Here is a 56,804-nt window from a genome sequence, read left to right on the forward strand (position 1 = left end):
ACTCCCGACAGGTCTCCCACACATCCGCCCCGACCAGCTCACCAGTCCACTCACCCTGCATAACAGCAGTCTGACCCCACCGGAGAACCGACGAGGTCAGAACGCATGATTTTCATGAGTCTTCTAGGCGGGAGCGACTACGGCACCGCGGATACTGACGCCGCCCACGTGGCTTTGACAGCAGGTCAGGAGCCGTTGCGTGACCTGCTGTCAAACCGCGGGCAGTGGCGCGGTCCCGATGCGGTTCACCTGCTGAAAGCTGAAGCTGCCATCTCGCCGTTCACCGGTTCGCCGCCTCAGCCGCGAGTTCCCAGTCCAGCGCCCACACCTTCACCTCGGGCCCGATGATGTCGGCGGTGACGGCGAACGCGGCGTAGCCGCTGATCGCCACCGCGCCGGTGCGCCACACCCGCCCGAGCCGCATTCGGTCCCGCAGGCGCCGCGCCATTGCAAACTACGGCTGCGCAGATGGCTGCGATGGACGACGCCGCCGCATACTTACCCAGGGCGGAGAAGTGGCGGCGATACTTCAGCGCCTGCGTTCAGAAGCCGGCCTTCAGCGGTTCCTGCGAGCTGCACCGGCCCCGACCACCACTACACCTTCGGGTAGGCGCGCGCCGGTGCCTACGCCGCCGCGAATACCCCCGCCGGGAAACCCGACGCCATCAGCCGTACCACGGGCCTGACCATCGCCGTGCTGACCAATCCCCGTGCTGAACAATCGCCGTGCTGACCTGAGAGAAGAACACTGTGAAGAACAGGTTGTCGAGTCGGTTCGGCCTGCCCAAAAACGGCGGGCTTCCCGAAAGCGCCGACTCATCCGAGAGCACCGGTCTGACGCGGCGTGCGCTGGTCGGTGGTGCGGCAGCCGCCACGCTGGGCCTGCCCGCAGCCGCCACCTTCGCGCTGCCCGCCTCCGACGCCGCCGCGGCGGCGCCGCGGACCGACTCCCCCGGCGGTGGCGACGAGGCGACGTCCCGGGAACTGGCCCGCGAAGTCCTGCTGGTCAGCGACGACGAGCAGAGCGATCTCAAGCTCGAGTACCTCAAGATCCTGATCGACGGCCGGCTGCCCGCGCCGACAGCGCGCAAGCGGGTGCTCATCGTCGGAGCCGGCGCGGCCGGGCTGACCGCGGCGCGCCTGCTCACCGCGGCCGGGCACGATGTGGTGATCTTGGAGGCCAACGGCAGTCGGGTCGGCGGGCGGATCAAGACTTTCCGCGGCATCTTCTCCGACCCGCACCTGCACGCCGAGGCCGGCGCCATGCGGCTGCCGGACGCCCACCCGCTCGTCCTCGCGCTCGGCGACAAGCTCGGCCTGACCCGCCGTCTGTTCTACAACGCCGACGTCGCCCCCGGCGCGGTGTCCACCGGCAAGATCCCGCCGGTGACGTACACCTCGTTCACCGGCGAGACCTGGACCAACGGCCAGGGCGGCACGGCGTTCAGCGCGCCGCCCGCCACCGGACTGTCCCTAATCACCTCGAACGGCCTGACCCGGACCCGGAACGCGTACGCGCAGAATCCGAGCGCGTTCAACAGCCTGTTCGGCACGGATCTGGCCACCACGACCACGGCCGCGGCGAACACGGCCTTCGCCCCCGTTCTCGTGTCCAGCACCGCCCCGATCGCCACGCAACTGGCCGGCTGGACGCAGCTCTTCCGTGATTTCGACGGTTACTCCACCCAGCGGTACCTCGTCGAGAACCAGGGCTGGGACACGGCCCGGCTGCAGGCCGTCGGCACCGTGGAGAACCTCACCTCACGCCTGCACTACTCGCTGATCCCGACCCTGTTCGACCACGCGCTGATCAGCCCGACGAACCGGTACTGGGAGTTCGAGAACGGGACCGCCTCCCTGACCGACGCCCTCGCGGCCCCGCTGAAGGGCCTGATCCGCACCAACCGCAGGATGACCAAGCTCATCCAAGACGGGCAGGGAGTGACGATCGAGACCACCGCCGAGTCGGGAAGTGAAGACTCCTGCGACGGCGCACCGATCGGCCCGGTCGAGACCTTCCACGGCGACTACGCCATCATCGCCGTCCCCTTCAGCGCCCTGCGCTTCTGCCAGTTCGCGCCGCTGATGTCCTACCCCAAGCGGCGCGCGGTGGAGGAACTCCACTACGACAGCGCGACCAAGGTGCTCCTCGAGTTCAAGACGCGCTTCTGGGAGCGCGGCCCCGGCGGCTTCACCGGCGGCGGCAACATCTCGGACTACCCGAGCCGTTTCACCTACTTCCCCTCGCACGCACCCCAGGGATCCCGCGGCGGCGTGGTGCTCGCGGCCTACTGCTGGTCGGACGACGCGATGCGCTGGGACTCCCTGACCCCGGGCGAACGCTACGCACTCGCCCTGGACGACATGGCCCGCATCTACGGAAACCAGGTCTACACCGAGTTCACCGGCGTCGGTGCCACTCAGTCCTGGGCCAGGGCCCGCTACGCCCTGGGCGAGGCCGTCGTCGTGACCCCCGGCCAACTGCACGAACTGCACCCGGCCACGCGCACGGTCGAGGGCCGGGTGCACTTCGCGGGCGAGCACACCAGCCTCAAGCCGGCCTGGATCGAAGGCGCGCTGGAGTCCGCGGTACGCACCTTCCTCGAGGTGCACGCACGCTGATCGGGTGCAGCGCCCGCGGCTCCCGCCACAGCGATGGCTTTGACAGCAGGTCAGGACCCGATGCTTGACCTGCTGTCAAACCGAGGACAGCTGGCCCCTCCAGAACCCGCAGCTCAGATGAGTCCGGCGGTGTATTCAGCTCTGGTCCGGTGCCCTCTCGATGATCAGGTCCCCGGACCCCGGTTCCAGCTCGACCGAGTCCGTCAGGTGCAGGTGGCTGCCGGGAGGCACGTCCGCCTGGGCCAAGGTGAGGCAGTGCTGGGCGAGTGACACCAGGCCCGCGGTGTTGGCCCGGACGACGACCTCGCCGGCCGCGGCATCGATCTCGATGCGGAACCCCTCCGCCCAGGCGAACCGCAGCGATCCGCCTGGTTGGTAGTCCGCTACTGTCACTCGCCGTTCCGTCATTGGATGCATCCGTTTGTGAAGTAGACGTGGTCGTTCCGGGTCACGGCCATGCGCCGGCCGTAGGGTCGGGCTGTATGTACTCGAAGTTGTAGTACGGCCCACCGCCGGCAACAAGAGGAGATCAACAATGTCCGCGACGTTGGCGCTGACGCACAAAGCAATCGGAGCGGAGGTCCGCCGCGCCACGTACGACGTCGTACTCGACGGGGAGCGCGTCGGGTCAGTCGAAGTGAACGGCACGTTCGAGACGCCGATCGAACCCGGACGTCACACCCTGCAAGTCCGCAGTGGCCGAAACTCAAGCCGAACCAAGACCTTCGACGCCGCCGACGGTGAGACCGTCGCCTTCCGATGCACCGGAAAAGCCATTTTGCCGATCTTCCTCTTGTCGTTCATCGTCCCCAGCCTGGCGCTCAGGCTCAAGCGCCAGTAGGTGCGGCTTTTCCTCCACTGAGCTGCTCCCTCGCTCCGCACTCGCGGCGCCTTCGACGGCCGCGACACACATCAGTCGAGCGGTATCACCGCGACGGGGCAGTCGGCGTGGTGCAGCGCGGTGTGCGCGACCGGTCCGATGCGCATGCCGTGCAGGTTGCCGCCGTGGCGCTGGGCTCCGACCACGAGCAGGTCGAACCCCTTGGAGGCCTCGACCAGTTCGGCGCCGGCCGGACCGGCGCCGATGAGCTCGGTGACTGCCACCTCGGAGTACTTGAACCGCCACGGCTGGACCACGGCCTCCAGGCGGATGGCCCACTCGTCCTTGACCTTGGCGGTGTTCTCGAAGGCGCTGTCGCCTTCGTTGTAGGGCAGGAACCACGGTTCGTCCCACACATGCACCACGGTCAGCGCCGCCCCGCGCTGCGAGGCCAGGGCGAAGGCGAAGTCGAAGACGCGGTCGCAGGGCCCGGCGAGGTCGACGGCGGCCAGCACCCTGTCACACGCGGGGCGCTCATCGCCGCGGACCACGATGACCGGACAGACGACCCCGGCCAGCGCCCGCAGCGACACCGAGCCGACCATCAGTCCGTCGAACCCGCCGGCCCCGCGTTTGCCGACCACCAGCAGTTCGGCGTCGCGGCAGGCCTCGACGAGCGCCGCTGCCGCGTACCCGGCCACGGCGCGGGTCTGGACGACGATCTCGGGATGGCCGGCGTGGACGACGTCCGCGGCTGCTTCCAGCAGTGTTTCGGCGGCCTCGTGGCACGCCTCTTGCGACATCTCGGGCTGCGCGGACAGCTGGCCTGCGGCCGGCCACTGGTAGGCGTGGACGATGCGCAGCGCGCCGCCCCGAGTGACGGCCTCGCGGGTGGCCTCAGCCAAGGCGCGCTCGCTGGGAGCGGTGTGGTCATAGCCGACGACGATCGTGCGATTCATAACGATGCCTTCCATGGGAATCAAGTCGCGGTGTGCGCCGGCTCACACGGTGAGGCCTTGCTGCATGGCTTCCAGGACGGCGATGCGGTCGGCGATCGGCGGGTGGGTGTCGAACAGGCGGTGCATCCGGCCGGTGTGATGTTGGAGGGGGTCGTCGATGCACATCGCGGCGGTGGCGTGGTTGGTGTGTGCCAGCGGGGTGTCGTTGGCCTGGAGTTTGCGCAACGCGCTGAGCAGTCCGGCAGGGTTGCGGGACAGTTCCACGCCGCTGGCGTCGGCCAGGGACTCCCGGCGCCGGGACAGCGCCAGGCGGATGAGCGGGCCGAACAGGAATCCGACGACGGACAGCAGCACCCCGGCGGCGAAGACCAGCAGCATCAGCTGGGCACCGTTGCGGCCGCGGGACCGCATGAAGAACGCGCTGCGCCAGACGAGCCCGGCGAGCAGCGCCGCCAGGCCGATCAGGGTACTGACCACGAGCAGCAGCCGGGTGTCGTAGTTCTTGATGTGGCTCATCTCGTGGGCCAGGACGCCTTCGAGCTCCTCGCGGTCCATCATCGCCAGCAGCCCGGAGGTCACCGTCACCGCGGACCGCGACGGGCTCATTCCGGTGGCGAAGGCGTTCGGCGAGGGATCCTCGACGATGTACACCGCCGGCATCGGGACTCCGTCGCCGAGAGCGAGCGCCGAGATCAGGTTGTACAGTTGCGCGTTCTGCTGCGGGTCCGCGGGCTTGGCTCCGGCCACCGACAGGACCAGGCGCGTCCCGGAGCGCAGGGTGAACGCGATCCCGGCCAGGGCGACCACGGCGGCGATGAGCAGTCCGAGGACGATGTCGCCGGTCGTGGCACCAGTGCCGGTGGTCCCGGCGGTGGAAGGTGACACCGCGGCGTACAGCGCCCCGATGATCGCGCCGATCCCCAGCCAGGCGAGGAAGAACAGGGCGATGTAGATGATCGTGCGTCGCTTGTTGCGGGCGATCTGCTCGTACATGGCCGGTCCCCTCAGCCGTGGGTCGGCGGCGCGCCAGGTGTGGTCGCGGCGGTGAAGTCGACGACCGGGACGTCCTTGTCGGTCTCGTCGGCCTGGAAGAACACCACAGGGTGGAAGCCGAACGGCGAGGCGATCAGCGTGCGCGGGAACGACTGCACAGCGGTGTTGTAGTCCCGGGCGCTGGTGTTGTAGTAGCGGCGGGCGTACTCCAGCTTGTCCTCGGTAGCAGCCAACTGCTCCTGCAGAGCCAGGAATCCCTCCTGGGCGCGCAACACCGGATAGTTCTCAGCGACCGCGAACAGCGAACGCAGGGAACTGCTCAGCGCGCTCTCCGCGGAGGCGACGGCCTTCGGATCTGCCGTGGCACCGGCGCTCACCGCCCGGGCGCGGGCATCGGTCACCGCCTCGAACGTCCCGCTCTCGTGGGTGGCGTAGCCCCGCACGGTCTGAACAAGGTTCGGGATCAAGTCGTGGCGGCGCTTGAGTTCCACGTCGATCTGCGACCAGGCCTCGCTGGTCCGGTTGCGCTTGCGGACCAGGCTGTTGTAGCCGAGCCCGGCGGCCAGCGCCACGACCAGGACGATTACTACGACGATGACGACTGCGGCCATGAGCATGCACTCCTTGAGTTTTCGGACCTGGCGGCGTCAGGACTCGACGGCCGGGCATCTGCGGCAGATGCTTTTCGCCAGGCTGATCTGCACCACCGACTGCTCTGGTCACCTTGACGGGGAAGAAGAGTTCGGGGTCGGTTTCCTGGCAGGCGGCGCTCTGAGGCCAGGACCTCATGTCGCCCCCCGCCCATGCATGCCCAGTCCGCACAGCTCAAACGTACGAATCGGAGCCGGATACCCGCTGCCTCCGGGATCGGCGGACGGGTCAGGTCCGCCGCGGGCGAACCCCCTGCTGATCAGCCCTGCCGATCAGGGACGTTCGGCCCTGCGGCCAGAGGCGGCGCGGCGGACACGATGGGTTCATGACCCAGACACAGCAGAAGACGGACGGCGCGCTCAAGGTCGCGATCATCAGCGAACTCGCATGGACGGCCGGAGTGGACAGCGCCCACGTCGGCGTCGCCGTCACCGACGGCGCGGTCACCTTGTCCGGGGAGGTCGAGAGTTACCCGGAGAAGCTCCGCGCGGAGAAGGCCGTGGCCAGAGTTCACGGCGTCACGGCGATCGCCGCGGAGATCACGGTCCACGGCCGCCAGACGGTCAACGACACCGACATCGCCCGGGAGGCCGGCGAGGCCCTCGACCGCGCCGTGGACGTCCCCGCCGGTTCGGTGACGGCGTCCGTCCACGATCACGCCATCACGCTGTCGGGCCAGGTCCCGTGGAACTACCAGCGCGAGGCCGCCGGACGCGCGGTACGCGACCTGCGGGGCGTGACCGACCTGCACAACACTGTCGGCGTCCGGCCCGAGGTCTCGGCCACGAACATCAAGACCTCGATCAGCGCCGCACTCGTCCGCACCGCCCGTGCCGAGGCCCGGGACACCGTCGTGACCGCCGACACCGCCGGGGTCGTCACCCTGGCCGGGACGGTCCACTCCATGACCGAACGGCGCGCCGCTGAGTACGCCGCCTGGTCGGCGCCCGGCGTGGCGGATGTCGTCAACCACCTGCGCGTTCAGAACTGACCTTGCAGCGCGGCGGGCCGAGTCGCCTCGGAGCGATCGCGGCGGCCCGGCCGGCGGTCGGCGTCCCGACTTACCTGCCTTCGGCGTCCGATGGGCCCCGGGCCGTCGATAGACGCCCGACCGAACAAGCCGGCCCATCAGCGCAGCCGTCACCACGCCACCACGCCACCACGCCACCACGCCACCCCATCACGGAGGTTGCCATGCCGAACCAGACCACAGACCGAGAACCCCGCATCGTCGTCGGAGTCGACGGATCGCCGTGCTCGAAGACAGCCCTGCTCTGGGCCATGAACCAGGCACGGCAGACCGGAGCCGACGTCGAAGCCGTCGCCGCCTGGCAGTTCCCGACCATGTACGGAGCCGGTTTCGGCTACGCGTATCCGTCCTCGACGTTCGACGGCGTCAGCGCCGCCGCCGACGCCCAGAAGGCTCTGGACGAAACCGTCTCCGAGGTCTGCGCAGAGGTGGACCAGCCGGTCAAGGTCCGCACCCGCGTGGCCGAGGGCCATCCCGCCGAAGTGCTGATCACGGCTGCGACCGGCGCGCGGATGCTGGTGGTCGGCACCCGCGGGCACGGCAGCTTCGCCGGGATCCTCCTGGGGTCCGTCAGTCAGCACTGCGTCCAGCACGCACCGTGCCCCGTCCTGGTCGTCCCCCCGGCAGTCGAGACCGCCGCATCGCAGATCCCGAACACCGATGAAGCCTGGAGCCAGTCATGATGAACACCGCGACATCGGCAAGCATGCGGATCACCATCGCCGCCGCGTCGGGCGACCAGGTGTCGCTGGGTTCGTACCCGACCTACGCGCAGGCGCAGAGCGTGATCGAGCGGCTCGCCGACCAGCAGTTCGAGGTCGAGGCGACCGAGATCATCGGCAACGACCTGCGCATGGTGGAACAGGTCACCGGCCGGTTGACGTGGCCGCGCGCGCTGATCGGCGGCATCGCCTCCGGGGCTTGGTTCGGGCTGTTCGTCGGCCTGCTCATCGACATCCTGACCACCGTGTCCTTCGGCCGCGCGATGCTTTTCGGCCTGACCTGGGGCGTGATCTTCGGCGGCGTCTACGCGACCGTCAGCTACGGCCTGATAGCCGGCCGCCGCGACTTCACCTCCCGCAGCGCCATCGTTCCGAGGCGCTTCGAGGTCCTGGTGGCCGCGACACACAGCGACCGCGCCCACGCCCTGCTGGCCGACTCATCGCGATAAGCGCGCCCGGCGATGGCTCCGCGAGGTCGGCAGGGCTGAGGAGAGACGACGATGACCGCCACTGACACAGCACCCGTCGAAAGTCCCGGGTCACCGAACGACGCCGAAACTGCCGAAACTGCCGATACGGTCGATACCGCCGAAACCGGCGAAACCGTCGACGAACGCCAACCGCTGGCCGAGCTGTACCGCGATCTGCGCACCTCGCCGAAGGGGCTGTCGGAACGGGAGACCGCCCGGCGGCGCCTGGTGTACGGCGTGAACGAGCTGACCCGGCGCGGCGGCCGGCGCTGGCCGCGGGAGCTGCTCGACCAGTTCACTCAGCCGCTGGCGATCCTGCTGGCGGTCGCGGCGGTGCTGGCGTGGGCGGGCGGCACGCCGGCGCTGTCCATCGCCGTCGTGGCCGTGATCCTGCTCAACGCCGGGTTCGCGTTCGTGCAGGAGATGCAGGCCGAGCGCGCCGTGGAGGCCCTCGCCGCGTTCCTACCCGCGACGACGAAGGTGGTACGCGACGGGGTGCGGGGCGAGATCCAAGCCCGGGACCTGGTTCCCGGCGACGTCCTGGTCGTCGCCGAAGGCGACCGGGTCAGCGCGGACGCCCGGATCATCGACGGGGACGTCCTGCTGGACCTGTCGTCGCTGACCGGCGAATCGGAACCGGTGAGCCGTTCCAGGCAGCCGACGGCCGCGCCCGGTTCGCTACTGGAAGCGCACGACCTGGTCTTCAGCGGCTCCACCTGCACCGGCGGCGAGGCGACCGCCGTGGTGACCCGGACCGGCATGCACACCGAGCTCGGGCGGATCGCCGCCCTGTCCCAGCGCGGCACCACCGAGCGGAGCCCGCTGGAAACCCAGGTGCGGCGCGCGACCTGGATCATCGCGCTCGTCGCGGTCGTGATGGGGGCGGCGTTCCTGCCCGCCGGGCTCGCCGCGGGCCTGGGCTGGAGCGCGGCGATCAGCTTCTCGATCGGGCTGATCGTCGCCAACGTGCCCGAAGGACTGCTCCCGACCATCACCTTGGCGCTGGCCGCCGGAGTACGCGAACTCGCGCGAAAAGGTGCCGTCGTCAAGCGGCTGTCCGCGGTGGAGACGCTCGGATCGACCACCGTCATCTGCACTGACAAGACCGGGACCCTCACCGAGAACCGGATGCGCGTCACCAAGCTCTGGCTGACCGGTAGCGAACTCGACGCCACGACTCCAGTCGACGATCCGCGGGCCCTGGCACTCACCCAAGCCGCAGCGGCCTGCACGACCGCCGAGGCCCCCAGCACCACCCAGCCGAACGGCACCGGCGACCCGACCGAACTCGCCCTCCTGAGACTGGCCGGCGAATTCGGCGTCGCCGTCGACCCCGCCGAACGGAAGGCCGCTCGGCGCGCGATATTCCACTTCGACGCACGCTTGAAGCGGATGTCGACCATCGATATGGACGGCGCGGCGCCGACCGTCCACACGAAGGGTGCGCTGGAGACGGTCCTGCCGTGCTGCACGCAACTACTCGACCAGCAGGGCACAGCACATCCGCTGGACGATCCGGCGCGAGCCGACTTGCAGCAGGCCATGGATCGCTACGCGGCCGGCGGCCTCAGAGTCCTGGCCGTCGCAGGACGCACGGTGGACGCCGGCCGGACCGTCCCGGACCAGCGCGAGGACGCCGAGTCCGGGCTCACCCTGATCGGGCTGGTCGCGATGGCCGACCCGCCGCGTGCCGGGGTCGCCGAAGCGGTGGTCCAGGCCCACGGGGCCGGGATGCGGATCCATGTCATCACCGGCGACTACGGCCCGACGGCGGCCGCGATCGCCCGGCAGGTCGGTATCGGCGGCCGGGACGGCCGGATCGTGGCCGGGCCGGAACTGGACCAGCTGACCGATGCCGAGTTGGACGTGGTGCTCGCCGAGGCCGGCGAGATCGTGTTCGCGCGCGCGTCCCCGGAGGCCAAGCTCCGGATCTGTGAGGCGCTGCGAGCCCGCGGTGAAGTCGTGGCGATGACCGGCGACGGCGTCAACGACGCCCCGGCGCTGCGGCACGCGGACATCGGCGTCGCGATGGGCGAGTCCGGGACCGACGTCGCCCGGGAAGCCGCGACGATGGTGCTGACCGACGACCACTTCGCCACCATCGTCGTCGCCGTCGACGCCGGACGGCGGGTGTTCGACAACGTCCGCAAGTTCGTGCTCTACATCTTCGCGCACGCGGTACCGGAAGTGGTGCCGTTCCTGGTGTTCGCCTTGTCCGGCGGCGCGGTACCCCTGCCGTTGAGCGTCCTGCAGATCCTCGCGATCGACCTGGGGACTGAGACCCTGCCGGCCCTGGCCCTGGGCCGCGAACCGGCCGAACCCGGGCTGATGAGCCGGCCGCCCCGGTCACGCACCGCGGGCGTCATCGATCGCGTACTGCTCTTGCGCGCCTGGGCCCTGCTCGGGTCGATCTCGGCGGCCCTGGTGATGGGTGCGTTCTTCTTCACCCTGTGGCGGGCCGGCTGGCACTCCGGCGACCCGACCGGGGGCGGCACCCCGCTGCACCACGCTTACCTCCAGGCCACGACGATCACCTTCGCGAGCATCGTCGCCTGCCAGATCGGTACCGCCTTCGCCTCCCGGACAGACCGGGCCTCCCTGTTCACCATCGGCCTGTGGTCCAACCCGCTGCTGCTGTGGGGCATCGCCTTCGAGCTGTTCTTCACCGCCGCGGTGATCTACGCGCCGCCGTTGCAGCACGTCTTCGGAACCGCGGCCCTGAGCCCGGCACAGCTGGCCGTCATCGCCCCGTTCCCGGTCATCGTCTGGGGCGTCGACGAACTCATCCGCTGGGCCCGTCGCAGCAGGGGCACACCCGTCGCCCCCACGACTCCCGGTCCGGTGCTTTCCCCCGCACAGTAAGGAATCCCATCATGGTGTTCGCATGGATCGTCGTCATCATCATCGTCGTGGCGGTGCTCTACCTGTCTCTGTCCGTCAGGGTCGTCAAGCAGTACGAGCAGGGAGTCCTGTTCCGACTTGGTCGAGTCAAAGGCCTCAAGGAGGCCGGGCTGGTCCTCATCGTCCCGTTCATCGACATCCTGCACCGGGTGTCGCTGCGGATCGTCACCATGCCGATCCAGTCCCAGGGCATCATCACCCGCGACAACGTCAGCGTCGACGTGTCCGCGGTGGCCTACTTCCGCGTCGTCGACGCTGAGAAATCGGTCGTGGCCATCGAGAACGTCCACGCCGCGATCGACCAGATCGCCCAGACCACCCTGCGCAAGGTCGTCGGCCAGCACACGCTGGACGAGACCCTGTCCGAGACCGACCGGATCAACGTGAACATCCGGGAGATCCTGGACGTCGCCACCATCGAATGGGGCGTCGTGGTCACCCTCGTCGAACTCAAGGACATCCAGCTCCCCGACAGCATGAAGCGGGCCATGGCCAAGCAGGCCGAGGCCGAGCGGGAGAAGCGGGCGAAGATCATCAACGCCGAGGGTGAGGCGCTGGCCGCCGACGCCCTGGGCGCCGCAGCCGACATCATGATGGCCCACCCGCTGGCGCTCCAGCTGCGCAACCTGCAGAGCCTGGTGGAGATCGGCGTGGACAAGAACACCACCGTCGTCTTCCCCGCACCTTTGATGAGCACCATCGGCGAACTCGGATCGTTCCTGGCCCACGAGACGGCTGCGGCCGGTGGCGCCCAGGCCCCGTCCGGCACGACAGCGAAGCAGGATCAGTGAGCTGTCACAACCTTGGCGATCGCTTCCGCGGGGAAGGCCGGCTCGGGAATCCCGGTGCAGACGGGACCTTCGGCTCCGACATCGCCGTCCGCCACATCGCCGTCCGCCACGTCGGTCGTGCTGCCGCACACCAACCGGGAGTTGCTCACCGGTCGATCGGTGCCGATGCCTCTGGTACCCGAGCAGGGCAGTCCGGCCCTCCAACAAGGGTCCTTCGACTCGTCCGCGAAACGCCCGACCACAGGATCCTGAGACTATCGACCAATCGGAGGCAGTCCCCATGACCAGCCAGCAGCCCGTCAGCGTGAACACCGTCCACCCAGAGCTCGCCGAGATCCCCGGGGCGATGATCACCTCGTACGCGGCCAAGGCCCTCGCCGTGCTGCGGATCGCCGCCGGCTTCCTGTTCCTGTGGGCCTTCCTGGACAAGACCTTCGGCCTGCACTACTCCACGCCGTCGGCCAAGGCCTGGATCCACGGCGGATCGCCCACCGAGGGCTTCCTGAAGGGCGTCGCCGTCGGACCGTTCCAATCGGCGTTCCACTCCATCGCCGGCAACCCCGTCACCGACTGGCTGTTCATGCTCGGCCTGCTCGGCATCGGCACCGCGATGATCGCCGGCGTCGCCGTGCGCATCGCAGCCGCCTCCGGCGTGCTCATGGTCGCCTTCATGTGGCTCGCCACCTACCCCCTCGCCCAGCACACCAGCGCTGGCGCTGCGACCTCGTCCACCAACCCGTTCGTCGACGAGCACGTCATGGACGCCCTCGTTCTGATCGTCCTCGTCCTGACCTACGCCGGCACCACCTGGGGTCTGGGCCGGATGTGGGCCAGGCTGCCGTTCGTGGCCCGGCACCGCTGGGCACTCTGATCGACCGCGGGACCGCGGGACTTGCCTGGCCGTGACCTTGGAGGTCGCGGCCAGGCAAGTCCCGCGTGGGGCGGGATGCGCAGGCGAGACGCCCATGACCTCGTACCTTTGGTCCTCGATTCGTGCGATGCTGGAAGTACGCAGCGCGCTTGGACCTGTCCAGACCACGTGCTCTCCCGCCGCGCGCGACCTTCTATGAGGCGGCGAGACACATGACAGGCCCCCACCCCCGACCTGGCCATCGTCCTTCTTACGCCGCTCAGACGAGCGTCAGCGGATGACGGCCGCCGCCCTCTCGCAGCCGGCCGCTTCCGTCCACGAAGCGGCCTCCGCTGCCTCCCTGCCCACGGCGGACGTTCTGCGCGGGCTCGGCGTGACCGCCGAGCAAGGTCTGCCGGGCGAAGAGGTCGCCCGGCGACAGGCTGAGTACGGACCGAACGCAGTCGCCTCGCACAAGGCCCGCATGCTCTCAGTGCTCTGGCACCAGCTGCGCTCACCGCTGCTCGGGCTGCTGATAGCCGCCGCCGCCGTGTCCTTCCTGGTCGGCGAGCGCAGCGACGCCGTCATCATCGGCGTGATCGTCGCCGTGTCGGTCGGCCTCGGCTTCGTCAACGAGTACCGGGCCGAGAAGGCCGCCGAGGCGCTGCACTCCCAGATCCACCACACCACAGTGGTCGTCCGCGACGGCCGGCCGGGCACGGTGGACGTCACGGCGCTCGTACCCGGTGATCTGGTCGAGCTGAAGCTCGGCGACATCGTCCCGGCCGATCTGCGGCTGCTGGCCGTCACCGGCCTGGAGTGCGACGAGTCGGTCCTGACCGGTGAATCGCTGCCCACCGACAAGCACACCGACCCGGTTCCCGCGGGCACCACGTTGGCGGAGCTGTCAGGATGCGCGCTGATGGGCACCGTGGTCCACGCCGGGAGCGCCACCGGGCTCGTGGTGGCCACCGGGCCGCGCACCGAGTTCGGCAAGATCGCCGCGGGCCTGGACACGCACCCCCTGGACACCGAGTTCCAGGTCGGACTTCGGAAGTTCTCGATGCTGCTGGTCTACGTCGCGGGCGCGCTGACCACGACGATCTTCGTGATGAACGTGGTCCTGCACAAACCGATCATCGACGCGCTGCTGTTCTCCCTGGCCATCGCGGTCGGCATCACCCCGCAACTGCTGCCCGCGGTCGTCTCCACCTCCCTGGCCGCCGGATCGCGGCGGATGAGCCGCCGCAAGGTGCTGGTCAAGCGCCTGGTGTGCATCGAGGACCTCGGCGACGTCGACGTCCTGTTCACCGACAAGACCGGCACCCTCACCGCGGGGAGGATCGACTACGAGCACGCCGTTTCCGCGGACCCCGGCGACGACGGAGCAGCAGGCCAAGAGGCCGTGCTCCGCTGGGGGCTGTTGTGCACGGAGAACTCGGGGGCCGACGGACTCGCCGTGGGCGGGAATCCACTCGACCAGGCCCTTTGGCAGTCTCCGGCCGCACAGACTCTGCACCCCGCGCTGGCCGACTACGCGCGCCTGGCGACGCTGCCTTTCGACCACGAGCGCCGGATGGCCTCGACCCTGGTCCGGGACGGCGCGGGACAGAGGACCATCGTGACCAAGGGAGCACCGGAGAGTGTCCTGGACCGGTGCGTCGACGTCCCGGAGGCGGCGCGCAAGGCCCTGGACGCGGAGTTCGCCGCCGGGAACCGGGTCGTCGCGGTGGCCACCCGGCCCGTCAGCGGAATGAGCCAGGTGACACCCGATGACGAACGAGGGCTGATCCTCGTCGGGTTCCTCGTCTTCCTGGACCCGCCCAAACAGGACGCGGCCCAGGCCCTGCGCCGGCTGGCCGACCTCGGCATCACGGTGAAGGTCGTCACCGGCGACAACGCGGCCGTCGCCCTGAAGGTCTGCCACGACCTGGGACTGGGCCGCGGCGACGCGCTGACCGGAACCGACCTCGACAAGCTCGACGACACCCGGCTCGCCGCGGCGATCGCGACGACCACCGTGTTCGCCCGCGTCAGTCCCGAGGACAAGGCCCGGATCGTGCGCGTCCAACGGCTGACCGGCGGCGGAGTCGCGTTCCTCGGCGACGGCGTCAACGACGCGCTCGCCCTGCACGCCGCCGACGTCGGCATCTCCGTCGACTCGGCGACCGACGTCGCCAAGGACGCCGCCGACGTGATCCTGCTGGAGAAGGACCTCGACGTGCTCGCCGACGGCGTCGCCGAGGGCCGGCGGATCTTCGCCAACACCATCAAGTACGTGCTGATGGGTACCTCCAGCAACTTCGGGAACATGGCCTCGGCCGCGGGCGCGTCGCTGTTCCTGTCCTTCCTGCCGATGCTGCCGTCGCAGATCCTGCTCAACAACCTGCTGTACGACACCAGCCAGCTGGCCATCCCCACCGACAACGTCGACGAGGAGCAACTCCGCAAGCCCTCGCACTGGGACATCGGCTTCATCCGCCGCTTCATGATCTACTTCGGGCCGCTCAGCTCCGTCTTCGACTTCATCACCTTCGGCGTCATGCTCTGGGTCTTCCACTCCGGCCCGGCCCAGTTCCGCTCCGGCTGGTTCGTCGAGTCGCTGGCCACCCAGACCCTGGTGATCTTCGCGATCCGCACCCGGCGCATCCCCTTCTTCCGCAGCCACCCCAGCCTCCCGCTAACCCTCGCGGCACTGACCGTGGTCGCCATCGGCGCGGTCCTGCCCGCCACCCCGCTGGCCCACACACTCGGCTTCCAACCGCTGCCGGCCGCGTACTTCGCAGCTCTGGCCGGCATGGTCATCGGGTACCTGGTCCTGATCGAGATCGGCAAGAAGATCTTCTACCGCGCCGCGGCCACCACAGCGCCCAGGACGCACGCCGACAAATCGCGTCGCAACCTTCGCCACCTGCGACGCCGCGCCGCGCGGTTCAGCACCGCCGAACGCTGACCTCGCAGACGTGACAGCGGGGTACCAGCGCGGCGGCACAGCGAAGCGCCCCGCGCCTGATAGGCGCGGGGCGGTTCGCTGTCGGCCTGCCGTCGCACGAATCACCAGGATCCCCGCGACAGATGCCCAGTCCCACTTGCCTACTTGGCAGCTGTGACCTTGATCTTGTGGCTGGCGGCCTTCACCGGCTTGTCCAGAGGAACCCGGACGGTCAGGATGCCGTCGTCGTAGGTCGCGGTGACCTTCTCGGCCTTGGCACTGTCCGGGAGCCGCACGGAGCGGTTGTACGCGCCGTAGCGGAACTCCGAGTGCTGGCGGTCCTGCTGCTGCTCGTTGCGCTCGGCATGCATGGTGAGCATGCCGTCGGTCACGACGACCTCGAAGTCCTTCGCGGAGTCCAGGCCGGGCATCTCGCCCCGGACGACGTAGGCGTCGGTCTCGTAGTGGGTCTCGATGCGGATGCCGTACGGCGACTGCGGTCGGATGCCGAACAGCTGCTGCAGCGGATCGGTCAGGTCGCTCAGGTCCGGCATGGCCGGGAACTGTGCGCGGCGAGTGATCTCGCTCATGGGAACTCCTATCCAGAAGACGTATCCGCCTTCTGCTCACCCTCCACACAACACCGAGCACGGATATCAGAGCAGTGCCATAGGTCCTGGCATATCCGGGACCTATGCCTGCGCGGCGCCGTTCGCTGCTTGTAGTGCGCAATCAGTGCGCCTAGGATCAAATCAGATGCTTCACAGAAGGGCAGCCCCGCCGAGTCCCGGTCAGGCCCGGACCCCGTCGGTCCCGGTTCCGCCGTGCTGCCTGCCTCAATGGCAAGGTGGCTCACACATGACCTCCCGCGTTCGGGCCGAGAAATCATCGACGCCCAGTGCCATGGAAGCCGATGCAGATGTGGACGCCGAGCGGGAACGCATCGCCGGCGGCCTGAACGACGAAGTGATCCACTCCATTTTCGCGGCCAGCCTGCACCTGCACGGCGCGCTGGCCCTGGGGTCCAGCGACCAGGTCCACGATCGGGTACAGGCCTGTGATGGCCGGAAATTCGGCCACCGGGCTTGAGCATGACAGGTCGTCCCACGCGAATCGGCGGACAGCCACCAACCGGACCTCATACGCGGACGGCCTCGGCGGCGATCTGGAGCCGCACGTCACGGCCTGCCGAAAGGCTCCCGGTTTCCTGAACGAGGTCCTGCACGAGCCCGAACTCGCGGCGGCTGACCGCGGCGTGGGCCACGAAGCCGATCCGGACCTGACCGTCGGCCTCGGTCGCGCCGGTGAACCGGGTGGAGAGTTCCACCGGACATCTGATGGCCCGGACCCTCAGATCGCCCCTCACACCCCAGCGGGCATCGGGATACTCCACGATCTGGGTGCCGGCGAATGAGATGCGGGCGAATCTGTCGACGTCGAAGAATCTGGGAGAACGCAAATCCGTGTCGCGTTCGAGAACGTGTGTGTCGATGCTTCGAGCCGCTATCGACACCTCGACGGAGGAGTCGAGCACGTCCTCGGCGACGACGATCCGGCCGGACACCTCGGAGAATCGGCCACGTACGTGGCCGATGACCAAGTGTTGAGCGCTGAACTCGACGAAGGTGTGCGCCGGATCGAGGTCATAGGTGCCGGCTGCGGGCACCAGCCGGTGATTGACGACGCGCACGGTTCCGGACCCGGTCGCCGCGGTCACGACGCGGCCCACCGGGGGAACAACCTGGCCGCGTTCTCCCCCGCGACCGCGGACCGTTCCGACATTGTCAGGGTGTCATCGGCGTCGAGAGTATCGGTGAAGAACCCTGCGATGTCTTCGCGGGCGTAGGGGAAGTCCGTTCCGAACAGGATGCGGTCGGCTCCGGCGAACGACTTCAGGCTGGGTATCGCCGTACCCGATGACAACGCGGTGTCGAAGTAGAAGCGCTTGAACGCGGCCAGGACGTGGTCCGGATCGGGTGCCTCCGGGCGGAAGACCCGCGCCAGGCCGGCGAACCGCTCGGCGGCGTACGGGACGAAGCCCCCGGCGTGGGACAGGATGACCCGCACGTTCGGGTACCGGTCCAAGGTGCCGTTCAACACGAGCTGGACGGCGGTTCGCGTCGTCTCGAACGGGAAGTCGACCAGCGGGCCCGCCAGGCCGTCCACCCCGGGGAGGACAGGTTGGTGCGGAGTGGCACCGGGATGGATGAACACGACGGCCGCACGCCGGTCCAGTTCGGCCCACAGCGTCTGGAACACCGGGTCGCCCAGGTAGCGGCCCTCGTAGTCGGCCAGCAGCACGACGCCGTCGGCGTCCAGCGAATCCAGAGCGTGGTCGAGTTCGGCGAGGGCGCCGTCCAGGTCCGGCAGCGGCAGCGTTGCGAAGTTCCCGAAGCGGTCGGGCCGGTCGGCGACGACCTTCGCGGTGTATTCGTTGATCCGGCGGGCCATCGCGCGCCGGTCTTCGCCGTCCCATCCGGCCACGCCGGGGGTGCTGACCGAGAGGACCGCGGCGGTGATGGCGTGGGCGTCCATGAAGTCGATCGCCCGCCGCGCCGTCCAGTCAGGCGTCCTGCTTCCGGAGGGATCCCCGCCGTGTGCCGGCATGGCCTGTGCGTAGAACGGTGGAACGATGTGCTGATGGACGTCGATGCGGTTCATGCCGCCTCTCCTGTCAGGTGCGGGCCGTCGCCCTGTTGGTAGCCGCCGTACTCCGCGACCGGGGACCAGGAAGGACTGACCGGCGGCAGCGGTTCGGGTGCCCAGCGCTGGAAGGGCGCCGCGGCGTACACCACTTCGCCGCCGGTGACGGTGAGCACTGATTCGATGGCGGGAATCTGTTCGTCGGGCACGGCCCGCGGGTCCAGGTAGTCGTCGGTCAGAAGGGCGAAGTCGGCGAGCTGTCCCGGGGCGAGGAGGCCCTTGACGTTCTCCTCGCCGCTGAACCAGGCGCTGCCGGCGGTGTAGATCCGCAGCGCTTCCCATCGGGACAGGCGTCCGGCCGGTGCGGCGATCTGCGCACCACCGACCGTCTTCCCGGTGACCAGCCAGTACAGCGATATCCAGGGGTTGTAGCCGGCAACCCGCGTCGCGTCGGTCCCGCCGCCCAGGGGGATCCCGGCCTCCACGATCTGTCGCAGAGGTTGGACATGCTCTGCGGCCTGCGGGCCCTGGTGCTCCAGGAAGTACTCTCCGGCGAACGCCAGTCGGTCCTGGACCGCGATCCCCCCGCCCAGCGCCTTCATCCGCGCGATGTTGGAAGCGCCGATGGTCTCGGCGTGATCGATCGCCCAGCGCGCCGTGTATCCGGTCTCGGCGAAGACCCGCTCGAACACGTCGAGGATCCGCGTGATCGTCTCGTCGTAGGTGGCGTGCACGCGGATCGGCCACTGGCTGGCGGCGATGACCCGTGTCACCTCCTCCAGCTCTGCGAGCGCCGATTCCGGCAGCTCCGGCCGCGGGGCCCGGAAGTCCTCGAAGTCGCTGGCGGACCAGACCAGGATCTCCCCGGCGCCTCGCAGAACGAAGCCGTTGAGCCGGTCCCACGCCTGGTTCACAGCGCGTTGTTCCTCTGCCGCCCAATGCTCCCAGGAGGCCTTCTCAGTACCCGGGCTCTGGGCGAACAGGAAGTGCGAGACCCGCACGCCCAGACCTGGCCGACCGGCCAGGGTCGCGACCGCCGAGTAGTCGTCGGGGTAGGCGACGCCGCTCGCACCGGCGTCGACCACGCTGGTCAGTCCGAATCTGTTGAGTTCGCGCCAGAAGTAGCGGGTCGAGACCAGGCGTTCCTCCTTGGAGGTGTGGGCCGGCAGTTTCGCCAGCAATGCGTAGGCGGCCGGCGTACCGTCGGCGATGTAGCCGCCGTTCTCCGGCGCCTGACCGATCGCTTCGGCGCCGGCGTGGTTGAGGAGGACTCGGCTGTAGGCGAACAGAATGAACACCGGGGTGTTCGGCGCCGCCTCGTTCAGCTCCGCGATGGTGGGCATGCGGCGTTCGGCGAACTGGAACGGCGACCAGCCGCCGATCACTCGTACCCATTGCCCGTCCGGGGTCCGCTTCGCCTGCTCGGCGATCATCTCGAGTGCGCGTTTGAGGGTACGGACGCCGTCCCAGCGCAGTTCGAGGGTGTAGAAGAGCCCGCCGCGGATGGCGTGCAGGTGCGAGTCGTTCAGCCCGGGGATGAGGCGGCGGCCGCCGGCGTCGATGACGCGGGTGGTTCTCTGGCGGCCGCGCAGGACCTCCTCGTCGCCGCCGACCGCCACGACGTGCTCGCCGCTGACCGCGAGCGCGGTCAGCTGCGGACCGTCCTGACGCGTCGGCGCCAGCTTGGCGTGATGGACGATGAGATCGATTTCGGCGGTGTCCGATGTTCCGGGATGTGCGTCAGTCATTTGCCGGCCTCCTGTCTTCGGGTCTCTACAGGCGGACGAGTCCGCCGTCGGCCATGACGGTCTGACCGGTCACCCAGCCGCTGTCGTCACCGGCCAGGAACAGCACCGTTCCGACGATGTCCGCTGAACTCCCGGGCCGCTTGATGGCCTGGGCGCCGGAGAGTTCGGCGATGACAGCGGGGTCGATGTGCGCACGGCCGCCGGGAGTCAGGGATGCCGTGGGGCCGACCGCGTTGACGGTGATCCCGTGCTGGGCGACATCGTTGGCGAGCCCTCTGGTGAAGCCGATGACTCCCATTTTGCTCGACATATAGTGCGCGAGCCCGGGGGCGGGCAGGGCAATCGAATTAGATGTGATGTTGACGATCCTGCCCCAGCCGCCGGCCGTCATCAGCGGCAGCACCGCTTTGGCCATCAAGAACTGGGAGTCCAGATTAATCCGGTGCACTCGGCGCCATAACTCGTAGTCGACGTCGGCGAAAGCAGCGTTCGGATATATACCGGCGTTGTTGACGAGAATGTCGCAGCGCCCGAACTCCTCGCGCAGGACACCTTCCAGGAGCGTGGCCGTATCCGGTTCCGAGACATCCGCAATGATGCCGACGCCGCGTACGCCGGCTGCCTCGACTTTCTCCAGTGTCTCAGTCGCCTTCGATATGTCCACGGCGACGACATCCACGCCACGGCCGGCCAGGCCGATACTGACGGCCTGCCCGAAGCCCTGCGCCGCGCCGGTCACGACAGCGACTCTGCGATATGGGTTCATCCCTCATCCGTTCGTATCTTCCCAGGTCAATCCGGTCGTGGCGGGTCAGGCGCGGAGCCAGGGGTAGCGCTCGGTGTCCGCGCCGGCGTAGTCCGGATCGAGATAGGTGTGGAGCCGGTGAATCCTGAAGTCGCGAATCTCGAAGACGTCACACCAAGCTCCGGCAGAAGTCTGGCCGGCGCGCCATTCGACTCCGTCAGAAGTCACGCCACTGCTCGTTCCCTCCAAGACGACCAGATCGCCCTGCACAACGACGTTGAAGTAGGCGGAATCATGCTCGATCTTCCCGATCATCGCGCCGAGCTGTGGAAAGAATTCGGAGATCTCTTTCTTGCCTCGCATGATGCCGCGCTTGGGGAAGTAGTACGAGGCGTCTTCGTCAAAGAGCTCCAGCGCGTCCCCGCCGGTATCGAGCCGCAGAAGGAAGTCTTTCGCCACCGAAACCCGCTGCTCGTCGGTCATCGTCCCGCTGGTGATAGTCATCTTGCTACCTCTTTCATGGGCTCCTCCACACAATGCTGACGCCACCAGCATGCGGCCGGGCCGAACCGCTGTCAAGCATGAACGTCGAAGATTCGACGCTGACGTCTACGATCGTCGCGACACCGGGGAGGGGGGCTCGCTCGCTGCGGCGATGGACATCGTCGCCGGTCGCAGCCATGTTCCGGGAGAAGGCGTGTCGTCTACGTTGAAAATTTGACGTCTACGTTGACTTTCCGAACCGGCCAGTCCATCGTGGAAGGTAGATCGTCTCGGCGAACCGGCCCGGACCGGTGGACATCGCGGGGGGCGAAGAGGAATTGGGGAGATCGCCATGCTTGACAGCCCGTTCGCGTCTGCGCAGGAGTGGAACGGCAAGATCTACACAGGTGCCTGGGTCGAACCCGGGCTCGGAACCGCCGATGTCCTTGAGAAGGCCACCGGCAAGGTCCTCGCCCAGACGGGCATCGCCTCCGCCGAGGACGTGGCCCGCGCCGCGGCGTCCGCACACCACGCGCAGGCCCAGTGGGCGAAGGTTCCGGGGCCGATCCGCGGCGACATACTGCGGCGGTTCTCGGAGCTGCTGGCCGAGCACGCCGCCCCGGTCGTGGACCAGATGATCCGGGAGACCGGGACGATCCGGGCGAAGGCCGAGTGGGAGGTGCGGATGACCGTCCGCGAGATCCTGGAGGCCGCGGCTCTGGGCAGCGCACCGACCGGAATCCAGGCGGCGAGCGCGGAGGTCGGGCGGTTGAGCGTGGCCCGCCGGGTCCCCGTCGGGGTGGTCGGCATCATCACCCCCTGGAACTCGCCGCTGCTGCTGGCGGCCCGGGCCGTCGGGCCCGCGCTGGCGATGGGCAACGCCGTCTTGCTGAAGCCGGACGTGCAGTCTCCGGTGGCCGGCGGCGTCCTGTACGCCCGGCTGTTCCAGGAGGCCGGGCTGCCCGCCGGGCTGCTGCACGTGTTGCCCGGCGCGATCGAGACCGGGCAGGCCCTGGTCAAGGACCCGGCCGTGGACATGGTCAGCTTCACCGGGTCGACGCGGGCCGGTCGCGAGGTCGGCGCCGTGGCCGGCAGCCTGCTCAAGCGGGTGTCGCTGGAGTTGGGCGGCAACAACCCCTACGTCGTGCTCGACGACGCCGACATCGAGCGGGCGGTGAGCGCCGGAGCGTTCGGCTCCTACTTCCACCAGGGGCAGATCTGCCTCACGGCGGGTCGGCACCTGGTCCACGAGCGGATCGCCGAGACCTACACGGACGCCCTGGTCCGCCACGTCGAGAAGCTCACCGTCGGCGACCCCTACACCAGCGACGTACAACTCGGACCGATGGTCAACGAGCGGCAGGCCGAACGCGCCGAGAAGATCCTCACCGACTCGCTGGCCAAGGGGGCGAAGCTGCTGGCCGGCGGGTCCCGCGACGGCCTGTTCTTCGAGCCGACCGTGCTGGGCGCAGTCCGCCCCGGCATGGCGGCGTTCGACGAGGAGATCTTCGGCCCGATCGCGCCGATCACCACCTTCAGCACCGACGAGGAGGCGATCGCCCTCGCCAACCAGACCGGCTACGGCCTGGTGGCGGCGGTCGTGGGCAAGGATCTGGCGCGCGCCCAGCGGGTCGCCGACGGGATCCACGCCGGGATCGTCCACATCAACGACCAGACCCTCATCCACGAGGTGTACGGCCCGATCGGCGGCACCGGGGACTCCGGCAACGGGTTCAACCACAGCACTCTGACCAATGCCGACCAGTTCTCCGAATGGCAGTGGGTCACCACCCGCACCGAGGTCCCCGAGTACCCCTTCTGAGCGGCCCCGGCCCGCGCCCGACGCGCCGGTCACGGTATCGGTCTCCGGTCCGGTACCGTGACCGGCGACCGGCGACCGGTCTTCCTATGGGCCGCACGACTCCCGGGTCGTCGACGGACTACTGCGCCGCGATGGTCCCGCCGCCGGCGAGTTCTCCATTGTTGTATCCCTTCGATATGTGGAATGCCGCCAGGCCTGGATCCGGCACTGAGCCGGGCGTCTCAGGCCTGGTCCTCGGTGGTATCGGCGGGGGCGCCGGCCGCCTGGAAGCCGGTCAGCCTCCAGGCGCTGCCCTCTCGACGCCAGACCGCGAGATAGACCGCTCTGACGCGGCGATCGATGCCCTCGACCCTGACCTGAAGATCGAGCAGACCGGCGGCCTGCACGGCATCCTCCCCAAGCCGGACAGCCGACCGCACCCGGGGCCGAACCGACCGGAAGTCGAATACTCCCCTTTGGACCTTGTCCAGGAACGAACTCTTATCGTCGACCAGCCCCGTCGAGTGGGCGTAGTACAGCTGCTCTGACAACTGCCCGGCCAGGCCCGCCATGTCCTTGGAGACCAGCAGCGCGGCTCGTTGTCCCTCTAGATCCGACACGAAACCGAGCAGCGCTGTGTCGTCCGTCATGAGGCCTCCTTCACCTTCAGTGATCGCTCGATGATGTCCAGGCTCAGACGCAGCGAATCGAAAGCAGCACCAGCGTCCGGCCAGGCCTCCGGCGTCCGGCCGCGCCCGCGCAGCATGTCGACCGCGGCCTGGGAGACCTGGTTCGCGATCTCCTCGGCGCCGCGTTCCTTTCCGGCCGTGAACCACCAGGCGACCCAGTTGCACATGCCCACGACGGTCAGGGCGGCGATGCGCACGTCGTCGGTCTGAAAGACGCCGGCGCCGATGCCCTCCTCGATGACCGCGGAGAGCTCGGTGAGCACGGTTTTCCGCGCTCGAAGGTGCTGAGCCCGCACGGAATCGGGGAGCGTGGAGTCGGACTGGTTGATCAGGCGGAACGGATCGGGATGCTCGGCGCGATGTCTGACCAGCTCCGCGACGAAGATACGGAGCTTGTCCTCGGGGGTGTGCGCGGTGTTGCGCATCGCGGCCACGGCCTCGTCGAGGGAACGGCTCAGCTCGTCCATCAGCATGACTAGGAGTTGCTCCTTGCTGGCGATGTAGTGGTAGAGCGCCGAGCGCGAGATGCCGACCGCCGCCGCGATGTCGTTCAGGGTCGTCTTCTCGTAGCCCTGGGCGCCGAAGAGCTCTGTCGCTCTGGCGAGAATCTCGCGGGTGAGGAGGGCACGTTGTGAAGCACTGCGGCCAGGAGCGAGCGGCTGGCTACCCATGCTCGTCAGTCGACGGAGAAGTACGGCGGCGGATGGTGCGGTACCGGATCATCCCGCCGCCAAAGGGAAGCGTTCGCTCATCCAACTGCCGATGACGTCCGCGGCCAGGCTGCTTCCGGACGGCTCACCGGGTGCGATGGGCCCGCCGAAGTGCAGACCCCGCACCTGTCGGTGCACGGTGTCGGCCGCCCCGAAGCTCGCCATCATGGCCAGGGCGTCCTGCGGGAAGCCGGCCTGGTCGCCGCTGAGCTCGACAAGCAGTGTGGGTACCGTGACACCGGGGGCGCAGCGTAAGAAGTCTGCGTTGGTAGATGAAGCAGACCATGTGGACAACCAGGCTTGCGGAGTGGACAGCCGTCCGAAGCCGACAAGGCCGTAGTTGGTGAGGTCGGGCCGGCGCCCGAACAACGACCCGTACGGCCGTTCGTTCGGATCCAGCGACAGGTCGACGCTGCGCAGGTCTGCGTCGGTGCGGTACACCGTCACAATCCGCGGCGCCAGTACCCGCCTTCGATCCCCATCACTGCCGGTTCGCTTGAACCGGATACGCGCGGCGTCGGTCTCGGCCACCATCTCGCGGGCTTGAGCATCGATGCGATCAATCCGCGCACGCTGTGCGGCGCGGTAACGCCTGACGAACTCGGGCTCATAGGCGGAACTGACCGGGGCGTCAGCGAAGCCGTTGGCGGGAGAGTACGGGTCCAGCTCAGGGTCGACAGACAGCGGATCCCTCTCGTCGCGGACCGAAGGGTCGATGAGACGCTCCAGGAGTCGCCCCTGGCCCACGTGCGGTGCCACGAACACGGCGGCGTCGGGGACGGGCAACTCGGCGCCGGCCAGATCGACGGGCCGACCCGCTGGACTCCGGGTGATACGGCCCGCCGGGGCAAGGCCGGCCTGCTGATGGTAGAGAGCGGCGAGTGTTCCGCCTCCGGAGTGCCCCAGCGTGACCACGTGGGCGAAGCCTCGCTCCCGGAGGAACACCTGGCCCGCGGCCATGTCGAGCACTGCCTGCTCGTGAAGGAGGTTGAGGTCGTTGTTGACCGAGCGGGTCCCCTGGGTCCACACCGCGGTCCCCCGCGCCAGGAGTTCAGACACCAGCACGTGGTGAGTGAAGTCCTGGCGCGGGTGGATGAGGGTGACCACGGTGCGCGCACCAGGCGGTGTGCGCAGCACTCCGGTGACCTTCGCCCCGTCGGAGGTGCTGAGTTCGTGCAGCGTGGAAACAGTCGACTCCGGGATCTCTCGCGCGTCTATGTAGCGACCCGCTCCCAAGCGGACGGAAGAACTCATCGGTCCTCCACCCGCAGTGCGTCCTTGTCATGCTGGGTGACGCGGGAGTCGATGAGCCCTGCGATGGCGCTGTACCACACCGCGTGGCGGCATCCTGTAGCACGGCGGTCGATCACGATCGCGGTAGGCGAGGCGATCCGGAAGTACGGGCCGATCCGGTCCACGGCGACAGCCGGGTCCTGGGCGGCGACCTGGGGAATCGTGACGTTCTCCGGGACGTCGAGGACGAACAGGGTACTCATGGCCGGGTCATCTCCTTCGCGCCGCCGGCCCGTTCCTGCTCCTGCTCCCATCCCGTGGCACGCTGCACGATCAGTTCGGCCTTGCGGGCGAGGAGCTTGTCCATGCTGGGCTCGGGTCCGGACGCCACATCGACCAGCGCCTCCACGGTCAGCGCGGCGTCGAGGTCTTCTTGCGGGGTGACAGGCCGCAGTGAGCGAGTGATCTCGACCAGGTAGCCGTTGGGATCGTGGGTGTAGACGGACTCGATCGTCTCGTGCATGACCTGCATCTCCACCGGCCAGTGGGACTCGTCGAGCCGCCGGCGGTACTCCAGGAGATCCTGCTCGTCGTCGACGTGGATCGCCAGATGGCGGGAGTTGATGAAGAACTGGGGCACGTCGTCGGTGAACGTGGCGTAGGCGTCGCCGGTGCCGCCGGCACCGCCGGGGGGCTGGAAGCCGAAATAGTAGAAGAAGGCGATGCGGTCCCCGTTACCGATGTCGAAGAAGAAGTGGATGAAGTCCGGATGCCGCTCCGGGCCCCAGCCCGCGGCGCAGATCGAGTGGACGACAGGGAATTTCAGGACATCGCGGTAGAAGCGCACGGTCCCCACGGGGTCGAAGGTGGGGAAGGCCGCGTGATCGACGCCTTTGACCCGGTGCTCGGGCTTGCTCATGGCGGACCTCCTAGGGTCGCTGGGATTCGGGAGCCTCACGTGCTCGACCGGGCGTCCGCCCGGAGCAGGCTCCCGGCCCCGGGGATGTCGACGCGCAGCCCGAGCTTGCGGAGCAGGGTGTACGCGCCTGTGGTCGCGGCGGAGACCACAGGGATCTCGAACTCGTCTTCCGCGGGCTGGACGAGGTCGAGCGAGGGCATCTGCACGCATGCCGAGATGACCAGTGCATCGACCCCCTCCAGATCGAGGTCGCGGGCGGCCTTCATCACCAGGTCTGCCGGGATGCGGCCGACCCGCAGGTTGTCGTCGACCTCCAGGGCGCGCCAATCCGTGACCTCGAAGCCTTCCGCTTCCAGATAGTCCACGACCTGCTGAGCCAGAGGTCGCATATAAGGGGTGACCAATGCGATCCGCTGCGCCTTGAGCGCCCGCAGTCCTTCGCACAAGGCGCCGGCGCTGGAGAGCACCGCGGCGTCGGAGCCGCCGGCGGCCAGTTGCTCCGCCACCGCCGACTCGACGCGCCGGTGCTCGCCGGGACCGCCGGCCGTCAGCGCGACCAGGCAGGCGTAGAGCACAGCGTCGACTCCGGCGTCGCCGAGTTCGAGGATGCAGCGCTCACGCTGGGCGTTCATGGCCCTTAGCTGTTCGGGCGACACGGTGTGCATCCGCATCCGACTGGCGTGGAAGGAGAAGCTCGCCTCCGGGTGGCGACGCAGGATCCGCGGCATCTCCGTCTCGACCGTCACGTTAGAGCTCGGCACAACGAGTCCGACCTTGATCGGTCCAGGCATCTACCGCTCCCATCGATTGACTTTCATGACTATTTTTCGACACACACGTCAGGAAGTCAAGCGCGAGGTCGCCCGAAGTCGATGCGGCAGTTCGCGAAGAACCCGAAGATCTGGCACGTCAGAGGGCATGACAAGGAGCCCGGCTTTGAACCGGGCCGCCTTGGATCAGGCAGAGGTGAAGCTCCGTCGGCGGCACGCCGAGCGCCCGACGCGCATAGCGCAGCGCCCGCCCGCATCGGCACGCTGAGCGCAGCGCTGGAGAACTTGTCCGGTCAGCACCGGAGATGAAACGAGCCCACGAAGGGGCCTCAGGCGCCGTCCGTCGGCAGCAGCCGCTCCAAAGCGTCCAGACTCGAACGGGCCGTGGCCAAAGCGGCCTTGGCCGAGTCCGCCGGGGCCCGGGTCGCGTCGTCAGCGGCCATCATGTCGATCGCGGACTGGCTGATCTGCCGGGCCACAGCGTCGATGTCGTAATCCGGGCCCGAGTGGTACCACCATGCGACCCAGTTACACATCCCGAGCACGCTGAAGGCCGCGACATTGGGGTCGAGCGGCTTGAACTCTCCCCTGTCGATACCCTCTTCGATCACGGCCGAGAGCGCGCTGAGCACGTCGCGGCGCGCCTGGCGATGCTTGGAGCGCATCGGCTCGGGCAGCGCCGACTCCGTCTGGTCGTGAACGCGGAACTGTTGAGGCGATTCCGCCCGCTGCCTGACCAGCATGTCGGTCAGCTCGCGCAGCTTGCCCTCGGGAGTGAGGTCCTCCCGGGCTCTGAGGGCGGCCAACGTGTCGGCGAGGGCTACGCTCATCTGCTCCACCAGCATGGCGAGCAGTTCTTCCTTGCTGGTCACGTAGTGGTAGAGCGCCGTGCGGGAGACCCCCACCGCGGCGGCGATGTCCTGAAGGGTAGTGGTCTCGTAGCCCTTCTCCGCGAACAGCAGCGTCGCCTTCTCCAGGACGTCGCGCGTCACCAAGCTGCGCCGCGCGGTGCTGCGGCGCCCGGTGTCCTGCCCTGTCGGGGCCGACTCCTTGGCCGTCGTGGCGGTGCTCTTCGCGGGCGACTTCGCTGCCATGCCTGGATGATAGCCGCATCCGGCCCGAGATGTCGATAACTCCACTCCCGTGACGAATCCGGCCGGAGCCAGGCCGCTTGTGACTTTGGCGTCGAATATTCGACGCCAGCGGTAGACCGGGTGATCGGGCGGCGCTAGATTGTGGACCATGGACAGAACACCCCTGGACGACGACGTCGCTGCGGCCGGGCTCGTCCCCTACCCGGCCGCGTTCGCCGCCCGCTACCGGGCAGCGGGACTGTGGTCCGGTCAGACTCTGCCGGCAGAACTGGTGGCCGCCGCGGAAACCCACGCGGAGCAGACAGCCCTCATCACCCCGGAGGGGAGCTGGACCTACCGTCGGCTCCTCGATGCGGCCCGGCAGTTCGCCGCCGGCCTGCCTGAGAAGACGAGCCTGCGACCCGGCGACGCCGTGATGTTCCAGATGGGCAACGTGGCGGAGACCGTCGTCGCCTACCTGGGCTGCCTGCTCGCCGGAATGCGTCCGGTCTGCACCCTCCCGCAGCACGGGGTACGCGAAATCAGCGTCCTGGCTCGGCACGTAGGCGCACGCGGCCTCATCCTGCAGGCCGACTTCGGGCGCGGCCATCTGCCCGACAATGCCCGCTCTCTGCTCGCCGACGGGATCGTCGAGGACGTCGTGGTGGCCCGGGGGGCGGCGTTCGCATCAGCCGTGGGCTACGACGAGGTGTTCGCCCGCGGAGCCGGCGCCGCCCCGCAGGCCCTGCCGTACCACCGATGCGGCCCGCAGCAGGTCGCGGTCTTCCAGCTGTCCGGGGGCACGACAGGCCTGCCGAAGGTCGCACCGCGCTTGCACGTGGAGTACGCGTACAACTCCCGGGCGTGGGCCGGGAAACTGGACTGGAACCCCGGCACCGTGGTGCTCTACCCCTTGCCGATCATGCACAACGCAGGGGTTTCCCTCGCTCTCCAGCCCGCCCTGCTCAGCGGTGCGACCCTGGTGCTGGCACCTTCAGCGGACAGCGGCACCCTGCTGGAGCTGATCGAGGCCACCCGCCCCCAGGTCATGCCGCTCGTCCCCCCGGCGGTGGCGATCCGGCTGCTGGAGGATCCGCGGAGCAAGGACGCGGATCTGTCCTGCCTGAAGGACTTCATCATCGGCGGACAGAAGCTGGCCCCGGAAATCGCCGAACGGCTGCGCGACGAGCTGGGCATATCCGTACGGCAGAAATTCGGCATGGCCGAGGGCATGTTCCTGCTCACGCCCGCCGAGGCGAGCGAGCAGGTCCGCCACCACACCGTCGGAGAACCCCTCTCCCCCGCAGACGAGATCCGCATCCTGATTCCCGGCGCGGAAGACGAGGTTCCAGACGGTGACGTGGGCGAGTTGTGCGTGCGCGGCCCCTATACGATCCGCGGCTACTACCGTGCCCCGCAGCACAACCTGCACGCATTCACCGCCGACGGCTTCTACCGCACCGGAGACCTCGCCCGACGTCACGTCATCGACGGCCTCACCTGCTACTCCATCGAGGGCCGGATCAAGGACGTGATCAACCGGGGGGTCGAGAAGATCCACGCCGACGAGGTCGAGGACTTGATGATGCGGCACCCCGCCGTCTCCAACGCGGCGCTGGTGGCCATGCCCGATCCGGTCCTCGGCGAGCGTGGATGCGCCTACGTCGTCCTCGAACCCGGAAGCCAGCCGTTGACGGTGCGGACGCTGGGCGCCTTCCTCCTCGATCAGGGACTGGCCAAGTACAAACTGCCTGAGCGCGTCGAGTTGACGGCCGACCTTCCGTTGACCAATGTCGGCAAGGTCTCCAAGAAGGCCCTGCGCGAGGACATCGAAAGCAAACTACTGCGCGATGTGCCCCCGCCGCGGTCATGACCGCGGCGGGGGCACGGGCGGCTTGCCGGCCGCGGGGAGAACGCGCGTCTCCCCCCGCGGCCGGCTTCGGGCTCAACCGCCGTACACCCGCTGGAAGATGTACTCAGCCGTCATGATGGCCGTCAGGTTGGTGGCGGTGGACGGGACATCGGGGAAGATGGAGGCGTCGACGACGCGGAGGTTCCGGACGCCGCGAACCGCTCCGACACTGTCGACCACGGCCCACTCGTCATCGTCGCCGCCCATGGGCACCGTCGACGTGGGGTGCTCGTAGGACGCGAGGTTGTCGAGGATGGCACGCTCAAGTGCCGCGTCGTCGCCGACAGCTTCCCCGGGGAACATCTCGAACTCGGCGACCTCCTGGAAAAGCGGGCTGGCGCCGATACGCCGGCTCAGCTTGACCGCCTCCACCATCCGGCGAAGGTCACGAGGCTCGGTGAGGAAGTTGTAGTCGATCTCCGGTGCCTCCTTCGGGTCACGGCTGCGCAGGCGGAAACTGCCGAACGCGTCGGGGCGGACTATGGAGACCGCCAGCACGATGGCACCGTTGGTCGGGCTGTAGCTCGGGTCGATCAGGTGGGTGGCTGAGATGTGGATGTCGAGCTCGCCGGGGTCCGCTTCGCTGGACGCGGTCCACACCAGCGCCCCGCCGGCCGGATCCATGGCGAGCTTGCCCGGGCGCAGCGCATACACGTTGAAGTAGAACGGCTGATTCTGCAGGCGCCTGCCGACAGGGAGGTCGGCGACCACGGGGATACCCAGAGTGCGCAGGTCGTCGGCGGGCCCGATGCCAGAGCGGATCAGAATGGCCGGGCTGCCATAGGTACCAGCGGAGAGGACCACCTCGCCGGCGTTGTAGACCTTGCCCTCGGTGGTGACCACGCCGGTGGCCGCACCGTTCTCGGTCAGAACCCGGTCGATCTCGGTGTTCCCCAGGATGGTCAGGTTGGGACGGCGGCGGACCGCGTCGTTCAGGTAGGCCATGCCGGTGTTCTGACGCACGCCGCGGATCACATTGAGCTGATAGGCGGTCACGCCGTTCTGATCGGTGCCGTTGACGTCGGCCAAGCGCTTGAAGCCCTCGGCCGCGGAGGCGTCGATGAAGGCCTGCAGTGACGGCGTGAGCTCTTCGTACCGCATCTGGTGGATGGGCAACGGGCCGGAGCGGCCGCGGTATCGGTCCTCACCGGTGTCGACGGTCTCCAGCTTCTTGTAGGCCTCCAGGACCTCGGCATCCGTCCAGCCGGTCAAGCCGTGCCCGCGCCAACGGGCGAAGTCGGTGGCGCGCGCCCGCAGAGCGACGCCGGCGTTGACTCCCGAACTGCCGCCGAGAACCTTCCCGCGCGGAGCCGCGATCCGCTTGTCGCCCTGTCCGGTGGCGGCGGTGTAGCCCCAGTCGTGGTCCTGGTCACCGCCGACTCGGGCGCCGTTGGTGATGACGTCGGGGTACTCGTCGGGCGCGTAGCGGCGGCCGGCTTCCAGCAGCAGGACCTTCCGGTGCCCGTTCTCGGTCAGCCGGGTGGCCAGGGCAGCGCCGGCCGAGCCGCCGCCGACCACGATGACGTCGAAGTTCTGATCGCTCACAGCATTCACTCCTAGCCGATGGGCCGCGCGAGTCCGCGGCTCGGGGTCGTCCTTGCCCGCCCACTGTACGTCTCTCGCGTCGAATCTTCAACACTGATGTCACATCTCAGGCGTTACCCCAGCTCAAACCCCTCAAGGCCAGCCGTCCTCGGCGGTTCCGGAAGCCATATCCCCGTCTTGACCGGTTGCGAATTGACGCTGGCGTCGATAGATTGACGCCCATGATGAACAACGCTTCCACTGACACTCCGCGGACCTACGTCGTCACCGGTTCGGCCTCGGGAATCGGCCAAGCCACGGCCCAGCTGCTGAAAGAGCGGGGACACCGGGTCATCGGAGCCGATCTGCACGATGCCGAGGTGATCGCCGACCTGTCGACCGCCGACGGGCGGGCATCGCTGATCGAAGGGGTGACCGAGGCCAGCGGCGGCAGAGTCGACGCGGTCCTGGCCGTGGCCGGCGTCGACATCGCCGGGCCGGCGACCGCCGCCATCAACTACTACGGCGCCATTTCCACCATGACGGGCCTGCGCCCGCTGCTGCTGAACTCCCCGGCGCCGCGGGTTGTCGCGGTCTCGTCCATCACCTCAGTCCACCCCTACGACGAGGAACTGCTGGACCTCCTGCTCGACGGCGAGGAAGCGGCAGCCCTGCGCCGGGCAGCCGTCGCCGGCCCGGTGTACGCCACGACCAAGCGCGCCCTGTCGCGCTGGATACGACGGCACGCGATCACTCCCGATTGGGCCGGTGCGGGCATTCCACTGAACGCGGTCGCCCCGGGACTGGTGCGCACCGAACTGCTGAAGCGGCTGTTCGACGACCCCGGGACCCGGCAACGGATCGAGGCGGGCAGCCCCATGCCGCTCGGCGGGCCCTATGAGCCCGTGGCCGCCGCGGAACTGCTCGCCTGGCTCGCCGGCGAACAGAACGGACACATGACCGGCCAGACGATCTTCCTCGACGGGGGCGCGGACGTCGCCTTGCGCGGCGACTCCACCTGGTGATCGGCGCCTAAGGCAGGCGCGCTCCACCCGCAGCGGCGGGAGCCGCGGTGACGGTCAGGCGAGGCGATCGCCTGACCGTCACCGCGGGTCAGCACTATCGCCGTGCCGCGGGTCAGTGCCATCAACGTCAGTGCCATCAACGTCAGTACCATCACCTGGCGCCTCGACCAGCACGTCGATCTGACCGACGGCCCATTGCGCCCATTCGCGCTGCATGGTCGTGAACCTCAGGCCCCACTCCAGGGCGAGACGGCCGTAGCCGGAGAGCGATTCCTTGTCCTGAGCCAGCTCCTGCTCGAGTCCGCGCAACTGCTCATGATACTCGGCGGAGTCGACCACCTGCTGCCGCAGGTAATCCCGCGCCTGCTCCGGGGTCAGCAGGCCCAGGAAGAACACCCGCAGAAGCATGTCGTTGCGCCTGCGGGAGGTGGGGGCGACCTCGGTCATCCAGTGCCGGAACTCAGCCTGGCCGGCTTCCGTGACGGCGTAGGCCTTGCGCCCGCGACCGCCCTCGGCGGTGACCGTCACCAGCTCGGCGTCCGCGAGCTTGCCCAGCTCGGTGTAGAGCTGGCTCTGCGTCGCCGGCCAAACGTAGTTCAAGGACCCGTCGAAGATCTGGAGCAGGTCGTAGCCGCTCGCCCCGCCTCGCAGTGCGAGCAGCCCGAGGGCCGCGTGTTTCAGGCTCATGCCAGGCATCCTAACCTCAACGTTCCACAGTTGACAGGTCACAGCTGTCACTCTAACTTGCTCATGTCAACAGTGACATGTCAGTTATGGAATGAGAGGGATGTGGACACACCGCCGCTCTACCTACAGGGACACGTTGCCCCCGTGGCCCGCGAGATCGAAGGCCGCGACCTGGCGGTCAGGGGCGCTCTCCCGCCCGAACTGGACGGCCGCTACTTCCGCAACGGCCCCAACCCCCGCCCCGGCGAGGATCCCGGGCACTGGTTCACCGGGCCCGGGATGCTGCACGGCATCCGCCTGGAAGGCGGCCGCGCTCGCTGGTATCGCAACCGCTGGATCCGCACCGCGGCATTCGACGGAGCGCCGCGCTACAAGCCGGACGGCTCCCCCGACCCGGCCGTATCACCGGCCAACACCAGCGTCATCCGGCACGGCGGGCGCATCCTGGCCCTGGTGGAGACCGGGCTGCCCTACGAGGTCTCCCCCGAGCTGGACACACTGGGCCCTTTCGACTTCGGCGGGCGACTCACCACGGCGATGACCGCCCACCCCAAACAGGACCCCGCCACCGGCGACCTTCACTTCTTCGGCTACGGCGCCGTTCCGCCCTATCTCACCTACCACCGCGCGACCGCCGACGGCCGCCTGGTGGAGAGCCGCGAAGTGCGGGTCCCCGGGCCGACGATGATGCACGACTTCGCCATCACCGAACATCACGTCATCTGGCTCGACCTCCCCGTCGTCTTCGACCCGCACCTGCTCGGCCGCACGATCCCCTACCGCTGGGACGACGCCTACCGAGCCCGTCTCGGAGTCATGGAACAGCGCGGCGACGCGCCGGTGCGCTGGTATGAGGTCGAGCCCGGATACGTCTTCCACATCGGCAACGCCCGCGAGGATCCCGACGGCCGCATCAAGCTCGACGCCGTCCGCTACAACCGCGATGCGTTTGCCCGCACCTGGGGCTCCATCGGCGGTGTCGGCGACAGCAGTGGGCCGCGAATCAGCCCGAACGATCGCCCGACGCTGTACTGCTGGATCCTCGACCCGGCCACCGGCCGAGCCGTGGAGCAGCCGCTGGACGACCGCGCGATCGAATTCCCCACCCTGAACGACGCCCACGTGGGCCGCTCCAGCCGCTATCGCTACGCAGTCCGCGACGACGGGGTCGTCAAGTACGACCTGACCCTCGGCAGCGCCTCCAGGTATGACGCCGGCGAGGGGCAGGCCCCGGGTGAGGCGGTCTTCGTCCCCGCCGCCGACGACCGCGCGGAGGACGCCGGCTGGCTGCTCACCATCGTCTCCGACCGGGCCGGCCGCGGCTCGGAACTCCAGGTGCTGGACGCCGCCGATCTGCGCCTGACCGCGGCCGTCCCGCTCCCCCAACGCGTACCGGCCGGCTTCCACGGCGCTTGGCTGCCCCAGCCGTGATCCACCAGGCCGACGCGGCCGGCAGTGGATTCGGCTTCGCCCCGACAGATCCGGCACATCGAACCTCACCGAGAGGCAATAGATCATGAGCTACCTACGCGGCTTCGCCCCCTGGATCGTGTACGCCGCCGTCTCCAGCGCCAGCTGGCAGTGGGCTGCGATAGCGGGGCTCCTGCTCGGGGTCCGCGTCGTGGCACTGAGCCACCGCGCGGGTATGGCAGCAGACGCTCTCATTCTGGAGATCAGCACCATCGGCTACTTCGTCGTGCTGACGGGCGTCGCCTTCGCCACCCCGCACTCGGGCCTGCACAGCTACGACGGCGCGCTCTCCTTCGGCTGGCTGGCGCTCACCGCCTGGGCCACCATCGGCGTCGGGCGCCCGTTCACCCTTGGCATCGCCCGCCGCAACGCCCCGCCCCAGCTCTGGGACACCCCCCAGTTCCTCCGCGTGAACACCATCATCACCACGGTCTGGGCCGCGGCGTTCACCGTGACCGCCGCGGTGGTCGCGGTCTGCGAGGAAACGCACAGCCCGACCCTGGTGCGGATCGGTTGCCAGGTGGTCGGATTCCTCATCCCGGCAACGTTCACCCGCTGGTACCCCCGCGCGCTCCAAGCCCGCCAGGCCGCCGCCGCCCCAGCCCAGTCCTGAGTCGCGAACCGAGGCAAGGACGCCGGCCGACGACGATCTCCAAACCCGAGCGCGGTATTCCAGGAGGAATCAGATGGATCACTGGCACGGTCCGGTGGTCACCGATCGAGCGAGGACCCTTGCTGATCGGCTTGGCAGCGCACGGAAACGGACCTTCGTCGGCCGCGCGACTGAACGCGCCCTGTTCCGGTCCGCCCTGGAAGGCGGCGAGGACACCTTCTCAGTCCTCTACCTGCACGGGCCCGGCGGCATCGGCAAGACCACGTTGTTGCGGCGCCTGGGCGATGACGCGCGAGCCGCGGGGCGTCGCGTGGTGCAGGTCGATGGCCGGACTGTGGAGGCGACCCCGGCCGGGTTCTCGGCGGAGGCCGCGGACGCCATGTCCGTCGGCGGTGTCGTACTGCTCATCGACACCTTCGAACACTGCCAGGGACTGGAGCCGTGGCTGCGCACCCGGTTCCTCCCACAGCTGCCGTTCGACGCCGTCGTCGTGATCGCCGGCCGGCTGCCGCCGGACGCACGCTGGCGCGTCGACCCCGACTGGAACGACGCGCTCCGGGTCATCAGCATCGGCGGCCTGTCCCCGGACGAGGCCCGCGCTCTGGTGGCGACAAGGAATGTGGCCCCGGCGTTCCACAAGGGAATACTCGCCTCAGCCGGGGGCCATCCTCTCGCTTTGACCTTGGCGGCGGAGGCCGCGGCCGGGGAATACGAAGGATGGGGCACTGGGGCGTCCGACCGCGACATGGTCCGGGTCCTGTTGAGTCAGCTGGTCGGCGAGGTGCCATCGCATGGGCATCGGCGGGTACTTGAGGCCTGCGCGCTGGTGGAGACGACGACGCTGGAGATGCTCCGTGAGATCGCGGGATCGTCGGCGGAGGAGCTGTTCGACTGGCTGTACGGACTGCCGTTCACCGAGTCGGGCCGCAACGGCGTCTTCCCCCACGACGTCGTCCGCGACCCGCTCATCGCCGATCTGCGCTGGCGTGATCCCAGCGGGTTCGGCGCTCTGCTCCAGCGACTTCACACCTACCTGGTCGACCGGGTCCGTTCGGCGCCGGAGAACTCGGTCATGGAAGTCACCCGTTCACTGATCTATCTGTACCGCACCGGCAGCGGCGTCGCGGACTACGTCACCTGGACGGGCGGCGGAGGGGAATACGAGGACGTCTACCGGCCGGAGCACCGCGCGACGGTACTCCGCTTGGCGTGCGAGGCCGAAGGCCCCGAGTCCGCGCGCCTCGCAGAATTCTGGCTGGCGCGCCAGCCTGAGGGATTCCGTCTGTATCGCCGCGTCGAGACCGACGAGGTGATCGCGTTCATGGCCTGGCTGCGGCTCCACAGCCCGGACGGTGAGGAGATCGCGGCCGACCCCGTTGTCGCCGCGGCGTGGCAGCACGTCCAGACACACAGCCCCTCCCGGGCCGGCGAACACATCACCGTGTCCCGGTTCGCCGTCGACCCGGCCTCCGCCGGCCGCACGTCGCCCGCGGTGGATCTGATGGTGACCCGGTCCACCGCCGAGTGGCTGCGGGCCCGCCGCGTGTCGTGGTCGTTCATGACCGCCGTCGACGCCGAGTTCTGGCGGCCGCAGATGACCGCCGTCGAACACGAGCCGATAGCCCTCGACATCCGCGTCGGCCGCCAAAGGACGGCGCTGTTCGGCCACGATTGGCGAGTGCGGCCAGTCGACGATTGGCTCGACAGGCTTTCCGGCGAGCTGGTGTCCGGCGAGCTCGAACCCGCCCCGCCCGGGTCTCGGATTCTGCCGCGAGACACGTTCGACACAGCCGTCCGCTCCGCGCTGCGCGATCTGGCGGACATCACGGCCCTGCGTGGGAACCCCCTGTGCTCGACCCGGCTGGCCGAGGACGGACCGGCGCTGCGCACCCTGGTCACCGATGCCGTCGAGGCTTTGGCCGATCCTTACCCCAAACAGCACCGCGCCGTTCGGACGACTTATCTACAGCGGGTGCCGACCCAGGAGGCCGCGGCCGAACGGCTGCAACTCCCGTTCAGCACCTACCGCCGCCACCTCACCGCGGGGGTGACCGCGGTGTGCGAGCGACTCTGGGAAATCGAGTTGGACACGGAATGAGCGACGGCGCGCCACTGCGAGCATTCTGAGACTGAGCGCCGGATGAGCACCGATCGGACTGGCCGATGAGCACACCGGCGACGACGCTGGGACCGGAGCGACGAGCCTGACGCTCCGGTCGACCGCAGCTGGACTATTCATAGGAGTACGCAATGCCACTGGTTCTCGTTCACGGCGTCCCAGAAGCCGACACTATCTGGGAAGGACTGCGTAGCGAACTCGACCGCGACGACGTGATCACGTTGTCGCCTCCGGGATTCGGAGCTCCGGTCCCGGAGGGCTTTGGAGCGACGAGCGACGGCTATCTCGCCTGGCTGATCGATGCCCTGGAAGCGCTTGACGGACCTGTCGACCTTGTGGGGCACGACTGGGGCGGCGGGCACGTGCTGCGCGTGGCGGCGACCCGGCCCGATCTGATCCGTTCGTGGTGTATCGACATGGCCGGGATCACCGACCCCGCCTACGTGTGGCATGACCTCGCGCAGGCCTGGCAGACCCCGGGGGTCGGCGAGGCGGCGATCGCCGAGATGTTCGGAGCCCCGCTGGAGGCCCGAATCGAGAGCTGGGTGGGATTCGGCGCAGATGCCGAGACCGCCCGGAAACTGGCCCTGGCCGGCACTCCTGCGATGGGCGCGTGCATCCTGACCCTGTACCGCTCCTCTCTCCAGCCCAAGCTCACCGAATGGGGCATCGAGTTGGACACCGCCGAGCGCCGGCCAGGCCTGGTCATCAACGCCACCGAGGACGGGTACGTCGGCGGCCCTGACTCGGCACATCGCGCCGCCCTGCGATTCGGCGCCCAGGAGGCCCGCCTCGAAGGGCTTGGGCATTGGTGGATGCTGCAGAACCCCCGATTGGGTGCCGCAGCCCTGAACAAGTTCTATACGACTGTCGCATAGCTGCGCGGCAACGCCGCCGCAGCCTCTGGACAACAGCGAAGTTCCACCTGGATGATGCGAACTCGCTTCGGAGAGACCAGCGGCCTTCCGGGGACGCCGCCTCGGCGCCCCCGGAGACCCCGCTCCCGCCGGATGAGCACAGAGTGAGCAGGGATCGAGCGAAATCGGCCGCCAACTGGCCTGTTCGTTGATCGCCTCGTCGGCGCACAGTTCCCGCCATGGGAAAAACCAGACAGGCCGTCGTCCTCGGAGCCGGAATCGCCGGCCTCACAGCAGCCCGAGCCCTCTCGGACACCTTCGAGTCAGTAGTGATCATCGAGCGGGATCAGCTCCCTGCCGGGCCCGAGGACCGGCGCGGCATCCCTCAAGGGCGACACGTACACGGGCTGCTGGCGCGCGGCCTCAGGGCCCTGGAGGATCTCTTCCCAGGCTTCGAGGACGATCTCGTCGCGGCGGGAGGCATCCGCGGCGACATCCAGTCGGGAATCCACTGGCACATCGACGGACATCTCCTGCGGCCGGACCCCTCCGGGCTGATCGGGGTCGCCGCCAGCCGGCCGCTGGTCGAATTCGGTGTCCGACAGCGGGTGTCCAAGCTGCCCGGCGTCACGTTCATCGACAACTGCGACATCATGAACTTGGTGACCACGCCCGACAACAGCCGCGTGACCGGAGTGGGGGTCATCTCGCGCGTGGACGGATCGTCGGCGTCGGTGATCGAGGCGGACCTGGTGGTCGATGCCACGGGCCGGGGTTCGCGCGCTCCGGTCTGGCTGAAGGAACTCGGCTACCCAGAACCGCCGGAGCACCGGCTGAACGTCGACATCAGCTACGTGACGTGGCACTTCAAGCGGGAACCACACCACGAAAGCCTTCCGGTCGGGACGTCGATCAGCGCATACCCGGGCTCCAGACGCAGCGGCTTCCTGATGGCCGTGGAGGGCGATCGATTCGTGCTCAGCACCGGCGGCATCTTCGGCGAGCGCCCGCCGGACGACGCCTCCGGCCTCGCCGCCTTCGCCGCATCGCTGCCGAGCAGCGCGTTCGCGGACTTCCTGCCGACCGCGACCCTCATCGACGGGCCGATCAAGAATCGGTACCCCAGCACCGTACGCAAACACTACGAGAAGCTGGGCTCCTTCCCCCAGGGATTCCTCGTCATCGGCGACGCCCTGTGCAGTTTCAACCCGGTGTACGGCCAGGGAATGTCCGTGGCCGCCATGGAAGCGCTTCTGCTTCGCGACGTCGTCTCGGCTGAATCCGGCGACACGGCCAAGGAGTTCTTCCGGAAAGCAGCGCGAATCATCGAGATCCCATGGACCATCGCCGCCGGATCCGACATGCGACACCCGGAATCCGGGGTCGAAGCCCCACTGCAGAACCGGATCATCAACCGGTACCTGGGCCGCCTGTACCGGGTCGCCGCCGACGACGCGGATGTGGCACGAGCGTTTCTCCGTGTCCTGAACCTTCTGGACTCCCCCGACAAGCTGCTAGCCCCCGGAACCGCGTGGCGCGTGGCCCGCGGCCCGAACCGCTAGCACCACCGGGCGAGAGTTGTGGTTGAGCGCTGAGCGCGGGTTCAGTCGATCGTCACTGGCGGCGAGTTCGTGCGGGTAGGGCCCGGTCAGAACGCGAGGCGGTCGGTCGGGGACCTCGGCCGATCGCGGGTGGGGCAGGTAGGAGGTGGAGGCGCGCAGTCCTGCCACTCCGGAGGCGGCCGGATCGCCGCCGGATCCGCACGCTTGTCCTATCTCGACGACGCCGAAGTGAACAACTCCGTATATACGTCGGCCACCTCGGCGCGCTGCTCGGGCCATGGCCCGTGCCCGGACGCTCGCGATCGACTCCCGTGCCGACAGGTACCGGGCCCGGCGCTGCCTGATCCGCCCGGCGCCAAGTCAGGGTACGCATTCATGATTCGGGCCAACGTTTCGGTATCCCGACGTGGTCTTAACACAGACAGCACATGGCCTCGCGCGCGGGGAACACCCGAGCGCCGGGGCCATGGTGACTATCTGGAGGAACTGCTTGTGCTAGTACTTTCCCGCCGTGTCCCGACCCTGGTGGCGGCCATGGCCCTGGGCGTGGTCACTGCCGCCGGTACCGCCGCGGCCGGTGCGGCGCCGTCCGAAACCGGTCCGGCCGCATCGCCGCTGCCGACCACTACCACGCAGATCAGTACCCTGCCGGACGGCGATCGGGTGCTCGTCACCGGCTCCGGTCCGGAGGCGACCACCGCGGTGCTGGGGCCGGACGGCCGCAGCGTCTCGTCGCTGCGCTACGCGCCGGACGGGCACCACACTTATGTCATCCCCGACTCCGTGCTGGCCGCGCCCGACCAGTTCGTAGCGTCGCGGTATCGGATCGCGGCGCTGAGCACGGGGAGTTCGCCGACCGTGGTGCCGCACTATCCGCTGAGCACCTTGCAGATCAACGGCGTGGGCCTGGACGGGACGGCCGCCGACGGCATGACGTTCCTGACCGACGTCGATGACGTCAACCGGTGGGGCCTGCCCGTCCCGCTCGTCAACGGGGTGGCTCGGGTCGCTGTGCCGGCCGGCCACTACACCGCGAACACTTTGTTCCAGAGCTACGACCCCACGACTCAGACTGCGAAGACGTGGGTGGTGACCCAACTCGACGTCACGGTCACCGGCGACGGCACGACCACGCTGACCGCCGACGAGCGCAGCGCGACCGCCCAAGTACAGGCGACGACACCGCGACCGGCGACCAACGACAGCAGCTTCCTGTACTACGACAGCGTCGACGCCAACGGTAGTGACAGCTACCTCATGTCGTCCGCCGTCGGCACCGGGACCACCTACGTCAGCCCCACGGCGAAGCCACGGTTCGGCGGCTTCAAGTACCAGCTGGTCGGCTGGGGCGCCGCGGGTCCGGCCGGAACCGCCGACCCCTACCGCTACGACGTGATGTTCCCGGCCGCCGACCACATCGATGCGAACCAGACCTACAAGGTCGACCCCTCGACTCTGACCACTGTCCACAACACCCTGGTCAGCGACCCGAACAACCCCGATCACCGGGGGATTTTCATGGCCGGGCCGTCCTCTCCGGACTTCCTCTCCAATGTCGTCGGCGGACCCGTGACGTCTCCGGGCAGCCTGACCGAGTACGTCGGCGCGGTCGGCGACGGGAACTGGATCCGCGAGGTCGTCACCGATTCCCCGCCCTACACCGGCGGTTTTCCCTCCGAGCTCATCTTGCAGGCAACCGACCCGGCGTATGCCGGGCACACCGAGACCTGGCGCACCTGGGGCCGCGGTCCGCTGACGCCGCAGGCCGGCCAGTACCAGGGCCCCATCCACTGCCGCGCGTGCGCCGACGGCGGCACGGTCGATCTCTCCCTGACCCCGTACCAGGACAGCTCGCCGGACACCCTCGGCGATCCGCTCGGCCCGATCACCGGCCACTTCACTGCCTACCGCGACGGCAACCAGGTGTTCTCACAGGACAACACCTTCGGGACCGAGCTGACCGGCCAGGCCCAGCAGCCCGGCACCTACCGGTTCGTCTACGACCAGGACCTGAGCCAGTTCCCGATCACCCAGTCCACGGTGAGCCACACCGACATCACGGTGCCCTACACCCCGGCCCCGGACCCGAAGTGGACACTGCCGGCCGTTGACCCCTGCTACGCGCAGGGCACCGGTACCACGCCGTGCTCGATCCTGCCGGTGATCAACCTGGACTACCACTTGGCCACCGACGACACCAACACCGGCCACGGCCCGCTGGCGGCGCTGGACCTGCAGGTCGGCCACCAGAGCTACAACGGTGCCGGTGCGACGGCCGCCGCGACCGGCGCCACCGTGTCAGTGTCCTACGACAAGGGTGTGACGTGGACGGCCGCTTCGGTGGTTCCAGCCGGGGCGAACCACTTTGTGGCGTTGTGGAAGAACGGTGCCAAGGGCAGCACGCCGTGGTTGAAGGTGACCGCGACCGACACGCTGGGCGGTTCGATCACGCAGACCGTCGCCAACGCCTACACCATCGGCTGAAGGGGATCAGGATCATGAATCGAAGAGGGAGCCATCGGCTGCTGGCTGTGGCGGGGGCTGCTGTTCTGGCTGTCGGCACGATCGCGGCGGCGGTAGCGCCGGCGAACGCCACCACCAAGAGCACTGGCGCAGGCAATGTCAAGAACGTGTGCGGTGTGGCGAAGCCTGGTTTCGACCGGTGCTTCGCGCAGATCCGCACTGACGTGCATGAGCCCGCACACGTCGGCCACACCGGTACCGCGAACACGGCCGCTGCCACTGTGCCGGCCGGATTCGGTCCGGCGGACCTGCACTCGGCCTACAACCTGCCGAGCATCGGCGGCGCGAACCAGACTGTTGCGATCGTGGACGCCGGTGACGACCCGACGGCTGAGGCGGACCTGGCGGTCTACCGTTCCACCTACGGCCTTCCGGCGTGCACCACCGCCAACGGCTGCTTCTCCAAGGTGAACGAGACCGGCAAGGCCTCCCCGCTGCCGCCGGATCAGGGTTGGGGCGTGGAGATCGCCCTGGACCTGGATATGGTTTCGGCGGCCTGCCCGCAGTGCAAGATCCTGCTGGTGACAGCCGCATCGGCCAGTGACACCGACCTGGGCTCGTCAGTGGACACGGCGGTCAAGCTCGGCGCGACGGAAGTGTCCAACAGCTACGGCGCCACCGAATCCAGCATCACCCCCAGCGACGCCGCCCACTACAACCACCCGGGTGTCGCGATCACCGTTTCCTCCGGCGATCAGGGCTACGGCATTCCCAACGCACCGGCCGTGTTCTCCTCCGTCATCGCCGTCGGCGGCACCTCACTGACCAAGGCCGGCAACACCCGCGGCTGGTCCGAGACCGCTTGGGGCGGCAACGGAGGCGGCGCCGGCAGCGGCTGCTCGGCCTGGGTCGACAAGCCCGCCTGGCAGACCGACCCCAACTGCCCCGGCCGCATGGTCGCCGACGTCTCCGCCGACGCCGACCCCAACACCGGCCCGGCCATCTACGTCACCGACACCCCCGACCTGGAAGGCCTGCCCTCCGGCTGGAACATCGTCGGCGGCACCAGCGCCTCCTCACCCTTCATCGCCGGCGTCATCGCTCTAGCCGGCAACCCCGCCAAATACAACAACGCCTCGCCGTTCTACGCACCGACAGCCCAGAGCGGGCTGAACGACGTGGTCGGCGGAAACAACGTCACCTTCCAAGACTGCGGCGGCGACTACCAGTGCAACGCCGTCGCCGGCTACGACGGACCCACCGGCATGGGCACGCCCAACGGACTCTCAGCCTTCTGATCTGTCATCCGTAGCTCGAACGGGGCCGGCACCTTCTGTGTCGGCCCCTTTTTCAGACAGGCGTGACTACCGCCCCGAAAACGGTTTGGAGTCAGCGTTCGAGGTATAGGCAGGAGTCGCTGAAGCTTTCGAACGAGACCTTCGGCGCACGTGATGGCCCTGGCCGAAGGAGTAATCGTTGACGACCATGCGTAAGACCCTCACCGCCTGCGCAGCCATCGCAGCGTTCTGCGCTGCCTGCAACAGCCACTCATCGACCGCCACCCACAACACACCAGGCACCGGACCGGCTACAAGCACAACAGCAGCCGGCACACACTCACCGCTCGTCCGGTCCCGTCTCGCACCGGGCCAGGTCGGTACCGTCCCGGCCGGGCTCCACTGCCACATGACCGGCAGCGGCCCCACTACGTACCGGCCCGACCAGGCCTGCACCCCAGGCGCGGTGGACGATGCGATAACGCAGTCGAACATCGACTCCACCATATGCAGCTCCGGGTACACCACGAAGGTCCGGCCGCCGGCATCCGCGACCGACAAAATCAAGCGTGCCATGTATGCCGCATACGGGATCGCTAACAGCACCCCCAGCGAACTGGACCATCTAGTCAGCCTTGAGCTCGGCGGCAGCAACGACACGGCGAACCTGTGGCCCGAGCCGGGCCCGCTCCCCAACCCGAAGGACACCGTTGAGAACGCCTTGCACAAAGCCGTGTGTTCACACAAGGTAACGCTCACGGCAGCACAGCAGGCGATCGCGGCAGACTGGACCACCGCGCTGGCGGTTACCGGAGCCGGACGCTAGAGCCCCATGTGCGGGTCACAGGCGCAATCGCGCTTCCGAGCCCCACAGGGTTCACGGTCAACTGGGCCGACTTGTCGCGGTCGGGACTTCCCGTTTCAGCATTGGGGGTAGGCCGATTCGGCGATCCCGTGGAGCCTGTGCAGTGCCGTGGCGCCGCACGAGGCACTGAGCCAGGACCGGTCCTCGCGCACCACGGCTAGTACTGTATCAGGCAACGTTTGCCCGGGAGTTTTCGCGACGTGGTTCGTGACGTGTCGGTCGGCGGGCGGGATCCGTTGGCGGGTGGAGTCTGCTGGGGCTGGCGTTTGTGGGCCGGGTTGCGGTTGGGGTGTGGGTTGAAAGGCTATTTTTACGGCCTTCGGTCATAGTTGTACCGGTTCGGGGTTCGGGTCGGCGGGTGTGTTTGTCGGCTGCCGGTTCCCGCGTTCACAACCCCGCCCCACCTCAGGCCTCTTCAACTCCAGCAAGTCAGAGCAAGGGCACAGGCAAGATCAAGAGCTGAAGGTCAAGGTCAAGGTCAAGAGCTGTGGTGAAGGGCCGGGCCTCCGGCGGGCCTCGGCAACCTCAGGGAAACTAGCGCGGTTCCCTCGGGTGGCCGGGTCGGTCTCAGCGGCGGCGGTTTGTGGGGTGGTGCGGTCCGTTCCCCTCGGTCGCGTCGTCAGCCCGGGGGGTACAGCACCGGTGTCCGGGGGTAAAGTCCGCGCGCGGCGGACATGCAGGTAGGCGGCGGTTTCGTATGGCGCGAACTTGACCCCCGGCCACCGGCACTGTAGGCGAAGCCCTGCCGACGCGACCGAGGGGAACGAACCGAAAACCAGCCGGAGAAATACAAAACGCAGGGAACGAGGACACCGGTTGGTTGATACGGCTGCCGGTGAGGGCGTGGCGGCGGGCCGGTGGGGAGTTGGTCGAGAACATGCCCGAGTGCGGTCCGGTACCCGGTATCCGATATGCCTTATGCGGTAATGGACTGGTTGTGCTCGCAGCAGCCAGGCGCCGACTGCCAACATCCCCCCGGGCAGACCATGCCATCCGCCAGCATCGGCCATGGCGGCCAGGCCAATCAGCTATCCGGCGGCAGCCATCTTGGCGGCCACGCGAGCCCGCGCCCACACCTGCACCCGCCAGCCCGGAATACGCGCCCTCGGCACTGCCGCGCCGCCAGTACCCCGACCGGCAGCCGAACTCGCCGAGCCGCCGGTACCCGCACCACCCGTTTTGTATTTCTCCGGCTGGTTTTCGGTTCGTTCCCCTCGGTCGCGTCGGCAGGGCTTCGCCTACAGTGCCGGTGGCCGGGGGTCAAGTTCGCGCCGTGCGAAACCGCCGCCCACCTGCACCACCGCAGCGCGCGGACTTTACCCCCGGACACCGGTGCTGTACCCCCCGGGCTGACGACGCGACCGAGGGGAACGGACCGCACCACCTCAGGGACCGCAGCCGCTGAGACTAACCCGGCCACCCGAGGGAACCGCGCTAGTTTCCCTGAGGTTGCCGAGGCCCGCCGGAGGCCCGGCTCTTCACCATGGCTCTTGACCTTGACCTTGACCTTGACTGTGGCTGTTGATCTTGCTCTTGATCTGGCCCTTTGCCCTTGCTCTGACTTGCCGGTGTTGAAGAGGCCTGAGGTGGGGCGGGGTTGTGAACGCGTAAACCGGCAGCCGACAAACACACCCACCACCCCGAACCCCGAACCGGCACAACTATGACCGAAGGCCGTAAAAATCGCCTTTCAACCCACAGCCCAACCGCAACCCGGCCCACAAACTCCAGCCCCCAGCAAACTCCAGCCCCCACCAAACTCCACCCGCCAACGAATCCCGCCCGCCGACCGGCACGCCGCGAACCACGCCGCGAACCACATCGCGAACCACATCGCGAAAACTCCCGGGCAAACGTTGCCTGATACAGCACCAGCTCACGGCCCGGCCAACTCAGCCCGGCGAGCCGAGAACGCACAGGAACCCGGTTGCGTGCTGCGGGTCGAGCGCGTTCTCGATGAGGTGCCACACGTTCGTGTCGTAGGCCTCGCCGATGTGCCCGACCGGGTCGAACGGGCAGGTGTCCTGCACGTACTCGTTCGTGACGCCGGGTTCGCCGACGAAGGAGGTGCCGGTCGGTGTGACGAGTTCGTCGGTGCGCGAGGTGATGACCGTGTAGTGGACGCCGGGCTGCGCGATCGGACCGCTGTCGAGCGTGGTGACGGCCGTTCCGCCGGTGACGAGGTCGGAGCACGCTCCGCAGCCGAACGCGTCGAGTACGGCTTGTGTCTGCGGCTGGATGCCGAGCGCCTGGGCGATGGAATACAGCCCTGCGAAGGTGGTGCCGTGGGTCGGCGGTGCCAGTGCCACGACCTTGTCGATGCCGCCGGCGAGGTTCTGGGTCTTGGTCACGTACAGCGCCTGGAACGCGCCCTCGGAGTGGCCGACCAGGTCGACTTTCGTCGCGCCGGTCTCGGTGAGCACCTGGTGGATGAAGGCGGCGATCTCCGGTGCGGAGTCGTTGATCGGCCGCAGCCCGCCGACCAGCGGGAACCCGGGGTAGGCGCCGTAGGTCGCGCTGAAGGTGCAATAGCCCTTGGCTGCCAGATCGGCCTGGAGGAAGTTCAAGTCCTCGTAGTAGGTCGCGCCGAGCCCGTGCAGGAGCACGACCGGATACGGATGGGCCGCGGTGGGCTTGCAGGACGGATCGTTGTCACCGCCGCCGGTCGCGGCCCCCGCCTGGGCCGCGCCGGCCGTGAACGAGGTCGCCAGCGCGAGGGCGCCGGCCGCCAACGGGACCGCGATCTTCCAGGCGCGACGAGACGAGGGCGAGCGAGTGCCTTTCGATCTCATGACGATCCCTTCTGCTGGGGTGGGGATGGCCTGCCGTGGTGGCGATGGTGCGCGGAAAACTCGATACCGTGCGGTATCGGATACTCGGAAGTATCGACCTGTTAGATTGAAAGTCAATACTCGATGACGCCCTTCTGGAGGCCGACGTGGCGTATCCGCCCAGCGGGTCGGGGGACGGGGCGAACCGCGACCCGGAGCACGCGGACCGGCTTGCGGACGCCGTGCCCACACGGAAACGTCCCCACCGGTCACAGACTCGCCGACAGGTGCTCGACGCGGCCTTCACCGTGTTCAGCGAACACGGCATAGCGGCCAGCAGCCTGAACGAGGTCGCCGTGGCCGCCGGCCTCACGAAAGGGGCCGTCTACTCGAACTTCGCCTCCAAAGACGACCTGGTACTGGCCTTGATGGAGGAACACGCCGCGGCCCGAACCGACGCCGCCCTGGCCGGATTCGCGAGCGCCGACGACTCCCGGCACGGCCTGGTGGATCTGGCAGCCGCACTGGTCCACGCGATGCGCGCCGACGCGGCCTGGCACCGGCTCCTCGCCGAGTACTTCGCGATGTCCTCCCACGACCCCCGACGCCGGGAAGGCCTGCGCCGCCGCCGCCGCGAAGTCCGCGACGCCGTGGCCCGAGCCGTGGCCCGGGTCGCCGACGGCCTCGACACCGAACTGCCGTTCACCCCCGCCGAGATGGCGACGGTGATGCTCGCTTTGAGCAACGGACTCGCGGTCGAAGCCGATATCGATCCCGATGCCGTCCCCGAAGACCTCCTGGGCAGGGTGCTGCTGCTGATCGCGGGCGATGCCGACACCGGGGCACGGACACGATCTCCATCGGCGGAGGACCACCGGCGCGGGACGCCTCAGCCGGATAGCTGACGCGTCCCGCACCCCACCGCCCGTCTACTCCCAATCGCCGCGGGTAGCGGGCATATCCGCACCGCCGGAGCTGTCGGGCACGACACCGAGGACCTGGTGGACCGCGATGCCGCCGTCCTCGAACCCGAGCGCGCTGGCGGCCATGTACAGCCGCCAGATCCGGGCGCGCGCCGGGCCCACCAGCGCCACGGCCCGGTCCCAGTTCGCTTCGAGGTTGGCGACCCAGCACCTCAGGGTCCTGGCGTAGTGCTCGCGCAGCGACTCGACGTCGCGGACCTCGAATCCGGCGCGCTCCATGGCCAGCACGACCTCGCCGACGTCGAGTAGCTCACCGTCGGGGAACACGTAGCGGGCGATGAAGGACTTGCGGCCCATCACGGAGCCGCCGACCGAGGAGATGGCGTGGTTGAGGAGTCGGCCGTGCGGTCCCAGCAGCGAGCGGACCACGGAGAAGTACTCGGCGGTCCGCGCCTTTCCGACGTGTTCGAACATGCCGATCGAACTGACCGCGTCGAAGGTCTCCCCGGCCAGGTCCCGGTAGTCCTGCAGGCGGATCTCGACGCGGTCGGACAGTCCGGCCTCGGCCACGCGCTCCCGGGCCGCGGCGGCCTGCTCCGCGCTGATGGTCACGCCCACGACCTCGGCTCCGTGCCGGGTGGCCGCGTGCAGCGCCATCGATCCCCAGCCGCAGCCGATGTCGAGCAGGCGCATCCCCGGGCGTTCGCCGAGTCCCAGCTTGCGGCTGATCAGCTCGTGTTTCGCGGACTGGGCGGCTTCCAGTGAAGTGTCATCGCCGGTGAAGCGGGCGCAGGAGTAGGTCAGGCTCGGCCCCAGGAACAGCCGGTAGAACTCGTTGCCCACGTCGTAGTGGTGGCTGATCGCGTCGGCGTCCCGGCGCTTGGAGTGGCGGCGGCCGTGCGGGCGGGCCTCCTCCGGCGGCGGGGACGGCGGCAGCCCGAGCGCCCCGAGCCGACGGGCGACCCCGAGGGCCGACACGGCCGCACCGATGCCGAGGTGGGCGTCGTCGGACGCCGCGCCCTGCAGGGTGCGCAGCACGCTGAAGACGTCGCCTTCCACGTCCAGATCGCCGGCGACGTATGCCCGGCCCAGACCCAGCTCCCCCGGCGACCACATCAGCCGGCGCAGCGCGTTCGGGGACTTCACCTTGACGCTGTCCGAGCCGTCCCGCGGACCGGCCGAACTGCCGTCCCAGAACTCGAACCGCACCGGCGGCGAATCGCCCAGGACCGCGCGCAGCAGCGGATCGAACAGCTCTGCGGCCGTCTTACGCGTCGTCTGCTCCGAAGTGCGCTCCCGCTCGTCAGTAGACATCCGTGCTCCTCCTAAGCCGAGTGTGCCGCGACAGGCTGACCTGCCTCGTCCGTGCTCCCCGTGAGGTGTTTCGCCGCGATCGCCCGGTTGTCGCGGCTATCGCAGTTGTCGTGGTTATCGCGGTCGTCCTTGTCGGACATCGCGCCGAGGACGTCCAGCTCGCCCTCGCTCCAGCTGGTCAGTAGGTCAGCCGGAAATCGGTATGGCGCCAATTTATTGCCGGTATCATACCGGCAACAGCACGAGGCGCCCAAGGGACCCCAGGCGTCGCCCCGAGCGGTCCGCCGCCCGGCGGAGCGATGCCGGTTCAAACACGCAGACGAGCCCAGCCCACGGTCGTGGGCTGGGCTCGCGGGTCGGCGGCTACGCCAGCGGGTGCAAGGGGATGTCGATGTAGGACTCGGCGCCCTTCGGGGACGTGATCTCGACGACCGTGGGCTTGGCCTCGGTGCCGCCGTTGGCGTCGGCGAAGAACGGGTCGTGGGTGTCGATGACCAGCTGGAGTTGGCGGCCCTTGGCCAGGACGTAGTGCGCGGGCTGCAGGGGGAAGGTCGCGGTGTGGGCTTCGCCGGCCTTGCCGCCGGCGAGTGTGTAGGGCGCGTTGGTGATGATGTACGCGTTGCCGTTGGCCGGGTTGCAGTCCAGGAGGTAGGCCACGATGGTGGCCTCGGTGCGGCCGGCGGCGGGCTTGACCGTCACCCGCAGTTCCAGGTCGCCCTGGACCCGCATCGGCTGCTCAAGGGGCGCGGAGGTCCAGACCACCGCGCGGGCCCGGTCCTCGTTCGGGGTCTTGTAGACCTTCGGCAGCCCCATACGCTCGGCCATGCCGGTCTGCACCAGCTTCGGTGCGACGACGACTTCGGTTTCGGCACCGGTCGCCCGCAGCGCGCGGGTCCACCCCGGCTGCGCTTTGCCCTGCGCCATCGTCGCGTCGGTCTCCCCCGGCTGGACGGGGCCCAAGTGGAACCGCTGCTTGGGCAGGGCGTAGTCCTCCCAGCTGTCGTGACGTACCTCGGACAGCAGGTTGTGCATGTACTCCGAGCGCACGCCGAGCTGCGGTGCCTCGCCCCCGCCGCCGGCGTTGCCGCCCAGGTAGTGGTCCAGCCAGCGGTAGGCCGTCTCGGTCGGCTTGGCGATCAGGCCGAGCAGGCCGGGCCCTTCGCCGTTGCCGTGGTCGCCGATCTGGATCAGCAGCGATTTCGGGGTCTGCAGCCGGGTGAAGAAGTCGACGACCGCCGGCACCGAGAAGATGGTCTCGTGCCAGTAGGTGCCCATCAGGACCGGCGTCTGGTACTCGTAGTACGCCGACAGGTACTCCTTCGGCGAGCGGATCCGGGCGAACTCGCGGACGTCGTCGTCGATGACATTGTTGCGGATCTTCTCGATGACCTCCCGGAACTCCTTGGAACAGCGGTCCTCGCCGAACAGGGTGACCAGCGCTTCGAAGGCCGCCAGGTGCCGGGTGTCGTTCTCGTACAGCGAGGCGAACAGGTCTCCCCAGGCGCTGGCGCCGGCCACCACCTTGACCCGCGCGTCGTGCGCGGCCAGCAGCAGGCTGGTCCCGGCTCCGTAGGAGGCGCCGAAACAGCCGATCCGATCCTGGTCGACGGCCTCGTGCCGGCTCACCCAGTCAAGGATCTCGCCGCCGTCGGACCAGTCCGTGGGCCCGGCCACCTGTATCTCGCCGTCGGAGTCGGCCAGGCCGCGCTGGCTGTAGGCGAGCACGGCGTACCCGCCGAGCGCCAGGCGCGGGAACATGCCGAGGTAGGCCTTGCGGCCGATCCCGACCAACGGCGCGGGCATCACGACCGTGGGGCAGCTCTGCCCCGGCGCCAGGTTCCGCGGGACGCTCAACGCCGCGTCGATCCGCGTCCCGTCCGCCATCGTGATCGGGGTCTCCTGGTACGCGGCGACCTCGGCGTACGTCTCGTAGGTGTCGGCGAGCCCCCACTGGTCCAGGCGGCCGATACGCCGCGGCGAGGGGTCGAGCAGCGCCTCGCGGATCGCGTCGAGTTGGTGGAGGCTGTCGTCGTCGAGGGCGAACGGGCTGGCTGCGTAGGTGTCGCCGGGCATGGATGTACCCACTTTCCGTGAGGGGAGGATCCCGATCGGGAACGTCTCCACACTCCCACCGGAAAGCGGACAAAGACAGTCTTCTGATTCACTCTCCGCTGTGCTATGACTACTTTTCGTGACAGTCGATCGGGCCTCGGCCCCGCCGCGATGGCGGGACCGAGGCCGGTACCTCATCGATATCCGGACTCGATCCGGCTTGTCAGTGCCGGTGTGGCTCAGCCGCGGAGCGGCTTCAGCGCCCCGGCCCAGGCCTCGAGCTGGTCGAACAGGACCGTGGCGGGGTCGTCGTGCTGCGGGCCGGGGTTGAAGGTGGAGAAGTTCTCGAAGTCGGTGAACAGCGAGAAGGACAGCTGCTGACGGACCGTGGCGATCTGCAGTTCGCTGGCGATCGCCCGCAGGTGCTCGATGGCCCGGGCGCCGCCGAGGGAGCCGTAGGAGACGAAGCCGGCCGCCTTGTTGTTCCACTCGGCGTGCAGGTAGTCGATCGCGTTCTTCAACACGCCGGAGGTGGAGTGGTTGTATTCGGGGCTGACGAATATGAACCCGTCGAACCCGGCGATGGTCGCGGCCCAGGCCTTGGTGTGCTCGCCCGCGTACTGGCCCATGGCCGGCGGCAGGGCCTCGTCCAGGTGCGGCAGCGGGTAGTCGGCCAGGTCCACCAGCTCGTACTTGGCGCCGGTGCGCGCCGCGGCCTTCGCCAGAACCCAGTCGGCCACCGCCTTGCCGTTGCGGCCGGGCCGGGTGCTGCCGAGGATGATCGCGATCTTCAAGTCGCTCATGGGTGCTTCCGATCTGTGAAAGTGCTTGGCGCGGGCGGTGTTCGCCGCGCACGATGCTAAACGGACTTTACCCCGATTAATCTTCCCGCCGGTAGGATGGCCCCATGGAAAGACCCGCTCTGCCTCTGGGTTCACCTCCGACCGAGCGCGCCGACGCCGTGCGCAACCGCAAGCACCTGCTGGCCACGGCCCGGGAGATGCTGGCCGAGCAGTGCGGCGCGGACGGCCTGACCATGGACGGCCTCGCCGAGCGCGCCGGGCTCGGCAAGGGGACGGTCTTCCGCCGGTTCGGCACCCGCGCGGGGATCTTCCAGGCGCTCCTCGAAGACGACGAGCACGCCTTCCAGGAGCAGGTGCTGGCCGGACCCGCGCCGCTGGGCCCCGGCGCCGCCCCACTGGACCGCCTGATCGCGTACGGCCGGGCCAGAGTCGCGTTCATGATCAGACACCGCGACATCGCCCGCGCCTCGCTCGACGGTCGGCAGCCGATTCCGGCCGGGACCGAGTCGCCGCTGTCCCGCACGCACATCCGCATGCTGTTGGGGCAGATGCGGCTCGACGGCGCCGACCTCGAGATGCTCGCCATCCAGCTCACCGCGGCTTTGGACGGGCCCCCGCTGCTCTACTTGTCGGCCTCCGACTTCACCGAGCCCACCGGGATCGAGGAACGGATCGGCCAGGCGTGGCAGGACCTCCTGCGCCGCCTGTGCGGCACGTGACCCTGCAAAACCGCCGACCGTCCCCGACCGTCCCCGACTATCCCCGACTGCCCCCTTCCCCCAGACGGGGGACCGATCCGCGCGTCCGCTGGCCTCGGGAATACGAAACGGGGTAAGGTCCGTTTAAGCCCGCAGTGCCGACCTGCCGCCCCCGCGGCAGCCCAGAGGATCTACGGATTGGATGGCCAGACCATGCCTCTCACCGGGGAGTACGAACCCAGCACCTTCGACTTCAGCCGCGACCAGGTAGACCTCTACGAACGCTCCGGAGGCACCGAGGGCACCGAGAACCAGGGCAAGCCGGTGATCGTGCTGACCTCGGTGGGCGCCAAGTCCGGCAAGCTGCGCAAGACACCGCTGATGCGCATCGAGCACGACGGCCAATACGCCGTCGTCGCCTCACTCGGCGGCGCGCCCAAGCACCCCGTCTGGTACTACAACCTGGTCGCGAACCCGCACGTGGAACTCCAGGACGGCCCGGTCAAGAAGGACTACCAGGCCAAGGAGGTCCACGACGAGGAGTACGCGGCCTGGTTCGACCGCGCCGTCGCGGCCTGGCCCGACTACGCCGAATACCGGAAGAAGACCACCAGGACGATGCCGATCTTCGTCCTGACGGCTATCGAGGCCTAAGACAGCGAGCGGCGAACCCCGCTCTGGGGAACGCGACGCCGCCGAACGACTCCGCACACGCGTCGACCACCAGGCGTCGGCGCGTGTGCCGTCACCGGCGCCAAGCGCCCCATCCGGCGGCGAGGCCGGGCGAGCGTGCCGTGCGGCTGGCCGCAGGCGTCTTGGCGGAATCCGACGACTGCTACTCCATCTCCTGCTCCCACCAGCCGCGCGTGTCGACGTCTGCGGCATCGGCCAGCGCCTCCAGTTCCGCGACCTCCGCGTCGGCGAGCTCGATGCCGCGAGCGCGGACCAACCCGTCGATGTGACCCGCCTTCGTGACCCCGATGATCGGGGTGGTCCCCTTGGCGATGGCCCAGGCGGTGGCGACATCGGCGGCGGACGCGCCTCGATCCGCGCCGATCGCCCCCATCCGGTCCGTCAGCGCCCCCAGTCGGTGCAGGATGCCGTTGTACACGGCCGCCCGGCTGCTGCCCTCCGGCAACGGATTGGCCGGGTCGTACCTGCCGGTCAGCGCTCCTTGTTCAAGGACCATGTAGGAAAAGAACCGCACGTCGTGCTCGCGACAGTAGTCGAGGATGCCCGCGCGCTCAGAGCCCCGGTACAGGAGGCTGAAATGGTTCTGGACCGCCTCCACGCGCAAGCCGGCCTCGCCGAGGATCCGATCGGCAAGAGCGATCTGTTCCATGGTGTGGTTCGAGACGCCGACATGCTTGATTTTGCCGCTCTCCAGCAGCGGGATCAGAGGCGGCGTCCACCGTGCCACGTCGGCGGGATTGTGGATCCAGAACAGATCCACATAGTCCGCGCCCAATCGCTCCAGACTCTGCTCCAGCATGTCCGCGACCGGATCGGCGCCGTCGCCCGCGAGCTGCGGGGTGAACTTCGTCGACAGCTGGTACTCGCTGCGGTCATAGCCCGCCAGCGCCTGCGCGAGGACCGTCTCCGAGCGGCCCATGCCGTACGCCACGGCGGTGTCCCACAAGGTGAACCCGTTCGACTGCGCCTTCTCCACGACCTCTCTCAGACCGGACTGGCTCAACCGGCTCCCGAAGTAGCCGTCGCCCGGCTGACCGCTGTCTCCCCAGGCCCACGTGCCCAGCGCCACCGCCGGCACAGTCAGCGCGTTGCTCGTCATGTCTCAACTCCGTTGCTCAGGATTCCGGGTCGGAACGTTCGGTCCCAGGAGACCGCGATCGCCGCCGCCGGAGAAGGTCGCGTCTATAGGGGCATAACCTCAACCCCCCTCGCGCCATGACCAGCGGCTACCCTGAACGACATGGAGCAACAGCCCGGAAACCGCGGCGAAATCCGGGACTTCCTCGCCAGCCGACGCGCCAGAATCACCCCGGCGCAGGCCGGACTGCCGACCAGCACCCGCCGCCGGGTCGCCGGGCTGCGGCGCGAGGAGGTCGCCGTCCTCGCCGGCGTGAGCACGGAGTGGTACACGCGGCTGGAGAAGGGCCACATCGGCGGCGTGTCCGAAGTCGTCCTCGACGCGGTCGCCCGCGCCCTGCGACTGGACGACGACGAACGCACCTACCTGTTCGACCTGGCCCGGTCATCGCGGCACGGCAGCCGCACGCCGACGCGCCGCAAGGACGTCGAGGTCCCGCCCCGGGTCCAGTGGATGCTCGACTCCATGACGATGTCCTCGGCGTTCGTCCGCAACGGCCGCACGGACATCGTGGCCGGCAACCCGCTGGCCCGGGCCCTGTTCTCGCCGATGTTCGACAGCGTCACCGTCGACAAGCGCGGCCGCCCGAACCTCGCCCGCTATATCTTCCTCGATCCCGGCGCCCATGACTTCTTCATCGACTGGGACGCCGCCGGCGCCGCCACCGCCGCACTGCTGCGTGCCGAGGCCGGGCGTGAGCCCCACGACCGGGCACTGCGCGAACTCGTCGGCGAGCTGTCCACCCTCAGCCCCGAGTTTCGCAGCCGCTGGGCCGCGCACGACGTCCTGATGCGCCACGACGGCGTCAAACGGCTCCAGCACCCCGAGGTCGGCCGCCTGGAACTGGCCTTCCAGTCCCTCGACCTGCACCTGTCGGACCGAGCCGGGCACGACCTGATCATCTACACCGCCGAACCCGGCACCGCGTCCGAGGACCGGCTCAAACTCCTCGCCATCTGGGCCGCCACGCAATCTCGGGCCGAGCAGCCCGGGCTTTAGAGCACGGCATCGGCCCGTTCCCGCCGCACTGCCTTGACTGTGGAAGCTACTCCCCCGATCCGGGTGGTCCAAGGACGTAGCCGGGCCGGGTACTACCTCACGGAGTGCGGCGGAACCTCGCGTAACCGACCGTCGTGGCGGCCAGCGCCACCGGCCAGGCCAGCGCGGCCAAGTAACTCCCGAGGCACAGCCAGGCCCAACCGGTCATCTCAGCCCCCGCGAACGGATTGACCTTCGCCCAATTGGCCACCGAAGCGATGCACAAGAAAGTCAGGGCGCAGACCCCGGCCGCACTCGACCCCACCACCACCCGCCTCGACAGCCGCCGCCCGGGAGCCAGCGGGCTCCACCGCGGGATCCGGTCCGCACCCGGCCGGATCAGGACGAACGTCAACAACGCGGCACCTGCCTGAACCACGGACAACGACACCACATAGCCGGTCCCGCTGCCAGGAAGTCCCTGCACCTGCCGCCAGTGCTCAGG

General features: G+C 68.6%; 50 protein-coding genes and 1 pseudogene. 25 read left to right on the plus strand and 26 right to left on the minus strand.

From position 1 onward, the window contains the following. Positions 1-280: 280 nt before the first annotated feature. Positions 281-448, minus strand: coding sequence for a hypothetical protein (locus tag KGQ19_RS15585; RefSeq protein WP_212009858.1), 168 nt, complete (start codon positions 446-448; stop codon positions 281-283). A 302-nt stretch (positions 449-750) separates the two neighbouring features. On the opposite strand from KGQ19_RS15585, the gene KGQ19_RS15590 reads away from it, so the two are divergent. Continuing rightward, positions 751-2,622: a flavin monoamine oxidase family protein gene (locus tag KGQ19_RS15590; protein WP_212009859.1), complete on the plus strand. Its 1,872-nt coding sequence runs from the start codon at positions 751-753 to the stop codon at positions 2,620-2,622. A 135-nt stretch (positions 2,623-2,757) separates the two neighbouring features. Here the strand turns inward: KGQ19_RS15590 and KGQ19_RS15595 are convergent, their stop codons facing one another. After that, the gene (locus tag KGQ19_RS15595) at positions 2,758-3,015 is read right to left on the minus strand and encodes an Imm32 family immunity protein (RefSeq protein WP_307856429.1); all 258 of its coding nucleotides are present in this window, start codon (positions 3,013-3,015) and stop codon (positions 2,758-2,760) included. A gap of 142 nt (positions 3,016-3,157) precedes the next feature. Between KGQ19_RS15595 and KGQ19_RS15600 the strand changes: the two genes are divergently transcribed. Further along, positions 3,158-3,463, plus strand: coding sequence for a hypothetical protein (locus KGQ19_RS15600; RefSeq protein WP_212009861.1), 306 nt, complete (start codon positions 3,158-3,160; stop codon positions 3,461-3,463). A 71-nt stretch (positions 3,464-3,534) separates the two neighbouring features. On the opposite strand, the gene KGQ19_RS15605 is transcribed toward KGQ19_RS15600, so the two are convergent. The 3 genes from KGQ19_RS15605 to KGQ19_RS15615 are packed head-to-tail and all read right to left on the minus strand — an operon-like array spanning position 3,535 to position 6,005. Continuing rightward, positions 3,535-4,401 (minus strand): universal stress protein, encoded by an 867-nt coding sequence (locus KGQ19_RS15605; RefSeq protein WP_212009862.1) that lies wholly within the window; start codon positions 4,399-4,401, stop codon positions 3,535-3,537. Positions 4,402-4,443: 42 nt separating this feature from the next. Then, positions 4,444-5,394, minus strand: coding sequence for a M48 family metallopeptidase (locus tag KGQ19_RS15610; protein ID WP_212009864.1), 951 nt, complete (start codon positions 5,392-5,394; stop codon positions 4,444-4,446). Positions 5,395-5,405: 11 nt separating this feature from the next. Further along, positions 5,406-6,005, minus strand: coding sequence for a LemA family protein (locus tag KGQ19_RS15615; RefSeq protein ID WP_212009865.1), 600 nt, complete (start codon positions 6,003-6,005; stop codon positions 5,406-5,408). A 365-nt stretch (positions 6,006-6,370) separates the two neighbouring features. On the opposite strand from KGQ19_RS15615, the gene KGQ19_RS15620 reads away from it, so the two are divergent. The 7 genes from KGQ19_RS15620 to mgtA all read left to right on the plus strand — a co-directional run bounded on the left by KGQ19_RS15620 (position 6,371) and on the right by mgtA (position 15,762). Next, positions 6,371-7,036 carry a BON domain-containing protein gene (locus KGQ19_RS15620; protein ID WP_212009866.1) on the plus strand — a complete coding sequence of 222 codons (666 nt, stop codon included), beginning with the start codon at positions 6,371-6,373 and terminating at the stop codon, positions 7,034-7,036. A 203-nt stretch (positions 7,037-7,239) separates the two neighbouring features. Further along, positions 7,240-7,758 (plus strand): universal stress protein, encoded by a 519-nt coding sequence (locus KGQ19_RS15625; protein WP_212009867.1) that lies wholly within the window; start codon positions 7,240-7,242, stop codon positions 7,756-7,758. Continuing rightward, complete coding sequence (locus KGQ19_RS15630; protein ID WP_212009868.1) at positions 7,755-8,246, plus strand: YflT domain-containing protein; 492 nt, start codon at positions 7,755-7,757, stop codon at positions 8,244-8,246. The genes KGQ19_RS15625 and KGQ19_RS15630 overlap by 4 nt, the downstream gene beginning before the upstream one ends. A gap of 51 nt (positions 8,247-8,297) precedes the next feature. Beyond that, positions 8,298-11,129 carry a cation-translocating P-type ATPase gene (locus KGQ19_RS15635; protein ID WP_212009870.1) on the plus strand — a complete coding sequence of 944 codons (2,832 nt, stop codon included), beginning with the start codon at positions 8,298-8,300 and terminating at the stop codon, positions 11,127-11,129. 11 nt (positions 11,130-11,140) lie between these two features. Next, a complete protein-coding gene (locus tag KGQ19_RS15640; RefSeq protein ID WP_212009871.1) occupies positions 11,141-11,959 on the plus strand; it encodes a slipin family protein in 819 nt (272 codons plus the stop codon). Between the two features lie 280 nt (positions 11,960-12,239). Continuing rightward, entirely contained in the window at positions 12,240-12,830 is a 591-nt protein-coding gene (locus KGQ19_RS15645; protein ID WP_212009872.1) for a hypothetical protein, read from the plus strand. A gap of 277 nt (positions 12,831-13,107) precedes the next feature. Next, complete coding sequence (gene mgtA / locus KGQ19_RS15650) at positions 13,108-15,762, plus strand: magnesium-translocating P-type ATPase (protein WP_212009873.1); 2,655 nt, start codon at positions 13,108-13,110, stop codon at positions 15,760-15,762. A 140-nt stretch (positions 15,763-15,902) separates the two neighbouring features. Here mgtA and KGQ19_RS15655 read toward each other — a convergent pair whose 3' ends face one another. After that, the gene (locus tag KGQ19_RS15655) at positions 15,903-16,331 is read right to left on the minus strand and encodes an Hsp20/alpha crystallin family protein (RefSeq protein WP_212009874.1); all 429 of its coding nucleotides are present in this window, start codon (positions 16,329-16,331) and stop codon (positions 15,903-15,905) included. Between the two features lie 268 nt (positions 16,332-16,599). On the opposite strand from KGQ19_RS15655, the gene KGQ19_RS15660 reads away from it, so the two are divergent. Beyond that, positions 16,600-16,830: a histidine kinase gene (locus KGQ19_RS15660; RefSeq protein ID WP_212009875.1), complete on the plus strand. Its 231-nt coding sequence runs from the start codon at positions 16,600-16,602 to the stop codon at positions 16,828-16,830. 49 nt (positions 16,831-16,879) lie between these two features. On the opposite strand, the gene KGQ19_RS15665 is transcribed toward KGQ19_RS15660, so the two are convergent. From KGQ19_RS15665 to KGQ19_RS15685, 5 genes are all read right to left on the minus strand, one after another. Continuing rightward, positions 16,880-17,458 carry a YceI family protein gene (locus KGQ19_RS15665; RefSeq protein ID WP_212009876.1) on the minus strand — a complete coding sequence of 193 codons (579 nt, stop codon included), beginning with the start codon at positions 17,456-17,458 and terminating at the stop codon, positions 16,880-16,882. Then, positions 17,455-18,402: an amidohydrolase family protein gene (locus tag KGQ19_RS15670; RefSeq protein ID WP_212009877.1), complete on the minus strand. Its 948-nt coding sequence runs from the start codon at positions 18,400-18,402 to the stop codon at positions 17,455-17,457. The genes KGQ19_RS15665 and KGQ19_RS15670 overlap by 4 nt, the downstream gene beginning before the upstream one ends. Continuing rightward, complete coding sequence (locus KGQ19_RS15675; RefSeq protein ID WP_212009879.1) at positions 18,399-20,132, minus strand: amidohydrolase; 1,734 nt, start codon at positions 20,130-20,132, stop codon at positions 18,399-18,401. The genes KGQ19_RS15670 and KGQ19_RS15675 overlap by 4 nt, the downstream gene beginning before the upstream one ends. 25 nt (positions 20,133-20,157) lie before the next feature. Then, positions 20,158-20,871, minus strand: coding sequence for an SDR family NAD(P)-dependent oxidoreductase (locus KGQ19_RS15680; RefSeq protein ID WP_212009881.1), 714 nt, complete (start codon positions 20,869-20,871; stop codon positions 20,158-20,160). Positions 20,872-20,943: 72 nt separating this feature from the next. After that, positions 20,944-21,381, minus strand: a complete 438-nt coding sequence (locus KGQ19_RS15685) for a nuclear transport factor 2 family protein (protein WP_212009883.1) — start codon at positions 21,379-21,381, stop codon at positions 20,944-20,946. Between the two features lie 331 nt (positions 21,382-21,712). On the opposite strand from KGQ19_RS15685, the gene KGQ19_RS15690 reads away from it, so the two are divergent. Further along, positions 21,713-23,182 carry a benzaldehyde dehydrogenase gene (locus KGQ19_RS15690; RefSeq protein WP_212009885.1) on the plus strand — a complete coding sequence of 490 codons (1,470 nt, stop codon included), beginning with the start codon at positions 21,713-21,715 and terminating at the stop codon, positions 23,180-23,182. Between the two features lie 221 nt (positions 23,183-23,403). On the opposite strand, the gene KGQ19_RS15695 is transcribed toward KGQ19_RS15690, so the two are convergent. The 7 genes from KGQ19_RS15695 to KGQ19_RS15725 form a co-directional block, all read right to left on the minus strand. Further along, positions 23,404-23,811 carry a nuclear transport factor 2 family protein gene (locus KGQ19_RS15695; protein WP_212009887.1) on the minus strand — a complete coding sequence of 136 codons (408 nt, stop codon included), beginning with the start codon at positions 23,809-23,811 and terminating at the stop codon, positions 23,404-23,406. Next, a complete protein-coding gene (locus KGQ19_RS15700) occupies positions 23,808-24,521 on the minus strand; it encodes a TetR/AcrR family transcriptional regulator (RefSeq protein WP_212009889.1) in 714 nt (237 codons plus the stop codon). Before KGQ19_RS15700 ends, KGQ19_RS15695 begins: the two co-directional genes overlap by 4 nt. 48 nt (positions 24,522-24,569) lie before the next feature. Continuing rightward, a complete protein-coding gene (locus tag KGQ19_RS15705; RefSeq protein WP_212009890.1) occupies positions 24,570-25,814 on the minus strand; it encodes an alpha/beta fold hydrolase in 1,245 nt (414 codons plus the stop codon). Further along, positions 25,811-26,056 carry a hypothetical protein gene (locus KGQ19_RS15710; RefSeq protein WP_212009891.1) on the minus strand — a complete coding sequence of 82 codons (246 nt, stop codon included), beginning with the start codon at positions 26,054-26,056 and terminating at the stop codon, positions 25,811-25,813. Before KGQ19_RS15710 ends, KGQ19_RS15705 begins: the two co-directional genes overlap by 4 nt. Then, a complete protein-coding gene (locus KGQ19_RS15715; protein WP_212009892.1) occupies positions 26,053-26,712 on the minus strand; it encodes a VOC family protein in 660 nt (219 codons plus the stop codon). The genes KGQ19_RS15710 and KGQ19_RS15715 overlap by 4 nt, the downstream gene beginning before the upstream one ends. A 35-nt stretch (positions 26,713-26,747) precedes the next feature. Next, on the minus strand, positions 26,748-27,503 hold the full coding sequence (locus tag KGQ19_RS15720) for a maleate cis-trans isomerase family protein (RefSeq protein WP_212009894.1): 756 nt from the start codon (positions 27,501-27,503) through the stop codon (positions 26,748-26,750). Positions 27,504-27,811: 308 nt separating this feature from the next. Next, positions 27,812-28,576 carry a TetR/AcrR family transcriptional regulator gene (locus tag KGQ19_RS15725; RefSeq protein WP_212009896.1) on the minus strand — a complete coding sequence of 255 codons (765 nt, stop codon included), beginning with the start codon at positions 28,574-28,576 and terminating at the stop codon, positions 27,812-27,814. Between the two features lie 148 nt (positions 28,577-28,724). Here KGQ19_RS15725 and KGQ19_RS15730 point away from each other — a divergent pair, with 148 nt between their 5' ends. Then, positions 28,725-30,428, plus strand: a complete 1,704-nt coding sequence (locus KGQ19_RS15730; protein ID WP_212009897.1) for an AMP-binding protein — start codon at positions 28,725-28,727, stop codon at positions 30,426-30,428. A 72-nt stretch (positions 30,429-30,500) separates the two neighbouring features. Here KGQ19_RS15730 and KGQ19_RS51900 read toward each other — a convergent pair whose 3' ends face one another. Continuing rightward, positions 30,501-32,021 carry a GMC family oxidoreductase gene (locus KGQ19_RS51900; protein ID WP_438801866.1) on the minus strand — a complete coding sequence of 507 codons (1,521 nt, stop codon included), beginning with the start codon at positions 32,019-32,021 and terminating at the stop codon, positions 30,501-30,503. Between the two features lie 212 nt (positions 32,022-32,233). Here KGQ19_RS51900 and KGQ19_RS15740 point away from each other — a divergent pair, with 212 nt between their 5' ends. Then, complete coding sequence (locus KGQ19_RS15740) at positions 32,234-33,016, plus strand: SDR family oxidoreductase (protein WP_212009899.1); 783 nt, start codon at positions 32,234-32,236, stop codon at positions 33,014-33,016. 78 nt (positions 33,017-33,094) lie between these two features. On the opposite strand, the gene KGQ19_RS15745 is transcribed toward KGQ19_RS15740, so the two are convergent. Then, positions 33,095-33,703, minus strand: coding sequence for a PadR family transcriptional regulator (locus tag KGQ19_RS15745; RefSeq protein WP_212009901.1), 609 nt, complete (start codon positions 33,701-33,703; stop codon positions 33,095-33,097). A gap of 63 nt (positions 33,704-33,766) precedes the next feature. On the opposite strand from KGQ19_RS15745, the gene KGQ19_RS15750 reads away from it, so the two are divergent. The 8 genes from KGQ19_RS15750 to KGQ19_RS15785 all read left to right on the plus strand — a co-directional run bounded on the left by KGQ19_RS15750 (position 33,767) and on the right by KGQ19_RS15785 (position 44,890). Continuing rightward, positions 33,767-35,134 (plus strand): carotenoid oxygenase family protein, encoded by a 1,368-nt coding sequence (locus tag KGQ19_RS15750; protein WP_230418718.1) that lies wholly within the window; start codon positions 33,767-33,769, stop codon positions 35,132-35,134. An 85-nt stretch (positions 35,135-35,219) separates the two neighbouring features. After that, the gene (locus KGQ19_RS15755) at positions 35,220-35,786 is read left to right on the plus strand and encodes a hypothetical protein (RefSeq protein ID WP_212009904.1); all 567 of its coding nucleotides are present in this window, start codon (positions 35,220-35,222) and stop codon (positions 35,784-35,786) included. Between the two features lie 73 nt (positions 35,787-35,859). Then, positions 35,860-37,884 carry an ATP-binding protein gene (locus tag KGQ19_RS15760; protein WP_212009905.1) on the plus strand — a complete coding sequence of 675 codons (2,025 nt, stop codon included), beginning with the start codon at positions 35,860-35,862 and terminating at the stop codon, positions 37,882-37,884. Between the two features lie 152 nt (positions 37,885-38,036). Continuing rightward, a complete protein-coding gene (locus tag KGQ19_RS15765; protein ID WP_212009906.1) occupies positions 38,037-38,783 on the plus strand; it encodes an alpha/beta fold hydrolase in 747 nt (248 codons plus the stop codon). Positions 38,784-39,001: 218 nt separating this feature from the next. Beyond that, entirely contained in the window at positions 39,002-40,324 is a 1,323-nt protein-coding gene (locus KGQ19_RS15770; RefSeq protein WP_212009907.1) for an NAD(P)/FAD-dependent oxidoreductase, read from the plus strand. 492 nt (positions 40,325-40,816) lie between these two features. Continuing rightward, complete coding sequence (locus KGQ19_RS15775; RefSeq protein ID WP_212009909.1) at positions 40,817-42,808, plus strand: hypothetical protein; 1,992 nt, start codon at positions 40,817-40,819, stop codon at positions 42,806-42,808. 14 nt (positions 42,809-42,822) lie between these two features. After that, the gene (locus KGQ19_RS15780) at positions 42,823-44,085 is read left to right on the plus strand and encodes a S53 family peptidase (RefSeq protein WP_212009911.1); all 1,263 of its coding nucleotides are present in this window, start codon (positions 42,823-42,825) and stop codon (positions 44,083-44,085) included. A gap of 445 nt (positions 44,086-44,530) precedes the next feature. Beyond that, positions 44,531-44,890: a hypothetical protein gene (locus KGQ19_RS15785; RefSeq protein ID WP_212009912.1), complete on the plus strand. Its 360-nt coding sequence runs from the start codon at positions 44,531-44,533 to the stop codon at positions 44,888-44,890. 1,931 nt (positions 44,891-46,821) lie between these two features. Here KGQ19_RS15785 and KGQ19_RS15790 read toward each other — a convergent pair. Beyond that, positions 46,822-47,721 (minus strand): esterase/lipase family protein, encoded by a 900-nt coding sequence (locus KGQ19_RS15790; protein ID WP_212009913.1) that lies wholly within the window; start codon positions 47,719-47,721, stop codon positions 46,822-46,824. A gap of 266 nt (positions 47,722-47,987) precedes the next feature. Between KGQ19_RS15790 and KGQ19_RS15795 the strand changes: the two genes are divergently transcribed. Continuing rightward, positions 47,988-48,605: a TetR family transcriptional regulator gene (locus tag KGQ19_RS15795; protein WP_212009914.1), complete on the plus strand. Its 618-nt coding sequence runs from the start codon at positions 47,988-47,990 to the stop codon at positions 48,603-48,605. A gap of 24 nt (positions 48,606-48,629) precedes the next feature. Here the strand turns inward: KGQ19_RS15795 and KGQ19_RS15800 are convergent, their stop codons facing one another. The 3 genes from KGQ19_RS15800 to KGQ19_RS15810 form a co-directional block, all read right to left on the minus strand. Next, positions 48,630-49,937: an SAM-dependent methyltransferase gene (locus KGQ19_RS15800; RefSeq protein WP_212009915.1), complete on the minus strand. Its 1,308-nt coding sequence runs from the start codon at positions 49,935-49,937 to the stop codon at positions 48,630-48,632. 363 nt (positions 49,938-50,300) lie between these two features. Next, entirely contained in the window at positions 50,301-52,010 is a 1,710-nt protein-coding gene (locus KGQ19_RS15805; protein ID WP_212009916.1) for an alpha/beta fold hydrolase, read from the minus strand. Positions 52,011-52,228: 218 nt separating this feature from the next. Continuing rightward, complete coding sequence (locus KGQ19_RS15810; protein ID WP_212009917.1) at positions 52,229-52,792, minus strand: NADPH-dependent FMN reductase; 564 nt, start codon at positions 52,790-52,792, stop codon at positions 52,229-52,231. A gap of 104 nt (positions 52,793-52,896) precedes the next feature. On the opposite strand from KGQ19_RS15810, the gene KGQ19_RS15815 reads away from it, so the two are divergent. Continuing rightward, positions 52,897-53,511, plus strand: a complete 615-nt coding sequence (locus KGQ19_RS15815; RefSeq protein ID WP_212009918.1) for a TetR/AcrR family transcriptional regulator — start codon at positions 52,897-52,899, stop codon at positions 53,509-53,511. Between the two features lie 192 nt (positions 53,512-53,703). After that, the gene (locus KGQ19_RS15820) at positions 53,704-54,144 is read left to right on the plus strand and encodes a nitroreductase family deazaflavin-dependent oxidoreductase (protein WP_212009919.1); all 441 of its coding nucleotides are present in this window, start codon (positions 53,704-53,706) and stop codon (positions 54,142-54,144) included. 181 nt (positions 54,145-54,325) lie between these two features. On the opposite strand, the gene KGQ19_RS15825 is transcribed toward KGQ19_RS15820, so the two are convergent. Next, positions 54,326-55,282: an aldo/keto reductase gene (locus tag KGQ19_RS15825; protein WP_212009920.1), complete on the minus strand. Its 957-nt coding sequence runs from the start codon at positions 55,280-55,282 to the stop codon at positions 54,326-54,328. Positions 55,283-55,423: 141 nt separating this feature from the next. On the opposite strand from KGQ19_RS15825, the gene KGQ19_RS15830 reads away from it, so the two are divergent. Continuing rightward, on the plus strand, positions 55,424-56,320 hold the full coding sequence (locus tag KGQ19_RS15830) for a helix-turn-helix transcriptional regulator (protein WP_230418719.1): 897 nt from the start codon (positions 55,424-55,426) through the stop codon (positions 56,318-56,320). A gap of 97 nt (positions 56,321-56,417) precedes the next feature. Here the strand turns inward: KGQ19_RS15830 and KGQ19_RS15835 are convergent. Further along, positions 56,418-56,804 (minus strand): annotated as a pseudogene (locus KGQ19_RS15835) (hypothetical protein); the annotation flags it as partial.

The sequence above is a fragment of the Catenulispora pinistramenti genome (assembly GCF_018274385.1).
GTDB lineage: Bacteria > Actinomycetota > Actinomycetes > Streptomycetales > Catenulisporaceae > Catenulispora > Catenulispora pinistramenti.

Coding starts and splice junctions, on each gene's coding strand:
- KGQ19_RS15790 (WP_212009913.1), bottom strand. CDS start 47,721: ATGAGATCGAAAGGCACTCGCTCGCCCTCGTCTCGTCGCGCCTGGAAG.
- KGQ19_RS15695 (WP_212009887.1), bottom strand. CDS start 23,811: ATGACGGACGACACAGCGCTGCTCGGTTTCGTGTCGGATCTAGAGGGA.
- KGQ19_RS15830 (WP_230418719.1), top strand. CDS start 55,424: ATGGAGCAACAGCCCGGAAACCGCGGCGAAATCCGGGACTTCCTCGCC.
- KGQ19_RS15635 (WP_212009870.1), top strand. CDS start 8,298: ATGACCGCCACTGACACAGCACCCGTCGAAAGTCCCGGGTCACCGAAC.
- KGQ19_RS15740 (WP_212009899.1), top strand. CDS start 32,234: ATGATGAACAACGCTTCCACTGACACTCCGCGGACCTACGTCGTCACC.
- KGQ19_RS15745 (WP_212009901.1), bottom strand. CDS start 33,703: ATGAGCCTGAAACACGCGGCCCTCGGGCTGCTCGCACTGCGAGGCGGG.
- mgtA (WP_212009873.1), top strand. CDS start 13,108: ATGACGGCCGCCGCCCTCTCGCAGCCGGCCGCTTCCGTCCACGAAGCG.
- KGQ19_RS15755 (WP_212009904.1), top strand. CDS start 35,220: ATGAGCTACCTACGCGGCTTCGCCCCCTGGATCGTGTACGCCGCCGTC.
- KGQ19_RS15805 (WP_212009916.1), bottom strand. CDS start 52,010: ATGCCCGGCGACACCTACGCAGCCAGCCCGTTCGCCCTCGACGACGAC.
- KGQ19_RS15585 (WP_212009858.1), bottom strand. CDS start 448: ATGGCGCGGCGCCTGCGGGACCGAATGCGGCTCGGGCGGGTGTGGCGC.
- KGQ19_RS15640 (WP_212009871.1), top strand. CDS start 11,141: ATGGTGTTCGCATGGATCGTCGTCATCATCATCGTCGTGGCGGTGCTC.
- KGQ19_RS15800 (WP_212009915.1), bottom strand. CDS start 49,937: ATGTCTACTGACGAGCGGGAGCGCACTTCGGAGCAGACGACGCGTAAG.
- KGQ19_RS15605 (WP_212009862.1), bottom strand. CDS start 4,401: ATGAATCGCACGATCGTCGTCGGCTATGACCACACCGCTCCCAGCGAG.
- KGQ19_RS15630 (WP_212009868.1), top strand. CDS start 7,755: ATGATGAACACCGCGACATCGGCAAGCATGCGGATCACCATCGCCGCC.
- KGQ19_RS15690 (WP_212009885.1), top strand. CDS start 21,713: ATGCTTGACAGCCCGTTCGCGTCTGCGCAGGAGTGGAACGGCAAGATC.
- KGQ19_RS15600 (WP_212009861.1), top strand. CDS start 3,158: ATGTCCGCGACGTTGGCGCTGACGCACAAAGCAATCGGAGCGGAGGTC.
- KGQ19_RS15825 (WP_212009920.1), bottom strand. CDS start 55,282: ATGACGAGCAACGCGCTGACTGTGCCGGCGGTGGCGCTGGGCACGTGG.
- KGQ19_RS15685 (WP_212009883.1), bottom strand. CDS start 21,381: ATGACTATCACCAGCGGGACGATGACCGACGAGCAGCGGGTTTCGGTG.
- KGQ19_RS15810 (WP_212009917.1), bottom strand. CDS start 52,792: ATGAGCGACTTGAAGATCGCGATCATCCTCGGCAGCACCCGGCCCGGC.
- KGQ19_RS15765 (WP_212009906.1), top strand. CDS start 38,037: ATGCCACTGGTTCTCGTTCACGGCGTCCCAGAAGCCGACACTATCTGG.
- KGQ19_RS15725 (WP_212009896.1), bottom strand. CDS start 28,576: ATGGCAGCGAAGTCGCCCGCGAAGAGCACCGCCACGACGGCCAAGGAG.
- KGQ19_RS15760 (WP_212009905.1), top strand. CDS start 35,860: ATGGATCACTGGCACGGTCCGGTGGTCACCGATCGAGCGAGGACCCTT.
- KGQ19_RS15815 (WP_212009918.1), top strand. CDS start 52,897: ATGGAAAGACCCGCTCTGCCTCTGGGTTCACCTCCGACCGAGCGCGCC.
- KGQ19_RS15715 (WP_212009892.1), bottom strand. CDS start 26,712: ATGAGCAAGCCCGAGCACCGGGTCAAAGGCGTCGATCACGCGGCCTTC.
- KGQ19_RS15700 (WP_212009889.1), bottom strand. CDS start 24,521: ATGGGTAGCCAGCCGCTCGCTCCTGGCCGCAGTGCTTCACAACGTGCC.
- KGQ19_RS15615 (WP_212009865.1), bottom strand. CDS start 6,005: ATGGCCGCAGTCGTCATCGTCGTAGTAATCGTCCTGGTCGTGGCGCTG.
- KGQ19_RS15770 (WP_212009907.1), top strand. CDS start 39,002: ATGGGAAAAACCAGACAGGCCGTCGTCCTCGGAGCCGGAATCGCCGGC.
- KGQ19_RS15620 (WP_212009866.1), top strand. CDS start 6,371: ATGACCCAGACACAGCAGAAGACGGACGGCGCGCTCAAGGTCGCGATC.
- KGQ19_RS15655 (WP_212009874.1), bottom strand. CDS start 16,331: ATGAGCGAGATCACTCGCCGCGCACAGTTCCCGGCCATGCCGGACCTG.
- KGQ19_RS15750 (WP_230418718.1), top strand. CDS start 33,767: ATGTCAACAGTGACATGTCAGTTATGGAATGAGAGGGATGTGGACACA.
- KGQ19_RS15670 (WP_212009877.1), bottom strand. CDS start 18,402: ATGAACCGCATCGACGTCCATCAGCACATCGTTCCACCGTTCTACGCA.
- KGQ19_RS15610 (WP_212009864.1), bottom strand. CDS start 5,394: ATGTACGAGCAGATCGCCCGCAACAAGCGACGCACGATCATCTACATC.
- KGQ19_RS15705 (WP_212009890.1), bottom strand. CDS start 25,814: ATGAGTTCTTCCGTCCGCTTGGGAGCGGGTCGCTACATAGACGCGCGA.
- KGQ19_RS15625 (WP_212009867.1), top strand. CDS start 7,240: ATGCCGAACCAGACCACAGACCGAGAACCCCGCATCGTCGTCGGAGTC.
- KGQ19_RS15645 (WP_212009872.1), top strand. CDS start 12,240: ATGACCAGCCAGCAGCCCGTCAGCGTGAACACCGTCCACCCAGAGCTC.
- KGQ19_RS15660 (WP_212009875.1), top strand. CDS start 16,600: ATGACCTCCCGCGTTCGGGCCGAGAAATCATCGACGCCCAGTGCCATG.
- KGQ19_RS15710 (WP_212009891.1), bottom strand. CDS start 26,056: ATGAGTACCCTGTTCGTCCTCGACGTCCCGGAGAACGTCACGATTCCC.
- KGQ19_RS15780 (WP_212009911.1), top strand. CDS start 42,823: ATGAATCGAAGAGGGAGCCATCGGCTGCTGGCTGTGGCGGGGGCTGCT.
- KGQ19_RS15675 (WP_212009879.1), bottom strand. CDS start 20,132: ATGACTGACGCACATCCCGGAACATCGGACACCGCCGAAATCGATCTC.
- KGQ19_RS15820 (WP_212009919.1), top strand. CDS start 53,704: ATGCCTCTCACCGGGGAGTACGAACCCAGCACCTTCGACTTCAGCCGC.
- KGQ19_RS15720 (WP_212009894.1), bottom strand. CDS start 27,503: ATGCCTGGACCGATCAAGGTCGGACTCGTTGTGCCGAGCTCTAACGTG.
- KGQ19_RS15730 (WP_212009897.1), top strand. CDS start 28,725: ATGGACAGAACACCCCTGGACGACGACGTCGCTGCGGCCGGGCTCGTC.